We start from the raw sequence: 44,780 nt of genomic DNA on the forward strand, positions 1-44,780 counted from the left end.
CGCGAACACCCAGCGCCGCAGGCGCTGGAAAAAAACTCAGCTCAACGTGGTGTGCCAGACGATGGCGGCGGCCAGGGCTCCCGCACCGTTGACCGACCAGTGCAGGGCGATGGGGGCGAGCAGGCTTCCGCTGCGGTGGCGCAGCCAGGTGAACACCACGCCCGCCGCGGCCGTCGCGAGGACGGCGAGCAGGATTCCGATGACCTGTCCGGCGACGCCGCCGCCGATGACTCCGCTCAGGCCGCGGTTGCCCGAGGTCAGGCCGAAGGAGGAGGCGATATGCCAGAGACCGAACAAGAGGGAGCCCGCCGCGAAGACGCCGCGCGCACCGTAGGCGCGATGCAGTGTGCCGTGCAGCACGCCGCGGAAGGCCAGCTCCTCCGGTATGACGGTTTGCAGCGGGATGACGATCATCGAGGCGATCAGTGCGCCGGAGATGGTCGCGTAACGATCGGCCAGGAAGAACGGCCGGGTCAGCGGGAGCGCCGCCCCGATCGCCACGACCGCGAGAACCAGCCCCACCGCGGCGAGCGCGTAGAGCGAACCACGCCGCCAGTGCCGGGGCGAAAGGCCCAGTTCCGACCAACCGAGGCCACGCCTGCGCACCAGCGCGAGCAGTACGAGCGCCGCGACCGGCACCGTCACGATGCTCGCCCACGCGGTGGTGAAATGCGCGATCAGATTGGTACCCGCGAGGACGATCACGACAACGGCGACGTCGAGGTAGGCGTGCACTTCGCGGCGTGGGTGGGTCGGTGCTGCTAGGTCCGGCTCAGACATCCCGACCGAGTCTACAAATCGAGGCCGGTTTTGCTACGTGTCGGGGCGTTATTGCTGGATCGATCACTTTTTGCCGCCGAACCGGCCCGTCGGAGCCTCCGCCGTTTCCCTGCGCGGCGAGGCGAGTGCCCCGGGCGGGGGACGGCGCTCGGGGCACCCCGGGTCGGCGCTCCGATCACCTCTGTGGCACCAGCGGGGCTGACCCCGGTGTCGTCAACCGGCCCACCCGTGCGGATCGGTCCAGGCCTGCAAGGTACGCGTGGTCTCGAAGCGGCGCGGCTCGCGGGTGATCGGATCGGTGAACTCGAGCGCGGCGGCGAGCAACTGGAGCGGCCTGGTGAAGTCGTCGACGGGCTTGTCGGTGAGCGCCGGGTAGAAGTCGTCGCCGAGGATGGGGATACCGAGGCTGTTCATGTGCAGGCGTAGTTGGTGGGTCCGGCCGGTGTGCGGGCGCAGCCGGTAGCGGCCGAGGCCGTCGCGATGCGCGAGCAGTTCGATCTCGGTTTCCGCGTTGGGTTCGCCCGGCACTTCCTGGGCGGCGAGCACCTGCTTCTCCTTGATGATCCTGCTGCGCACCACGCGGGGCAGCTCGAGACCGGGATCGAAAGGAGCGATCGCCTCGTACTCCTTGCGCACGGTGCGCTTGTGGAACATGGTCTGGTACGCGCCGCGGCGGGCAGGGTTGATCACGAAAAGCAGCAGGCCCGCCGTGACGCGGTCGAGCCGATGCGCCGGGATCAGGTCGGGAAGGTCCAGTTCTCGGCGCAGCCGCACCAGCGCGGTCTGCAGGATGTGCTGACCGCGCGGAATCGTGGCCAGGAAGTGGGGCTTGTCCACTACCAGCAGGTCGTCGTCGCGATGCACGACGGAGATGTCGAACGGGACCACCGTCTCCTCGGGTAGGTCGCGGTGGAACCAGACCGCGCCGCCGGGCACGTACGGTGCGTCGAAGGAGATCGGGCCGTCCAGGTCGACGATGCCACCCGCGTGCAGCAGTTCGTCGATCCGTGTCGCGGGCACCCGGGGCAGGCGCTCCACCAGGTGGTCCCGGATGGTCGCCCAGTGACCCTGCTCCGGTAGTCGCAGCCGGGCCGGGTCCAAGCCGTGCCGCTTCGGCAACGGCGGTTGTTGCCGCCTTCTCATCGGTATCGACCCTAACCGCAGGCCGGGTTTGCGATAACCGAGGCCGTGACGCGCCGCGCGCTCAGTGGGCGCGGACCGCTATGCCCGGGTAATCCAGCACCAAGCCGGACTTGTCGTAGTCCAGGGTGCAGGTGAAGTCGAACTCCGGGGCGTCGTAGTGGAACCGTGGTCCGTGCGCGCCGTCGGCGATGCGGACGTAGCGCTGTTCCAACCGGGCCACCGCGGCGCCGGAGGCGTACACGTAGGCCGCGGGCGCTTCCGCGCCGTCACCGATCTCCCACGCCGAGCGGTGCACCGGGAGCGCGTTGGTCAGCGCCGAGGATTCCAAGTCCACATCCAGGCAGCCGTCGAGCAGCGGCGCGGGCATGCCGTCCAGCAGCCAGGAACCCGCGCTGTCGGACTCCAGCACCAGCGTGTTCCAGCCGCCGGGTCTGCGTACGGCCACCTGGGCCCGGCATGTCCGCCATTCGGTGTCCAGCGCGATCCGGTAATCCACCACCCATGCCGCGCCGTCCTCGACGGCGGTCGTGCAGCCGTCGATCAGCACACCCTGCTCGGTGACCCGGAAATAGGCCACCTCGAATCCCTCGCGGGCGGTGCGGTGCCGCCACGCGGCGGTGGGCGGCGGCGGCGCGAACATCATCGACTTCAGAATCCGCGCAGCCGGTCCGGAGTGACGCGCAGCACGACCGAGTACTCGGCATAGAACTGCTCGTCGGTCATGCCGATCGAGCGAAGGCCGTCGGTGTACTTCCTCGTGAACGCGTCGATTTCGTCGGCACCGGGCCGTTGGTCGACCACGCGCGCCGTGCCGGTGAGCACGACGACCTCGCCGCCATGCTCGGTGCTGTTGAGATTCAGCGAGACCCGGGGATTGCGCTGGATGTTGCGCACCTTCGGCTGGCCGGGCTTGCTGAAGATCAGGAACTCGCCGTCACGCCACTGGAACCAGACGGGGTTCGGCTGCGGTGTACCGGTGGGGCCGACGGTGGTCAGCCAGAGAACCGACTCGCGGTCGAGCCGTTCGGCGACTTTCGCGCCGAATTCGGTCTCGGTATCGACGACGGGGGTGGCGGATCGATCGGATGCCGTTGCGGTCATGGCAGGGTCAACGCTCCGGCTGCCGGGACGATTCCGCTCCACGCACACAAGCCACTCCGGCGCGTGCGAGTTCATCGCCGTCCGCACCGGCGAGTCGAGGCACGAGCGCGGCGCGCCCATCGCGGGCCCCACTATGGCGTGGCCCGCTCGTCGAGCACCATCAGACGGGCCTCGACGAGCGTCCCGCGTGCGCGCCGCCGGACCCGGCACAGTTCGACGCTGCAATCCAGGTGCACTTGCATGGCCGTATGCGCCTGGCCCGCGGTCAGTTCGCCGGGATCTTTCGCGCAATTGGACAGAACCGAAAACTTCGCCGTGCCATACATATTCGATACTCCTGCGCGTCGGATGGGTTCGCTTCCGGTTGAATTTAGCGATGCGCACGGGCTATCGGACCAGGATGCGCCGCCGTTCACGGAGGTTTCCCCGGCGCGTCGTGAATGCGAAAACTACAAGTCCGGAACGGTTTTCGCACATTGACGAATTAAGTCGGCAAGGACAACAGCCGGTATGCCGCCGAACGGCCTGGCGCGATACCGCTGCGAGGACGCGACTTGAGGACGCGGGGTTCGCCGCGCCGGACGGTGAACCCGAGCCATTCGGTGCGCGTGACCGGAAGGCGATGCATCGGGCGTGGAGCGATGGCGATGGCCCGGACGGGGCAAGGTAACTTAGGCTAACCTTTCTTACTGGGCGTCCCTGTGTGAGGATAGGGCGATTCCAGCGACGGATGCCGCAAGGGTGAGAGACGAGGGTCCAGATGACGGTAGAGGTCGCGCCGCTGCCGGCGGCGCAGACGGGGAACCGGCCGCCGAAGGCGGTGCTGAAAGAACGCAAGCAGCAAGAGGCGCGGGCCCGCAAGGAGATCCTCGCGCCCGTACGCGGCCCGTTGACCGTCGCGAGCGTCATCATGGCCGTCGCGTCGGCGTGCGCGGTCGTGCCCTTCGTGCTGATCGTGGCGGCCTGCCGCGAACTGCTCGCAGACCACGTGGACACCGATCGGGTATGGCGCCTGCTCACGATCGCGGTGCTCGTCCTGGTGGCCCGCGCGCTGCTCCAAGCCGCGGCGCTGACCTGGACGCATCTGGTCGACGCCGGGTATCAGCTCACCGTGCGCCGGGCGCTGGCGGCCAAGCTGACCCGGGTGCCGCTGGGCTGGTTCGGCGAGCGCACGTCCGGCGAGGTGAAGAAGTATCTGCAGGACGACGTGGAGGCATTGCACTACCTGGTGGCGCATGCCCGCCTGGAATTCGTCGGTGCGCTCACCATTCCGTTGATCACCCTCGGGTATCTGTTCACCGTCGAATGGCGGCTCGCCGTGGTGCTGTTGCTGCCGGTCCTGGCGTACGCCGTGCTCTACAGCCGGATGATGGACCGGGACGGCCGGGACCGCTTCGTGGTCTACACGCGCTCCGAACAGGCCACCAAGCAAGCGACCATCGAATTCGTCGACGGCATCCAGGTGGTGCGCGCCTTCGGCCAGGCGGGTAAGGCGCACAGCGCCTTCCAGGACGCTGTCGAACACCAAGCGCGCAGCGTGCACCGGCTGAAGATGCCGATCCTGAAGGTGCAGGCGGCCTCCGACATCGTCGTCACCCCGGTGTTCGTGATGCTGGTCGTGGTCTTCGGCGGACTGGCGGCAGTCGGCCTGGACTGGGTCGAGCCACTGGATGTGCTGCCGTTCCTGCTGGTCGGTCTGGGGCTGGGCAGCTCGTTGCTCAGCCTCGGCTACGGTGCGCAGGCCCTGCGGGCGGCCGCGGTGGCCGCGCAGCGCCTGCACGATCTGCAGCGGTCCCCCGAACTGAGCGCCGGGGCACCGAAATCCGCCGGACCGGAATCCGCGCCCGCCGGTCTGGTCCGATTCGAAGGGGTCGGCTTCGGCTATCGCTCCGGCCACGACGTGCTGCACGATATCGATCTCGAACTCGCCCCCGGCACCATCACCGCGCTGGTCGGCCCGAGCGGATCGGGCAAGTCGACGCTGGCCAAACTACTTCCGCGCTTCTACGACGTGGGATCGGGCCGGATCACCATCGGCGGCCGCGACGTCCGGGACTTCCCGAGCGACGAGCTCTACCGCACGGTCGGATTCGTCTTCCAGGACGTGCGGTTGATCCGCGGCAGCATCCGGGAGAACCTGCGCCTGGCTCGGCCCGACGCCGACGACGCGGCGCTGGAGCAGGCCGCCCGCGCCGCGCAGATCCACGAGCGCATCGTGGCGCTGCCGCGTGGCTACGACTCCGAGCTCGGCGTCGACGCGACCCTGTCCGGCGGCGAGGCCCAGCGGCTTTCCATCGCGCGGGCACTGCTCGCGGACACCCCCGTTCTCGTGCTCGACGAAGCGACCGCCTTCGCGGACCCGGAATCCGAGGCGGCGGTGCAGGATGCGCTGGCCGTGCTGGTCGCGGGCCGTACGGTGCTGGTCATCGCGCACCGGTTGCACACCATCACCGGGGTGGATCGAATCCTGGTGCTCGAACGGGGACGCCTGGTCGAGCAGGGTGATCACTCGAGTCTCGTCACGGCGGGTGGCGTCTACCAGCGGCTGTGGGAGATCAACGAAGCGGCGCTGGGCCAGATCGCCCTCGTCGACAGTGCGGAGGGTGTTCGATGATTCGCAAGGTGCTCGGCCTGGTTCCGGATGAATTCGCCCACCTGACACCGAAACTGTTCGCCGTCATCGTGGCGCAGGCACTCAGCCAGGCCGTGGCGTATCTGCTGCTGGTCCCGGTGCTGACGGCGCTCTTCGACGACGACCTCGGCCGCGCCTGGCTCTGGGCGCTCGGCATGCTCGCCGCCGTCGCGGGCGTGGTGGTGTTCGGCTACCTGCAGGCGGCGATCGGGTTGCGCGTCGGTATCGGCATGCAGCGCGGATTGCAGACTCGGCTCGGCGACCACTTGAACGCACTGCCCCTGGGCTGGTTCGAGACCCATGATGCCGGGCCGCTGGGGCGGCTGATGGTCGACAATGTGCGTGAGCTGCAAGGCCTTGTCGCCTATCTGCTGGCCAGGATTCTCACCGGTGTCATCGTGCCGCTCGCGGTCGCGGTCGGCATGCTGGCCGTCGATTGGCGCATCGCGCTGGCCATGCTGCTCGCCGCGCCGGTGCTCTACCTGGTGAACGGCGTGGCCAACCGCGCCTACACCCGCGCGGACCAGCGCATGCACGCGGCGGCGGCCGAAGCCGATTCGCGCGTCATCGAATTCGCCCAGGCCCAGCCGGTACTGCGCGCGTTCGGCGCGGTGGGCTCGGGAAACCGGGCACTCGACGCCGCTCTGGCGGGGCAGCGATCGGCCGGGTCGCGCATGGTGTTCGCCAGCGTGCCGGGGCTGATCCTGTTCGCCCTCTTCGTCCAGGCGGTATTCCTGGTACTGGTGTACGTCGCGGTGGCGCGGGTGACCGACGGAGCCATCTCCGCTGCCGTCGCGATCGCGCTGATCGCGGTGAGTTCGCGATTCATCGAACCGCTCAATCAAGCCGCGCAGCTGGGCACCGCGCTGCGTTCGGCGGGTACGGCCGCCGAACGGATCACCGAACTGCTCGACGAACCGGTGCTGCCGGAGGCGGACGCACCGGTCACGCCGGGAACGCCGTCGGTGGTCTTCGACGACGTGAGTTTCGGATACCGTCCCGGTGAGCCGGTGTTGTCGGGGGTGACCTTCAGCGTGCCCGCGGGCACCACCACGGCCATCGTCGGGCCGAGCGGCGCCGGCAAGACGACCTTGCTGCGGTTGGCCGCCCGGTTCTACGACGTGGATTCGGGCCGGGTGGTGGTGGGCGAGCACGACGTGCGTGATCAGCCGTCGGCGACGCTGCTCGATCAGCTGTCGCTGGTGTTCCAGAATGTGTACCTGTTCGATCGGTCGGTCGCCGAGAACATCCGGATCGGCAGGCCGGAGGCCGGTGATGCCGAAGTGCATCGCGCGGCGGCCGCGGCCAGGGTCGACGAGATCGTCGAGCGCCTACCCGACGGCTTCGACACCAGGGTCGGTGAGGGCGGCGCGGCGCTGTCCGGCGGTGAGCGCCAGCGCGTCTCGATCGCCAGGGCGCTGCTGAAGGACGCGCCCATCGTGCTGCTGGACGAGGTGACCAGTGCGCTGGATCCGCACAGCGAAGCGCTCGTGGTGCGCGGGATGCACGAGATCACCAAAGACAAGACGGTGATCGTCGTCGCGCACCGGCTGGCCACCATCGCCCACGCCGACCAGATCCTGTTCGTGGACGGCGGACGGATCGTGGAGCGTGGCACGCACGCGGAACTGCTCGCGCTGGACGGCCGCTACGCCGCGTTCTGGAACGAGCGGTCCCGCGCGGCGGGCTGGCATCTGGAACCTGTTGCGTCATAAGGGTTCGTGAGTCGAGCCGGTCGGCCGTGCACGCCGGGACATCCGGTGGCCGCGGTGGGTGCGTCCCCGGCCGGCTCGCCTCGTGATCGGAGCAAGAGCAGGAGCATCGGGTGGAGGTCCATTGCGGCTGTAAACGAATCGGCTGCCCTTCGCCGTGAGCACGTCGATATGCGAAAACGCCGCACCGCGCGGGGGAGCGGTGCGGCGTGGGAGAAAGACCCTACTTCCAGTAGGCCTGTGATTTGATCGCGGTCTTGGGCAGGTTGTGCGTCGTCTTGAAGCTCTTCGCGATCGAGCGGGTGGTGTGCCCGTCGCAGGCGACCCAGGCGAAGGCGTCGGCCGGACAGGTGAGTTCGTGCGCCGCTTCCCGCAGCAATCGGCCGTCATCGATGCGCTGCAGCCATGTCACCTGGTGGTGCGGTTTGTTGCGCAGCGGGATCGTGGTGTCGGATTCGTGCTGCCACTCCAGCCAGACTCGCGCCGGGATGTCGCCGATGGCATCGAGCAGCGAGTTGATCGCGGGCAGTGAGGCGGTGTCGCCGAAGATGAGATATTCGCCGGGGGTGGGCTCCGGCAGCTGGAAATTCGAGCCGAGCACCGACACGTCGAGTTCGTCACCCACCGAGGCGTTCTGCGCCCAGCGGGCGGCGAGCCCATCGTGCAGCGCGAACTCGATCGAGAGACGGTCACCGTCCGGGTCGGGGTCGACCAGGGTGTAGCCGCGCTGTTGCAGCTTGCCGCTCTCACCGTCCGGGAACCAGCACCGAACCCACTGCGTGGGGTGAACCGGGTGTTCGGCGAACAGCCCGCCGGCGGTGAAGCCGAGCCGCACGTATTTGTCGGTGACGTGTTCGGTCGACGTGACGGTGAGCCGGTAGTCGTTCCCACCCCACGCTTTGACTATCAGACCGTTGAAGCCTTTGCCCATGGCACTAAGGTTAGCCTAACAAAAGTTGAATGTCGCGTAGTGTGTCCGCCGCGGGACGACGGCAAACCCTGTACCCCCGGGAAATCGTCCCGGAGATACAGGGTTCGAGATCAGCAGGACAGCGCGAGCGCCGAGGCGAGGCTGCACTCCGCCTGGCGGGTCAGCTTCCAGTAGCCGTCGATCTGCTTCCACGACACGTCGTAGGTGAAGTCCGGGTAGCCCTCGGTGGCAACCAGCAGTCGCGCATCGATCCGGTCGCCGGAGGCGGACGGGTTGATCACGTTGTAGCGCAGGCTCGGCGGAGCGGCCGCGAGCAGGCCCGCGATCTTGTCCATCGTCGCGACGCCGGCATCGCCCGATTCCAGCTCCGCCGCTCGCGCGCTGCGCGCCGCGCCGGTGTTGATCGCCACGCGCAGTTTGGCGGTCAGCTCGCCGGCTCCGGGGGCCTGGGCGTGCAGGGGGGCGGTCAAGGGCGCCGCGACCGCGGGCGCCACGGTGCCCGCCGTGCCGGCAAGTGCGGCGGCGAGCACGAACGCCGTTGCGGCGAGCCGGGCAAGTGCCTTGTTCGAAGTCCTGGTCATTTGTTCATCCAATCGTTCGCGGGTGTGAGTGTCACCGCTCTGGTCGGGTACGAGTGTGCAATATAAGGTAAGCCTATGCAAACATAATCCGGACGGGTTCTGATTGCCGGTGCGGGAGCGGACCCGTGCACCCAGCGGGATGCCGCGGGACGTCGGAGAGAGTGGAGAACCGGTGGAAACGCTTCTGGTGATCGGAGCTGGCCCGAAAGCCCTTGCGGTGGCCGCGAAAGCGCACGTGATGCGCGAACTCGGCTTGCCCGCCCCGCGGGTCGTCGTCGTCGAGGCGCACGCGGTGGGCGGGAACTGGCTGCCGAGCGGTGGCTGGACCGACGGCAGGCACCGGCTGGGCACGAGCCCGGAGAAGGACGTGGGCTTCCCGTACCACTCGACCTGGGCTCGCGGGCGCAACCAGGAAATCAACGCGGCCATGACGGCTTACAGCTGGACGTCGTTCCTGGTCGAGCAGGGCACCTACGCGGAATGGATCGATCGAGGTCGTCCGAACCCGGCTCATCACGTCTGGGCCAAGTACCTGCAGTGGGTGGCGCGCCGGATCGATCTCGAACTCGTCTCCGGCACGGTGCGATCCATCGGCGCGACCGCCGAAGGCTGGCTCGTCACCGCGACCGATCCCGACGGCGGCACGATCCGGTTGGATGCGAGCGGGCTGATGATCACCGGTCCGGGCGCCAGCACCAAGGCCCTCGCCGACCATCCGCGAGTGTTGAGCATCGCGCAATTCTGGGACCTGGCCGGGCGGCGTAGCCTGCCCGTCGCCTCCCGGGTCGCGGTGATCGGTGGCGGCGAGACGGCGGGTTCGGCGCTGGATGAGCTGGTGCGCCACGGCATGCTCTCGATCTCGGTGATCTCGCCTATGGCCACGATCTACACCCGCGGCGAAAGCTATTTCGAGAACTCGCTGTTCAGCGATCCGGTCAAGTGGGCAGGATTGACTGTTCAGGAACGGCGCGACGTCATCCGCCGAACCGACCGCGGCGTCTTCTCGGTGCGGGTGCAGGAGAGCCTGCTCGGCGACAGCCGGGTGCATCACCTGCAGGGCCGTGCGGTTCGCGTCGCCGAGCAGGGTGACGGGGTGGCGCTGACGCTGCGCAACGAGCGGCGTCCGGATCAATCGCATACATTCGACCTGGTCATCGATGCCACCGGCGGACAGCCGCTGTGGTTTTTGAAGCTTTTCGATCAGGACGCGGCGGACCTGCTGGAGCTGGCGGTCGGCGGCAGGACCACCCAAGAGCGGATCGAGGTATCGATCGGCTACGACCTCGCGGTGTCGGGTATGGAGACCAAGCTCTACCTGCCCAACCTGGCCGCGGTCGCGCAGGGGCCGGGGTTCCCGAATCTGAGTTGCCTGGGCGAGCTTTCCGACCGTGTGCTGCAACCGGTCACGCGGCGGTCCGGTGCGTACCCGGCGGGCGCCGCCGCGCGGGCGCTCGGATGAGTGCCCACGCTGTCGACGCCGCGCACCGGGTCTCATTGCCGCACAGTCGGAATGTCCGCGGGTGTGCGCGGCAGATAGTAGAGCGTGATGCGGCGATCCGGCCGGATGTCGAAGTCGCCCAGATCGGGAACGCCGAACCGCTCGGTCATGCGGCGCACCGCGACGTTGCGGTGATCGGGTTCGATCAAGACGCGACGGCAGTTCGATTCCGCGAAGATTGCGGCCAGCAGGCCGCTGACGAAGGCGAACATGATGCCTCGCCCGATCGCCTCCGGGTCGGCGGTGGCCAGATGGAAGGCCACGTCATAAGGGTCGGCGTGATAGATCTTGGCGATCTCGTCCTTGGCCGGGCGATACAGCTCCAGGTAGGCGATGTCTCGACGGCCCAGTTCCGGCCGGCCCGCGGCGGCGAAGTCGTAGCCGACGATGTATGGGCGGGAATAGGTCCCGGCCAGCTGCGCGCGCAGATTCTGCCTGCGCAGTTCGAGGGGCCACGGCTGCTCCCACGACTCGAGCAGGTGCGGCCGGTTCATCCACTCGGTGAGCAGCTCCGCGTCGGCGCCCTCCGCGTCGACCGTCCGGATGTCGAACGGGGCGGGCAGGGCGGGCAGCGGCGGAGCGGGCACGGCCCGCAGTTCGTCGGAGATGTCGGTCAGCTCGCGCGCGATGACATAGGGCGTTTCAGTGGGGTTCATCGGTCGTCGAGCTCCGTTCGGTAGTGGCCCTGCTGGATGAATGTAAGGTTATCCTATGCTAACCTCACGTGGTCGGCGAGGCCCGGCCGTTCCTGGAGAACGGTGCAAAGGCCCTGCGCGCCGCGGCCGAATTCATTTGTCCGCGGCGTCTTTTCGCTGATACCGCGTTATGTGTAGGAGCTGTTGGATGTCGAGAAAACCTGGGTGGATTCGGAAGTTTCACAAGCCCGTCGCGGAAACGCTGCCACCCCTGGTGCTGTTTCCCCACGCAGGCAGTGGAGCCTCTACCTACCGCACCATGTCCAAAAGGCTCAGTGCGGATTTCGACGTCGTCCTGGTGCAATATCCGGGGCGCCAGGACCGGGCCGCCGAACCGATGGCCGCCAGTCTTTCCGAACTCGCGGCAGGCGCGCTCGCGGAATTCCTCGAATCCCCGTATCACCACGGTGTTCCGATCACGGTATTCGGGCACAGCGTCGGCGCGATGGTGGCCTTCGAGTTCGTCCGCCAGGCCGAGGCCGCCGGGGTGCCGGTGGCGCTGCTCGGCGCATCGAGCGCGGTGGCGCCCGCACTGGTGGCCGACAGCGAACCGCTGCCGACCGAGGACGAGGCGCTGCTCGACCGGCTCGCGTCGCTGAACGGCACCGGCGCGGACGTTCTGGCCGATCGCGACATCATGCGGATGACACTGCCCGCGCTCAAAGCCGACTACCGCGCCTTCGACGCCTACGTGTGCGAGCCGGATGTGCGGGTCGGCGCGCGGATCGAGGTCATCGGCGGCGCCGACGACGACTTCGTCACTGTCGGTGATCTGCGCCCATGGCTCGCGCACAGCTCTCGGGGCGGCTCGATCACGCTCTTCGACGGCGGGCACTTCTATTTGTACGACCACATCGACGGCATCGCGGAATTGCTCTCCGCCGCAGCCGCCGACGCCGGACAGTCCGCTCTTTCCAGTTAGGTTCACCATGTCAGGATCGGCTTCGGGGGACGAAGACCATATCGTCGTCGTCGGAATCGGGGTCGAGGCCCCCGGCGGAATAAACAGTCCACGAGAATTCTGGTCGGCGCTCACCGATTCGAAAGAGCTCATCGGCCCGCTGCCCCGCGACCGGGAATGGCCGATCGAACAGCTGCTCACCCTCGGCCGCAACGACGGCTGGAGCGATGTTCGCGACGCGGGTGGGTTTCTGTCCGAAGCAACGGAATTCGATCCGGCGTTCTTCGGGATCACGCCGCGGGAAGCCGTCGCGATGGATCCGCAGCAGCGCGTAGGATTGCGCGTCGCGTGGCGGGCGGTCGAGGATGCGGGCCTGAATCCCGGCGCCGTCGACGGTGCCGACGCGGGGTGCTGGATGGGCGTCACACCGCTGGAGTACGGCCCGCGCATGGCGAGCGTCAGCGAGCACAGCGGCTATCGGATGACCGGCACCACGCTCGGCGCGGTAGCCGGCCGGATCTCGCACAGCCTGGGCCTGATCGGGCCCTCGATCAGTGTGGACACCTCCTGCGCGGCGGGTTTGACCGCTCTGCATCAGGCGGCGGCGGCGATCCGGGCGGGCGAATGCGACTGGGCCCTGGCGGGTGGCGTGTGCGTGATGGGTTCACCCGGCATGTTCGTCGAGTTCGCGAAGAACAACGCGCTGTCGACCGACGGCCACTGCCGCGCGTACTCCGCGGGCACCACCGGGACGCTGTGGGGTGAAGGCGCGGGAGTGGTAGTGCTGGAGCCGGAATCGCGGGCACGGCGGCTCGGTCATCGGATCTACGCCCGGCTGCTCGGCTCCCGGGTCAATCACAACGGCAAGGGCGCCCCGCTGGCCGTGCCCAGCGCGGACGCGCAGGAGCGGCTGATCCGCGCCGCGCTCGCCGCGGCAGGCGTCTGCGCGGAACACATCGGACTCGTCGAGGGGCACGGCACCGGCACGTCGGTGGGCGACCCCATCGAACTGACCGCGCTGATCCGGATGTACGGCGCGCCCGAGCGTGCGCGGGGCGCGCTGCTGGGATCGGTCAAGTCGAACATCGGTCACACGCAGGCGGCGGCGGGCATGCTCGGCCTGATCAAGATGCTCCTGTGCGGCGCGAACGGTCACGTCGTCCCGAGTCTGTGGGCGGAGAACCCGACCGACGCGGTCGACTGGGCGGCCACGAGTCTGCGGCTGGCCACGAAATACGCACCGTGGGAGCCGATCGATGGCGTCCGCTACGGAGCGGTGTCGGCATTCGGTGTGGCGGGGACCAACGCGCACGCGATCGTCGGGATGCCCGTCCTGGAGGAGGACAGCGATGCCTGAATACCGGCTGCCGGACGGCACCACCCCGGTCCTGCTCTCCTCGGACAGCGCCGCCGGGCTGCGCGCCGAGGCCGCGGCGATCCTGGCCTACCTGGACACCCACTCCCGGGTGGACCCCGATCGACTGGCGAGCCATCTGTTCCGCACCAGGATCGCGCGCAGATATCGCGCGCTGGTCATGGTCGGCACGCGCGAGGAGCTGCTCGACGCGTTGCGGTCGGTCGCCGCGGACGCCGCGCATCCCGCGGTGGTGACCTCCGACGGCGCCGTCCCGGCAGGTCGCGTCGGATTCGTCTTCCCTGGCCAGGGCAGCCAGCGCCCCGGCATGGGCAAGCCCTACTACGACTTCTCGCCGGCGTACCGGGCCGCGGTGGACGAGTGCGCGGCGGTGCACGAGGAGCGATACGGCCATGCGCGGCCGGTGCACTATCTGCTCGCGGCCGATGAGGAATACGGCGAAACACTCTGGGAAGTGCAGCCCGCCAGAATGTTCCACCTGATCGGCTTGGCCGCCATGTGGCGGGCGGCGGGAGTGCGTCCCACCGCGACCATCGGGCACAGCCAGGGTGAACTCGCCGCCTGTGTGGTCTCCGGGGCGATGACATTGCGTGATGCGGTGCTGGTCGTCACGCACCGGGCCCAGCTCTTGGAGCGGGACCTGTCGGACGGGTACGCGGTGGCAGTACTCGGCGCGGAACGCGAGGAGTGCGAGGAGCTGCTGGCCCGGAATTCGGGGTGGGCGGAGGTCTCCATCATCAACTCACCTCGTTTGATCGGCGTTTCCGGCCACGAGGCGGCAATCGCGGAACTCGTCGCGACCGCCACCGCGAAGGGACTGTTCGCGCGCCGGATCCAGATGTCCTTCCCATCGCACACCTCCGCGATGACACGGTTGCGCGTCGAATTCCAGTCCGCGCTGGAGGAACTGAGCAGCAAGACCTTCACCCTCGGCGAGATCGACTGCTATGGAGGGACGCTCGGCGCGGCGATCACCGCCGAGGTTACGCATCACGACTACTGGTACTGGAACCTGCGCAACCGGGTCCGCTTCGATCGCGCGATCATGGCGGCGTCCGAGAACGTGGACACCTTCGTCGAGATCGCCGAGCACCCGACGTTGCAGCCGGCGCTGCGCGAGAATCTGTCCGGCGTCGCGTCCGAGCCGGCGCGGGCCGCCCGCGAGTTCCGCATCGTCGGGACGTCGCTGCGCACCGCGAACGGGCTGGGTGAGTTCACCCGCAATGTGGCCGAGGTCGCGGTGCACGATCCGCACTACGACTGGCAGGCCCTGCGCACCGGATCGGCGCAGCGGACGCGGGCGCTGCCGTTGCGTGACTTCCCCGCCACCGTGATGAATCAGAAAAGGCTGTGGGCGCCGTATCAGTCGGGGATGGAGGCGCCGGTCCCGGTCGCCGTGCCGCCCGTGCGGTTGCGCGAGGAGTGGGCGAAGTTGTCCCGAATCGCGCTGGCCGAGCCGCGGACCGTGCTGTTCGCCGAACACGACGGTCGCGCCGACGCACTCGCGACGGCGATGCGAGCGCGGGCTCCGCGCCACGGGGCCGCCATCTCCGACGCCGAGACCCCCGCCGACACCATGGTGCTGCTGCTCGCGCCGGTCGCGGCCGACGACGAGGAAGGTGCGGTAGCGGAACTCGCCGCGTTCGCTCGGACCGCCGAGCCGCTGACCGCGATAGTTCCCGGTGTCACCGAATGCTGGCTGGTGACAACCGGTGCGGAGGCGGTGACCGCGGAAGATGTTCCTTCCCTCGGGCACTCGGCGGCGAGTGCCGCGTATCGCAGCCTGGGCCTGGACCATCTCGGCATCGCCTTCCGGCACCTCGACTTGCCGCCGGATGCCGCGGCGCAGGACCCGGCCGCGCTGGCCGACAAGATCTTCGAAGCCATTCACGTGCTGGGCGAGCCCGAACTCGCCCTGCGGGACGGGAAGTTGCACGCGAAGCGTCTCGTCCGGGCCGAGCCGTCCGGTGATTCGACCTCTCCGGATCTGCGCGAGGTAGTGATCCTCGGCGGGACGGGCTGTGTCGGGCTGGAGTTCTGCGCGCAGTTCGTCCGCGACGGCGCGCGCCGGATCACCCTGGTGAACCGCACCGGGGAGACGAGCGCGCTCACCGAGCGGCTGCGGGTGATACGCAAGCTCGGCCGGACCGAAATCGACGTGGTGGCCTGCGATATCACCGACGGCGCGGCGGTCGCCGACCTCGCGCGGCGTTTCGCCGAGCGTCCGGTGAGTGTGGTGGTGCACGCCGCCGTCCAGTACGCGTGGGCCGGGTTCGAACCGGCGGCGGTCGTCGAGGCAGCCGCCGCGAAGGTGCTCGGCGTCGCCGAGGTGCTGCGTGCGGTGCCGCTGGCCGCCGACTGCACCGTGCTGTTGTGCTCCTCGTTCGTGGCCACGCTCGGCGGGCGCGAACAGGCGTTGTACGCGGCCACCAATCGCATGCTCGACAGCCTCGCCGTCCGGCTGCGGGCGCAGGGCAGGGATTGCGTGTCGGTGCAATGGGGACTGTGGGGGCTGCCCGGCGCGGAACACGCCGCCGTGGAGGCCAGGATCCTCGGTGCGGGTTTGCAGCCCATGCCCGCCATGCCCGCGATCGCGGCGGGCCTCGCCGATCGCACCGGGAACGCTGTGGTGCTGTCCGCGGACTGGGAGCGGCTGCGGGAGACGGTCGAGCTCGTCGGCCTGACAACGGTCTTCGCCTCCGCGTTCCCGGCTCCAGAGCCTTCGGCTCCCGTGGCCACCGCGTCCGCGCCGCCGCCATCGACCGCCGTCGAGCCGCAAGCGGATGCGACAGACGATTTCGCGGAGATCATCCGGCGCGAACTCGGACAAGTCATGCTCGTCGACGGTCCCGACCACATCGATGGCTCGGTCCCGCTGGTGGCGCTCGGCTTCGACTCGTTGCAGGCGGTCGACCTGCGCGCGCGGATCAAAACGACGTTGAACCGCGAACTGCCGGTCGCGGCCATTCTGGGCGGCGCGTCCCTGGACGACGTCGTGCTGCTCATGTCCGAGAACCGAGGCTGATGGTGCCCGAGAACACAGGCTCAGGAGGCCGCTTCATGTCGGAGAACACGCAGGCGCCCATGCCCGAGATCGAGGACGTGCTCGCGCTGAGCCCGTTGCAGGAGGGTCTGTTCTCGCTGGCCAGGCTGGCCGGGGAAGGCGATCTGTACGCACTGCAATTCGTCTACGAGATCGCGGGCCCCGTCGATGGGGCACTCCTGCGCCGCAGCGTCGAGGCGATCCTGCGGCGGCACGCGAACCTGCGCGCGTCGTTCTGGGATCGCGACCTTCCGCGGCCGGTGCAGATCGTGCCCGCCGCCGCCGAGCTGCCCTGGGCTGAACGCGCGATCGATCCGGCCGAACTCGACGCCGTCATCGCGGCAGAAACGCGCGCGCCGTTCGACCTGGCGCGCGGCCCGCTGCTGCGCGTGCTGCTGCTGCGGTTGCCCGACGACACCCGGCGTCTGGTCCTGACCGCCCACCACATCCTGCTGGACGGCTGGTCGCTCGGCGTGTTCTTCCGGGAACTGTTCGCCCTGTACCAGGCGGGCGCCGTGGCGGACGCGCTGCCCGCACCGCGGCCCTACCGGGACTACATCGGCTGGCTGTCCGCGCGCGACAACGAAGCCGCACTGCGCGCCTGGCGGGAATACCTCGGTGATCTCGATCCGCTGATCGTCGCCGACCGCGGCGATTCGACGGTCAACACGATCGTGCCCACGATCGACACGCTGACTTTGGACGCGGCCGACACCAGCCGGTTGACGGCATGGGCGCGGGCGAACGCGCTGACGATGAACACCGTCGTGCAATACGCCTGGTCGGTTGTGCTCGGCAGATTGACCGACCGGAGCGACGTGGTGTTCGGCACCACCGTCTCGGGGCGGCCGGACGAGCTGTCCGGTGTCGAGACCATGATCGGGTTGTTCATCAACACCGTCCCCGTCCGCGTGGCCGTGGGCGCAGGCAACGTGGTGCGCGACTGCGCGCGGCTGCAACGCGAGTCGGCGCCGATGCGTGACCTCGCCTATGTCAGCCTGTCGGCGATTCAGCGGTCGGTGGGTTCCGGCACGCTGTTCGACACCCTGTTCGTGTACGAGAACGCGCCCATGTCCGACGTGCTGCGCCCCATCGAGTTGGCCGACGGTGTCCGGTTCCGGCCGATCACGTCGGAGAGCTTGACGCACTACCCGCTCGCGGTGACCTCGTTCCTGTACGAGGGGCAGCTGGTGGTGACGGTCGAGGCGGTGCAGGCCGCGTTGCGCACCCTGTCCGGTCCCGACGTCGCGGCGCGGTTGATCTCGGTGCTGCGGCAGTTGCCCGAGATCGGTGAGCGCGGGCCGGACGCTCTGGACGTGCTGCTGCCCGGCGAGAGCGCGCGGCCCCCCGCCGTTGTCGCCGAAGATGTGCGCGGCGCGACCGTGTGGGAGTTGTTCGAGCGCCAGGTGGCCGCCACGCCGGACGCGCTCGCGCTCAGCACCGAGCGAGATCGGTACACCTACCGCGAGTTGGCCGATGCCGCCGGCCGATTGGCCGGTGTCATCGCTGCCTACGGCGCCGGTCCGGAAGACGTCGTCGCCTTGGCCTTGCCGCGGTCGGCTCAGTCGATCGTGGCGATCCTCGCCGTGCTCGCCACCGGCGCGGCCTATGTGCCCGTCGACATCACGCTGCCCGCCACCCGCATCGAATCGTTCGTCCGCCGATCCCGTCCGCGGCTGATCCTGGCCGACGCCTGGGGCCTGCCCGCGCTCCACGAGATCGGGGACAGCTCGCAGATACTGCTGATGGACCAGCTCTCCGAGCGTCTGCCCGCGTTCGCACCCGTGCCCGGCCGCCCGGACCAGTCCGCCTATCTGATCTTCACCTCCGGTTCCACCGGGGAACCCAAGGGCGTCGTGGGCACCCACTCCGCGCTGGCCGCGTATTTCGCCGACCACCGCGACCGGGTCTACCGGCCCGCCGTGGCGCGGCTCGGTAGACCGCTGCGGATCGCGCACGCGTGGTCGCTCAGCTTCGACGCATCCTGGCAACCGCTGATCGGACTGCTCGACGGACATGCCATCCACCTGTTCGACGCCGAGGAGATGCGCGACGCTCGTCGCCTGGTCGACGGCATCGTCCGGCACGGACTGGACATGATCGACACGACTCCGTCGATGTTCGCCCAGCTCGCCGCGGCCGGGCTGGTCGACGCGGGCACCACGCCGCTGTCGGTGCTCGCGCTCGGCGGCGAGGCCATCGGCGTCCCGCTGTGGAAGCAGTTGTGCGCGCTGCCCGATACCGCCGTGCACAACTGCTACGGCCCCACCGAGACGACGGTCGAGGCGGTGGTCGCCGCGGTAATCGACGGCGCTGCCGAGCCGGCCATCGGGGCGCCGGTCACCGGAATGACCGGTTATGTCCTGGATTCGCGGCTGCGGCAGGCGCCCGTGGGCGTCGTGGGCGAGCTGTATCTCGCCGGCGCCCAGCTCGCCCGCGGGTATGTCGGCATGCCGGGAATCACCGCGGACCGGTTCCTCGCCGATCCACACCGCGCGGGCGAACGGATGTATCGCACGGGCGATCTGGTGCGCCGCTTGCCTTCCGGTGATCTGGCCTACGTCGGTCGCGCGGACGACCAGGTGAAGATCCGCGGCTACCGGATCGAGATCGGCGACATCGAGACGGCCTTGCTCGCGCTGCCGGGCGTAGCGGCCGCCGCGGTGGTCGTGGTACGTCGAGCGGGCGGTCCCGGCCTTGCCGCGTTCGCCGTGGGTGACGGACTCGACACGGTGGAACTGCGCGCGGCACTGGCCGAGCGGCTGCCCGGGTACATGGTGCCGAACCGGATTCTGGTCGTCGAGCAGCTGCCGGTGACCAGCAACGGAAAGCTCGACGGGAAGCGGCTCGCGGCGCTCGCCGAGGATCAGGCCACCGGTGCGGGAGCGAGCACGACGCCCGCGCGTACCGGGACCGAACACCGCCTGTGCGCCGTGGTGGCCGAGTTGTCCGGCGGTCCCGTTCCGGGCATCGATGACGACCTGGTCGGCCTGGGCATGGACAGCATCGTGGCAATCTCCCTGGTCAATCGCCTACGGCGCGACGGGCTTTCGATCAGTCCGAAGGCGGTGCTGAGCGCCTCGACGATCCGGGAGCTGGCCGCGCGGATCGACGCGGGAGCAGGCCACGAACGCGCGTCGACGTCCGAGGGCTACGGGCCGGTCGGCCCGACGCCGATCGTGTCCTGGATGCACGAGTACGGGGGCTACCGCAGGCTCGCCCTGAGCAATCTGCTCGAGCTGCCCGACGGCATCGATTCCGACGGGCTGACCGCCGTGTTGCAGGCGTTGCTCGACGGCCACGACATGCTGCGGGCCCGTTTCGTCAGCACGACGGCGGGCTACGAACTCCATACGCGCGCTCCGGGCAGCGTACGCGCGCAGGACATCCTGTCCCGGGTCGACGAAGGGGAAGACTTCTACGCGACGGTGGCGGCTCGCGGCCATGCGGTCGCCGACGAGATCGATCCGTTCACCGGTGACCTGGTGCGCGCCGTGTGGTTCGCCAGATCCGGTGCCCCCGACGTGCTGCTGCTCACCATCCACCACTTGGCCGTCGACCCGGTCTCCTGGTACATCATCTCCGCCGACCTGGAAGCGTGCTGGGCGGAGGTCGTCGCGGGACGCACGCCGACCCCGGCGGTCGAGCACACCGGCTACCGGCAGTGGGCGCGGCTGTTGCGCGAACGGGTGGGCACCGAGGCGGTTTCGGCTCAGCGCGACTACTGGACGCGCCAAGTCGCCGCACCCGATCCGGTGCTCGGCGCCCGGCTACCCGACCCGGCATCCGACACCTGGGCTTCCTACCGGGTCCACCCCGTGCCGACCTCGGCCGAGACGAGCGCGGCGATCCTGGACAACCTCGGCGGCGGCGCGGCCGGGGTGCGCGAGTTCCTGCTCGCCGCATTGACGTTGACGCTGGCGAGCTGGCGCGCGGAACGCGGTCAGGACCCAGCGGCGGGCGCGTATGTCGCGCTGGAAGGCCACGGCCGGGAGGACGAGGTCCTCGGCGCCGACATCGACAGCGCGCACACGGTGGGCTGGTTCACCAGCATCGTGCCCGCCCGGCTCGGCGCAGGCGCCCAGAGCGTGGATGTGGCTACGGCGCTGGCGGATCCGGCGCGTGCCGCCGCACTGCTCGAGCACATCGCGACGCACCTGGCCGAACTGCCCAACGGCGGTGTGGACTTCGGCGTGCTGCGCTACCTCGACCAAGCGCCCGAGTTGGCCGGCGCCCCGCAACCGCAGGTGCTCTTCGACTACCTGGGCCGGTTCGACATGGCCGGTGCGGGCCGGCCTTGGGCGCCGATCCCGGATCTGGCGTTGCACGAGTGCCTACCGCTCGTCGCGGAGCCCGACTTCCCGCTTCGCTACGCGCTCGATGTCGTCTCGGCGGTGCGGACCACCACCGAGGGGCCGCAGTTGGTGACCATGCTGCGCTGGAGCGAGGCGGTGTTCAGCGCCGCCGAGGTCGGCCGGCTCGCCGAGCTGTGGCACGACGCCGTCGCGGCGCTCGAGCGCGCCGTCTCCATGGTGACCGTCGGCGCCGACTGACCGCGACACCCGAGCCACTCAGCCCATTCGAATTCCCAGCCTGAAGGACCAACCATGTCAGACGAGATCCTCGAGCGGCGCAAGCGGCTGCTCCAGCAGCGACTGCGCGAACAGCAACTCGCGCCCGCGCCGGCGGCACCCGAGCGCGGCAGGCGCCCCGGCGAACCGGCTCCGCTCTCGTCCGCGCAGCAGCGGATGTGGTTTCTGCAGACGGTCGCGCCGGAGGACACCACACTCAACGTCTGCGTCGGCTACCGTCTCGAGGGTCCGCTGGACAGCGCGCGGCTGCGCGCCGCCTTCGACACCGTCGTCGCGCGGCACGAGATCCTGCGCACCACCTACCATGCCGGCGCGGACGGCGACCCGTATCAGGTCGCGCACACCGATCTGGGCATCGCCTGGCAGCAGCACGATCTCGCCGACCTGTCCGAGGAAGGGCGAGGCAGGCGGCTCGAAGTCCTGGCGCGGCGGGAATTCACGCGCCCGTTCGACCTGACCTCGGAGTCTCCGCTGCGGGTGACGCTGGCGCGCACCGGCCCGGCCGAACACGTGCTGGTGCTGACGATCCACCACATCGGCTGGGACGACGATTCCTGGTCGGTCTTCTTCGCCGAGCTCAATGCCGCCTACCGCGGTGACGCGCTGGAGGAGATCCGGTCGCAGTACGTCGACGTGTCGCTCGCCGAGCGGTCCGCCGGAGACGACGCCGACCTGGCGTACTGGCGCGCCCGGCTCACTCCGCTGCCGGAACGGCTCGAGTTGCCCGGGGCGCTCGGCGCGACCGCGGCTACGCGCAACGCCGACAAATGCGTGCTGCCGTTGCCGTCCGAACTGCTCGACCGGGTCACCGAGGTCGCGCGCGACCGTGCGGCGACTCCGTTCATGGTGCTGCTGGCCGCCTTCCAGGCGCTGGTCAACCGATACACGGCGGCGACGGACTTCCTGGTCGCGGTGCCGGTGACCGATCGCCGCGGCCGCGACGCCGAGACACTGATCGGCTATTTCGGCAACACGCTGCTGTTGCGCGCCCGCATCGATCCGGCGAAGACCTTCGCCGGGCTGGTCGACGCGACGCGGGACGCCGCCCGCGACGCGTTCGCGCACCAAGGTGTCGGTGTCGAACGGGTGGTTCGCGAGGTGAGCTCGGATCGGATCGCGGGCAGCGACGGCCTGGCCCAGCTCGTGCAGCTGAGCTTCAGTGTGCGCGGCGGGGCGAACGGCTTCGATCTCGCCGGGGTCGGCTCCACCGAGCTGTCGTGGGGGAGCGCGGTCGCGCAGGAGCCCTTGGGCCTGATGGTCGTCCTCGACGACGCGGGCGCGCGCGTGGAAGCCACCTATCTCGTCGACGAGCTGGACCGGTCGGTGGTGGCGCAATTGCTGCGGCACTACTTGGCATTGCTCGCCGGCGCGGTGGGCGATCCAGCGCAGCCGGTCCGCGCGATCGACATGCTCGGCGCCGCCGACCGTGCCGAGATCATCGCCGCGTCGCACGGTCCGCTCGTCGGCGAGCCGGCAACCACCTTGGTCGAACTGGTGCGGCGGCAGGTCGCGGCGACCCCCGACCGCGTCGCGGTGGTGTCCGACGACGCCGAATTGACCTATGCCGAGTTGAAGCGGCGGGCGAATCAGCTGGCGCATTGGCTGATTCGTCGAGGCGCCGGTCCCGAGCAGCTCGTCGCGCTGCGCATGGCGAACTCCATCGAGTTCATCGTCGCGAGCCTCGCGGTGCTCGAGTCCGGCGCCGCGTACCTGCCGATCGATCCCGCGTATCCGCCGGATCGCATCGAATATCTGCTGTCCGATGCCCGCCCGACGCTGTCGTTCGACGCCGACGCGATCGCCGCGGCGATGACCGAGGCGGCGGCCTTGCCGGACACGGACCCGACCGACGCCGACCGCGGCTCGCCGCTGCGCCCGTCGAACATCGCCTACGTGATCTACACCTCGGGCTCCACCGGCCAACCCAAGGGCGTGCCGGTCCCGCACGACGCGATCGCCGATCATCTGGTGAGCTTCGCGGCCGACTGGGACGCGAGCATCCCGGAGCGGGTCCTGCAGGCGACCTCGGTGAGCTTCGACGCGTCGCTGGCCGACATCTTCCTGCCGCTGATCGCGGGCGCGAGCATCGTCGTCCCGAAACCGAACGCCTACCGCGACATTCCCTATGTCGCCGAGCTGATCGCGCGGCACGGGATCACCGTGCTGCACATGGTGCCCTCGCTGCTGGCTACCTTCCTCATGCTTCCGGAGGCGAACGACTGGCGGGCGTTGCGGCACGTGCCGGTCGGCGGCGAGGCGCTGCCCGGCGAGATCGCCGACCGCTTCGCCGCGCAATTCGACGCCGATCTGCGCAACCACTACGGGCCAACCGAAGCGGTCGTGTGCTCGACCTCCATGCCGGTCGACGGGCCACAGGGCACCGGGATCGTGCCGATCGGATTCCCGAACCGCAACGTCTACGTCTACTTGCTCGACGACTCGTTGCGGCTGGTGCCGCCGGGGGTGCTCGGCGAGATCTATCTCGGCGGGTGCCAGCTCGCCCGCGGCTACCTGGACCGGCCCGCCCTGACCGCGGAGCGGTTCGTCGCCGATCCCTTCCTCCCCGGTGGCAGGCTCTACCGGACCGGTGACCTCGCCCGGCGCACCGCCGACGGCGAGATCGAATTCGTCGGCCGCGCCGACGAACAGGTCAAGGTGCGCGGGTTCCGGATCGAGCTCGGTGAGGTGGAGGCGGCGGTAGCCGATCACCCCGGCGTCGCGCAGTGCGTCGCGATCGTCACCGACCACGAGCGGCTCGGTCCGATCCTGGCCGCGTACCTGGTACCCGCGCCGGGAGCCGAGATCGATCTCCAGCAGGTGCGCGCGACGGTCGCGGCGACATTGCCCGAGCATATGGTCCCGGCGGCGTTCGCCGTGATCGACGAGGTTCCGCTGAGCGCGCACGGCAAGCTCGATCGCCGCGCGCTGCCGGAGCCGGTGCTGGCGAAGACCCACAGCTATCGTGAGCCCGAGTCGCCCACCGAGATCCGGCTCGCCGCGCTCTACGGCGAGCTGTTCGATGCCGAGCGGGTAGGCGCGGACGACTCGTTCTTCGAACTCGGCGGCCACTCCCTGCTGGCGGCCCGGCTGGTCGCCCTGGTCCGTGACACCTTCGGGATCGACATCGACGTGCGCGCGCCGTTCGACACCCCGACCGTCGCGGGGCTCGCCGCGCATCTGGTCGCCCGGTATCGCGATCAGTTCGGCGAGAACCTCGACGAGGCAGCGCCCACCGGCCGCCCCGCAGGTGACGACGCCGCGACGCCGACGAAGCGGCAACGCCCCGAACGGGTTCCGCTGTCGTACTCGCAGCGTGCCTTGTGGCTGCGCCGCAAGCTGGAGGGACCGTTCGGCTGGGAGAACTTCCGGTTCGCCCTCCGCTTCGACGGCGAACTCGACGTCGACGCGCTGCGCGACGCGCTCGCCGACGTCATCGGCCGCCATGAGTCGCTGCGCACGAGCTTCCCGGAACACGAGGGGACGCCGTATCAGCGGGTGGCGCCGGCGGGCCCGGTCGAGCTGCCGCGCACCGTGCTCGCCGGTGATCCGCACGCGGTGGCGGCCCGGCTGGAGGAAGCCCTGGAAGCCGAGGCAGATCACGTCTTCGACCTGGCCGCGGAGTCGCTGGTCCGGTTGCGCCTGTTCGTCCTGGACGAGCGCACCCATGTGCTGTCGGTGCTGGCGCACCACATGGTCACCGACCGCGAATCGTGCCGGGTGTTCATCGAGGACCTCACCGTCGCCTACCGGGCGCGGGTGGGTGGCGCCGCTCCGGCCTGGCCGGAGCTGACGTTGCAATTCGCCGATTTCGCGGTGTGGCAACGCGATACCTTCGACCACGCACCCGGTCGTGACGATCTCAGCGAATACGGCCGCACCCAGCTCGACTACTGGCGTGGCGCCCTGGCGGAGCTGCCGGTGGAGATCGCGGTCGCGCACGACCGGCCGCGTCCCGCACGGCTCGGCCACGCCGGCGTGAGCGCGACCCGCGTCGTTCCCGCCGAGATCTGGCAGGCATTGCGATCCCTGGCCGAGACCTCCGGCGCGACGGAGTTCATGCTGTGCCAGGCGGCGGCCGCGGTGCTGGTGCACACGCTCGGCGGTGGCGACGACGTGCCGATCGGCGCGACGGTGGCCAACCGGCCCGGACGATCGGTGGACCGGCTGATCGGGTTGTTCGCCGACATGATGGTGCTGCGCAACGACCTCTCGGGCGCACCGACGCTGCGCACCGTGCTCGAGCGGGTGCGCGAGTCCGCGCTCAGCGCCCTCGGCCATCAGGACGTGCCCTTCGAGCGGATCGTCGAGACGCTCAACCCGCCCCGGGTGCTCGGCCGCAACCCGCTGTTTCAGGTGATCATGCAGTTCGGGCACACCGCGCCGACGGTCGAGTTCGCCGCGCGCGGCGAGACGACGCTGACTCCGCTCACGCCGCAGTACGACGCCGCGTTCATGGACTTCCACCTGGACTTCCTGGTGCAACCCAGCGGCGAGCTGCTGGTGCGGGTCGTGGTGAACTCCGAGCTCTACGACCCGGCCTCCGGCGAGGTCTTCGTCGACACGCTGGTGCGGATCTTGACCGCGTTCGCCACGAAACCAGATACGGCGGTGCGAGAATCGAACCTCGCGCCGGAAGGCTGGGACACCGCGCGCACCGTGGTGCGCTACTCGACCACGGAGATCGCGGTCGACGAGGCCGAACCAGGCCCGCCGCAAACCGAGACCGAGCGCACGCTGGCCGCGCTCTTGGAGGAATTGCTCGAGATCACCGACGTGGGCCGCACGGACGGATTCTTCGCACTCGGCGGCGACAGCGTCATCGCGATCCAGTGGGCGGCGCGAGCGGGCGAGGCGGGCCTGGCGTTGACCCCGCAGATGATCTTCGAGTACTTCACGCTCTACGAGCTGGCGGCGGCGGTTGACGCGGCCACCGATCAGGCCACGCAAGCGGCGCGGGCACCCGAGGAACATCGCTACGAGCCGATGTCGGCCTCGGGGCTGTCCGGTGACGCATTGGCCATGCTGCGCGAATCCTGGTCCGCGCAACGATGATCCGAGCGAACCGGTCGCGGTCGGCGGACCGCGACCGGCTCGTGATCGGCCCGCGGGGCCGCGGCGACTAGGGTTTACGGCGATGGACTCTGTGCCTGCGTGGTTCATGTTCCCGGTCATCCTGGCCGTCGCGGCTATCGCGGCCGGGCGATGGTTTCTCGTCGCGGATACCATCACCGACCGCATGATCAACCGGGCATGGGCGTGGGATGTCGGTGGCCTCGCGCTCTATGTCACCGCCAGCGCGGCGGGATTCCCCGTACTCGGGCAGCGGCTGTTTCTGTGCTGCGGATTGATGACCATCGCCGCCGTTCTGGTGGTCGCACAACTGGTCGCGGGCGCGCGGCCCGAGGTGACACAGCGACGGCAGCGGACCTACAGTGCCGTCGCCGCCGTGGCTTCGACGGTGACGCTGACGATTTCGCCTGCCGCCGGGGACGTGCTGCACGTCGAGCTCGACGAGATCGTGTGGACGCTGTCCGAGCTTCCCATGGCGGCCAGCGGGTATCTGGTGGCGCGGGCCAGTTTCGGGGAGCTGCGCACCGCCGCGCGTTCGGCGAAGGAGAAACTGACCTATTCGGTTCTGCTGTTCCTCGCGGTGTATTGGGCGGTGGCGGCACTCCTCACTGTCGTGCGCGCGATAGGTGGTGTGCCGCCGAGCCATCCGGGGAATGTCTTGGCGGTCTCGTCGTTCTTCTGCCTGCTTGTCATCGCGACACTCACGGCGATACCACTGTTCACCGCCGTGTTGGTGCGAGCGGGGTTGGATCGAGCAGGCCGGCGTTGCCGCCGTCTGCATCCCCTCTGGTGTGACCTGACCGCTGCCGTCCCGGAAGTCGTCTTGAGTCAGGAGGACAGCGGCGCGGCGTCACGGCTTTATCGGATGACGGTGGAGATCCAGGACGCCCTCCTGCATTTGAAGCCCTACATGCCGTCCCCGGCGCCGGGACGCGAGGCCGTTTCCGGGGCAGGCGCGGGCGATCTTGCCCGTCGGATCGCCCATGCCGTCCGGTCCAGAGCCGCCGGGCTCCGCCCGGTCGCGCAGAACGCCCCGCTCGCCGCTCTGCCATCCGGCAGCCGCGATCGTGCCCACGGCCTGCGGCAATTACTCGAATTGGCCCAGGAATGGCCGAAAGCGCGCGCCGATGTAGGTTAGGCAAACCTATTTAGGCTCGGCTAAGCTATGCCGCAGCAGTCTCGGTCCGCCGATTCGGCGGCAGACAAGGAGTGGCAGCGCGATGGAGTCGACACAGCGTCGGGCAGAAGGAATGCTGGACATCGGCCTGGAGGAGATCCGGGCCGCGGTGGCCGGTCAACTGGGACTCACCGCCGCGGATGTCGCCGATCACGACGACCTCATCCAACTCGGCCTCGACTCGATCCGCACGATGAAACTCGCCGGCGGCTGGCGTAAGCGCGGCGCCGACATCAACTTCGCTCAGCTGGCCGCCAGTCCCACGGTGGCTTCGTGGCACGGTCTGCTGGGCGCGAACGACGCTGCCGGACGATCGGCGGAGCCGGTGCCGGCCGAGACGGTGACACAGATCGCGGGCGCCGACGACGAGTCGGCTCCGTTCCCCCTGGCCACCATGCAGCATGCGTACTGGATCGGCCGCTCCGACGAGCAAGAACTCGGCGGAGTCGCGGCGCACCTATACGTCGAATTCGACGGCGGCCGTATCGATCCCGCGCGCCTCGAGCGCGCGGTGGCCGACCTGGTCGCCGCGCATCCGATGCTGCGCACCAGGTTTCTGCCGGATGGCACCCAGCAGACCATGACGGCTCCGGGCAAGCCGGTGTTCAGCGTCGTCGACCTGTGCGATCGGTCGCCCGAGGCGGCCGAGGCCGCCTTGACCGAACTGCGCGACCGCAAGACCCATCAGCGCCTGGCCATCGAAGACGGCCAGGCCATCGACGTCACGCTCACCCTCCGCGACGCGGACCGCAGCAGGCTGCACCTGGATGTCGACATGCTCGCGGGCGACGCCATGAGCTATCGCGTACTGATCTCCGATCTGGCCGAGCTGTACCACGGGTCGGCCGTGCCTGCCCCCGGCTACACCTACCGTCGCCACCGCACCGAGCACCGAGAGGACCGCACCGCTCGCGACCGTGACCGGCAGTGGTGGCAGGAGCGGCTGCCGGAATTGCCGGGCGCACCGGAGCTTCCCACCGTTCCGGTCAGCGAGCGCACCGACCCGAATCACACGGTGCGCTACGACCACTGGCTGGCGCCGGAAGCCAAGCAGCGGTTGCTCGCCGCCGCGCACGAGCGCGGGATCACTCCGGCGATGGCGCTGGCGGCGGTGTTCGCCGAGACCATCGGCGGTTGGTCGGCGCAGAGCCGCTTCCTGCTGAATGTGCCACTGTTCCACCGGGATCCGGTGCACCCCGACATCGATCGCGTGATCGGCGATTTCACCTCCTCGATCATGCTCGAGGTCGACGTCACCGAGAGCATGTCGGTCACCGACCGTGCCCGCGCGCTGCAACGCGGCATGCACGAAAGCGGCGCGCACACCGCGTATTCCGGGCTCGAGGTGCTGCGTGATCTGGGCAGGCAGCGCGGCGAGCCCGTGCTGGCTCCTGTCGTCTACACCAGCGCGCTGAACCTGGGCGAACTGTTCGCCGAGAAGGTCACCGAGACCTTCGGTGAGCCGGTGTGGATCATTTCGCAGGGACCGCAGGTACTGCTCGACGCGCAGGTCACCGAAGTTCGTGGCGGGCTGCTGCTGAACTGGGACGTGCGCGCCTCGGCCTTCCCCGAGGGCATGATCGACGCCATGTTCGCCTGGTACTGCGCGGCCATCGGCCGGCTCGGGGACGGCGCGGCGGGATGGAACGCGGAGGCCGCCGTGCGGCTGCCGCTCGCCCAGGCCGAGGTGCGCGCCGCGGTCAACGCCACCGACGGCCCGGTCAGCGGGCGTTGCCTGCACCAGGGCTTCTTCGAGAACGCGGCGGCGAATCCCGGCGCACCCGCGGTGCTGTGGGGTCTCGGCGACGAGCAAGGGGTGTGGCATTACGGGGAATTGGCCGCCCGCGCGCTGGCCGTGGCGGGCGCCTTGCGCGGCGAGGGCGTGCAGCCGGGCGACGCGGTCGCGGTGCAGCTGCCGAAGGGGCCGGACCAGGTCCTGGCCGTGCTCGGTGTGCTCGCCGCCGGGGCGACCTACGTGCCGATCGGATTCGATCAGCCGGTCGGACGGCGCGCGGAGATCCTGCGCACCGGCGGTATCGCCGCGGCGCTGACGGTCGAGGGCGCGGACCTGGGGGCGCCGATCGCGTGCCTGTCCATCGACGTTGCCCGCGACTACCCGCAGCCGCTTTCCGCGCCCGTCTACCCGGATACCGGCGACATCGCCTACGTGCTCTTCACCTCCGGATCGACCGGCGTGCCGAAGGGCGTCGAAATCCCGCACCGTGGCGCGATGAACACCATCGATGCCTTGAACGAGTGGTTCGAGGTCTCCAGCACAGGTCGCGCGCTCGGGCTGTCCGCCTTGGAATTCGACCTTTCGGTCTACGACATCTTCGGCCTTTTCGCGGCGGGCGGATCGGTCGTGACCGTCGATCCGGAGCAACGCGCCGATCCGGCCACGTGGGTGGAACTGGTGCGCACGCATCAGGTGTCGGTCCTCAACTGCGTGCCGAGCATGCTGGACATGATTCTGGAGATCGGTGGTGACGAGCTGGGCGATTCGCTGCGCGCGGTCATCCTCGGCGGCGACTGGGTCGGCGCGGATCTGGCCCGCAGGCTGTCGGTTCAGGTGCCGGGTTGCCGCTTCGCCGGTCTCGGCGGCGCGACCGAGACCTCCATTCACACCACCATCTGCGAGGTGAAGGGCGAGCCACCCGCGCATTGGGCGACCGTGCCGTTCGGCGTTCCGTTGCGCAATGTCAGGTGCCGCGTCGTCGGTTCTGCGGGCCGGGACTGCCCGGACTGGGTGCCCGGCGAACTCTGGGTCGGCGGTGTCTGCGTCGCCGCGGGGTACCGCAACGATCCGGAGCGGACCGCGGAGCGTTTCGTCGAGCACGACGGTATCCGCTGGTACAGGACGGGCGATCTGGCCAGGTACTGGCCCGACGGCACGATCGAATTCCTCGGCCGCGCAGACCATCAGGTGCAGATCCGCGGGTATCGGGTGGAGCTGGGCGAGGTGGAGAGCGCGCTGCGTACGGTGCCCGGCGTGCGGCACGCCGTCGCGGCGGTCGTCGGTGCGGGAGCGCCCAAGCTGGTCGCCGCTGTCGCGGGTGACGTAGCCGAGATCGGCGACATCACCGCAGCGGTCTCGGATCTGCTGCCCGGCTACATGGTCCCCGCGCGCGTCGAGTTCCTCGCGCAGATGCCGTTGACCGCCAATGGCAAATTGGACCGCCGCGCCGTGGTCCGCCTCCTCGAACCGGAGGCCGAGGAGGATCAGGCCACCGCCCCGCGCGACGACGTGGAGGCCGCCCTGGCCGATATCGTCGCAACCGTCCTGGGTATCGACGTGATCGGTGTGCACGACGACTTCTTCGGCCGCGGCGGCGATTCCGTGCTCGCCACCACTGTCGTCGCCCGGGTCCGCGAGTGGTTGCAGGCCGACCACGCGCTGGTCGCGGACCTTTTCGCCACCCGTACCGTCGCGCGGTTCGCCGAGCGGCTCCAGGAACGCGAAGGCTCGGACGGCAGCCTGCCCGCGGTCGCCCGGCTCTACCTCGAGGTGGCGTCGATGACGGACGAGGAGATCCTGGCTCAGACGTAACGCGGGGTCATGGCTGCGCCGCGGAGTCTGCCCCGGTCCGACGATCGGGACCGGGATGCTCCCCGGCTTACGGTGTGTTCGCCGAGCGTGCCTCGGCGAGGGAACCACAGAACGGGCAGGCGCCCACCACGTGTGGGAACTCGTCGTCCTCCGCGTACGCGTCCGCGATCAGGAATCCGCACCAGTGCAGGTCGTCGGCGAACTGTGTTTTGACGGCGATCGGCACGTCGGCGTCGGCCGCGCCGAGCCCGTCGAGCAACGCCAGCAGCCGCGGGTCGTGGATGCGCAGATCGCACCACGCGCGCGGGTGCTCGAGCACGAAACCTTCCGAGTCGCGATGCAGCACGGCGAATTTCGACAGTGTCGCCGACCAGGGGAGCGGGGTGCTCGGTCGCGGCGCGGGCCGCCCGAACGGGCGGATGGTGTAGAGATCGCGCCCGCCGTCGCGCACCGTGACCGACAGCCAGCCGCCGTCGGCGAGCCTGCCCATCAGTTCGGCGACATCGTCGCCGCCCGTAGCCAGCTCCGACAAGGTCGCCGGTCCCCGGGCCAGTGTCTCCAGCGCGTGGAGCTGACCGGGGGCCAGGCCGGTCAGCTCCTCCTCGCGCGCCGGATCGACCAGAACCGCGCTCGCCGTACCGGTCCGGCAGGTGACGCCGTCCGGGAACGCGAATCTGGTCTGCTGTGGATATGTGGCGGCGGGCAAGGACCGCATACCTCCGCTTGTCGACCGAGCCGACCGGTGCCTCGCCTATTTCGCCGCGGCGGCGAAGGCGGGCTCCAGCTTGTCCAGGATGTAGGGCACCGAGAGCGCCGTGGGGGTGTTCACGGCGCTGATCTCCTGGGTGGTGAGGAAGACGACCGAGCCCTTCTTGACCGCGGGCAGGTCGCTGTATCCCGGTAGCTGCCGGTACTTCTCGTCCAAGCCGGGGGCGTAGCCGGCCAGCAACAGATCGGCGGTCAGTTCATCGACCCGCTCCGGGGACAGGGCGAGTCTGCCCTGATTGGCGGGCAGGTCGGTCAGATTCTTCGGAATGCCGAGCCCCAGCTGGGTGAACACCTTCGACGACCCGTCGTCGGGGTCGGTCAACACCATGAGCTGCGCCGGGCCGGCCAGCCAGGTGCTGGCGAACGTCTTGCCCTTCAGGCCGGGGTTCGCGGCGGCGATGGCGGCGATCTTGTCGTCCACCTTCGCGATCACCTTGCCGGCCTCGTCCGGCTTGTGCAGCGCCTTGCCGAGGGCGGTGACCTGGTCTTGCCAGGGCGCTACCGACTCTTTGCTCAGAGCGGGCAGCGTCGGCGCGACGCGGGACAGTTCGTCGTAGGTCTTCTGGTCGGCGATGAACGGGTCGACCAGAATCAGGTCCGGCTCCAGGGTCGCGACCTGTTCGGCGATGTTGCCGGTGGTAGTGAGGGCCTTCGCCGACTCCAGGCTCTTCGGCTCCCACGGCGGTGTGCTCTTGGAGGCCACCGCGACGTTGTCGAGGTATCCGACGGGGACCACGCCGAGCGCGAGCGTGGCGTCCAGCCACTGGTTGCCGAGGGCGACGATCTTCTTCGGGGTGCCCTCGATGGTGGTCTCGCCGCGGGCGTGGGTGATGGTCACCGTCTCGCTACCGGCCGCCGAGTCGTCCTCCGAGGATCCGCACGCGGCGACGGTGAGGGCGAGAACTCCCGCCATGACCGTCAGCGCCGCTCGCGGCCAACGGCCGCGCATCCGAACCAACTTCATCGTCGCACCTTCCTGCAAAGTAAATCAGCCAAGGCTAACCTATCTCGCCCTGCGGTGGGTGTCGGTGCGTCCCGGTTGATGATTACCTCCGCTAACTATATAGTTTGCGGCGGTAACTATCTGGTGAGGGGCTGCCGTGACGAATCCATCCATCGAAGTCGATCCGGGGGATGTCCGGACCATCCGGCGCCGGTCGGCCTACGACCGGAACCATCCGAACTACAAGTGGATCGTGCTGACCAACACCACGCTCGGTGTCCTGCTCACGGCGATCAACTCGTCCATCGTGCTGATCTCGCTGCCCGCGATCTTCCGCGGTGTCGGGCTCAACCCGCTCGCGGCGGGCAATGTCGGTTACCTGCTGTGGATGCTGATGGGTTACCTGCTCGCGACTGCCGTGCTGGTGGTGATGTTCGGGCGGCTCGGCGACATCTTCGGGCGGGTGCGGGTCTACAACCTCGGCTTCACGATCTTCGCGCTGTCGGCGGTCGCGCTGTCCTTCGACCCGTGGCACGGGGGCGCCGGAGCGATGTGGATCATCGTCTGGCGCGTCGTGCAAGGTGTCGGCGGCGCGATGCTGACGGCCAACTCCTCGGCGATCCTCACCGACGCCTTCCCGGCCCGTCAGCGTGGCACCGCGCTTGGTATCAACATGGTCGCCGCGGTGGCCGGCTCGTTCTTCGGCCTGCTCATCGGAGGCGTGCTGTCGGAATGGGATTGGCGAGCGGTGTTCTGGGTCAGCGTCCCGATCGCCGCTGTCGGGGCGGTCTGGTCCTATCGCTCGTTGCACGAGGTCGGCATCCGGACGGCGGGCAAGCTGGACTGGGCGGGCACCATCACCTTCGGCCTCGGACTCACCGCCCTGCTGACCGGCATCACCTACGGCATCCAGCCCTACGGCGACCACGCCACCGGCTGGACCAGCCCGTGGGTGCTGTCCGCGGTGCTCGGCGGCCTCGTGCTGCTCGCAGTGTTCTGCGTGGTGGAGATTCGCGTCGCCGACCCGATGTTCCACCTGGGGCTTTTCCGTCACCGGGCCTTCGGGCTCGGCAATTTCGCCAATCTGATGGTCTCGATCGGACGCGGCGGCATGCAATTCATGCTGATCATCTGGTTGCAGGGCATCTGGCTTCCCCTGCACGGGTACGACTTCGAGTCCACCCCGTTGTGGGCCGGCATCTACCTGCTGCCGCTGACCATCGGATTCCTGGCCGCCGGACCGATTTCGGGCTGGCTGTCGGATCGCTACGGGCCCCGGCTGTTCACCACCGGAGGAGCGTTGCTCACCGGCGCGACGTTCCTGCTGCTGCTGATCATCCCGGTGGATTTCGACTACCGGTTGTTCGCGCTGATCACTCTGCTCAACGGTATCGGCAGCGGTTTGTTCTTCTCGCCGAACACCGCCGCCATCATGTCCAGCGTCCCCGCCGCCCAGCGCGGCGCGGCCTCCGGCATGCGCGGCACCCTCTTCAACGGCGGCAACGCGCTGTCGATGGGAATCTTCTTCTCCTTGATGGTCGTCGGGCTGGCGGCGAGCCTGCCATCGGCGCTGGACTCCGGTCTGCGCGCGCAAGGCGTCTCCGCGGGAGCCGCCGCCGAACTGGCCGGACTGCCGCCGGTGGCCAGCATGTTCGCCGCGTTCCTCGGTTACAACCCGATCCAGGAGTTGCTCGGTCCCTCGGGTGAGCTCGGCAAGCCGGGCGTCGACGCGCAGACCCTCACCGGTCAGGAGTTCTTCCCCAACCTGCTCACCGGCCCGTTCCATTCCGGATTGGTGGTGGTGTTCGTCGCGGCGGCCGTGATGATGTTCCTGGCTGCCGTGGCGTCCTGGTTCATCGGTGCGAAGTACGTCTACGACGAGGCGGCCGAACTCGCCGAGGCCGGGCAGACGGCGGAGGACGTGAGCGCCGCGGTACCCGTTCGCTGATCCGGCGGCGCGGGTTTCGCGCCCGGGCTGGCCCCGCGCCGCGCGAGGACATACCGTCGATCGCGATGAACGCTGTTCCGACTCCGGTACTGCTGTCGGTTGTCGTCTTCGTCGCGCTCATGACCACGGGGCGGTGGTTGCTGGTCGACGAGACGGCCACCGATCGGCTGATCAACCGTACTTTCAGCTGGAATCTGGTGGGTCTGCTGCTGTACGAGGTGGCCGTCGCGTTGCATCGTCCCGACCTCGGGCCGCGCGTCTACCTCTGCGGTGGTCTCATGGCACTCGCCAGTTTCTACGGGCTGGCCAGACTCCTCGACGGTGCCGAAACGGCGGCCGTGCACCGGCGGCAGCGGCGATACGATGCGACGGCGGTCGCTGTCGCCGTTTCGCTGATCGTCGCCACCCCGATCCTGCAATGGGCGTGGCGGATCGACTATGTCGAAGTCGTATGGACGCTGTCGGCGCTTCCCGGGGGTGTCTGCGCGCTGCTCTTCGGTCGTGCGTGCGTTCGCGAACTGCGCTCCGGAGGCGTTTCGGTCAGGGAGAAGCTCATTTTCGCGATGTTGCTCGCGTTCGCGATCTATTGGTTGATCTCGATGACGATCATGATCGTTCGCGCGCTCGCCGGTACGCCGCCGAGCGAGCCGGGAAAGATGTGGGCTGTCGCGGCGGTTCTGATGTTCTCCGCCATCACTCTGTTGACCATGATCCCCCTTGTCGCGGCGCTGCTGGCGCGGGCGGGCTGGGATCGCGCCGGGCGTGCCTGCCGTCGGCTGCGGCCGCTGTGGCGGGATCTCACCGCCGTGGTGCCGGAAGTCGTTCTGACCGAGGACCTTTCCGCGCCGCGAGAAGCGACGTCCCAGCTCTATCGGATGACCGTCGAGATCTGGGACGCCCTGTTGCACCTGAAGCCGTATGCGCCCGGCTCGCCCGCCGGGATCGACACCGACGCACGTCGCTACGCGCTCCAGGTCGCGCTGGCCGTGCGAGCCAAGCGCGGCGGTAGCACACCGGCTTCGGGCGTCGCCGCGGGTGCGGCCCAGGCCGAGGCTCGAAATCGTACGGCGGAATTCCGGTTTCTGCTCGAATTGGCTCGTGCATGGCCGGAAGCAGTTGCCGCCGTGGATTACCGGTCGGTCGACGTGCAGATGCCGACGACCGCTGCGGTATCCCAATAGAAGGGGCGCACCTCGGCGATACGGCCCTCGGTGAAGGTGATCGTCTGCAGGATGGGAAAGGTGAGTTCGCGGCCCGTCGCGCGAGCGCGAGCGCGCACCTCCGTGTGCACCACGGCGGTCTCGGCGCTGATCAGGAAACGCTGTTCGAGCAAATCGAATTCTTCCCACGTGTCGCTCATGGCGCGGAAGAACCGTTCCATGCCGTCGTGACCGCGCCAGATCCCGCCGTAGGGGAGGTTCTCGGCTTGATAGAGGACCACCGATGGGTGGAAGAACGGCGCGAGCAGTTCGAACGAGGCGTTGCCCGGCCCGCCTGCCGCCAGGTATGCCGCTTCGGCCGCGTACATTCCGGTCAGTACGGTCATCGGGTCGGTCGTCGATCGCGTCATGCGGCCAGTCTGACCGCCGGGGGCGGGCGGGACCGGCGGTATTCGGACGTCGCGATGCTCGCCGAGGCGGTTCCCGCGCACGCGCGGCGGGCACGGGAACCGATGAGGGCGGATCAGTGCGCGGCGACCGGCTCCTGGCGGGTGTCGTGGCGCAGGCCGATGGACATGATGTCGGAGGGTTCGTCGAGTTCGATGCGGTGCCATCGGTTCCGAGGGACCACGAAGGCGGTGCCCGGAGTGAGGCGGACCATCGTCTCGTCCTCGCCCGCGTGCTCCGGTCGCAGAAAGAGGCGTAGCGCGCCGGTCAGGCAGCACACCGCTTCGTCACTGCCGGGATGGACTTCCCAGTGGTCGGCGTGCACGTCGGTGTCGGATTCGACGTGGAAGGCCGCGAGTTGCCAGTCACCGTCGCCGGTGGCCATCCGGCGTTCACCGGCCGCTACCCGGCCCTCGCGGCCGAAATGGACGGCGCGGCTGAACAAATCGATCGAGTTCTGGTTCATGGTTTGCCCTTTCGATGTAAATGGGTGGGTACTTTCGGATCTTCGGTTTCGAACCACTCCGCACTGTGGTGGCGAGAGCCGCTCGACATCGCGTCCGCGGAGCCGGTGCCGGGCCGCTCGGTGAACTCCACTCGGCGATCGCTATTCCGTCGACGGACGGGCTTCGGGCGACACGGGGGCGTCGTCAGGTGCGCGCGGCGGAGAGTTCTGCGGCCTGCTCACCCTCCGGCGTCGCCATGGGCATCGTGCGGCGCGTCGTCGGCAGCACGGTCGCGGCGACGACGCTCGCCACCGCGAAGAGTCCCGCCGCGCAGCAGAGCGCCAGGGCGTAACCATCGTTCAGAGCCGCGGAACCGGTGCTGTCGCCGGTTCGCGCGGCGGCGATGGTGGCGAGCGCGGCCACGCCGACGCAGCCGCCGAGCTGGCGCGCGCTGTTGAAGACGCCGGAGGCCATTCCCGCTTCGTGCGGCGCGACGCCCATGGTCGCCGCGGCGGCCACCGGGGCCAGGCACAGTCCGAGGCCGAAGCCGCCCACCAGCGAGGGGCCGAGGACGTCGGCGAGGAAGCTGCCGTCGGGACTGATGAAGGCGAACCAGCCGATACCGACCGTGGTCAGCGCTCCGCCGAGGACGAGCGCCGCTTTCGGCGAGCGCCTGCCGCCGAGGCGAGTGGCCACCACCGTGCCGACGATGACACTGAGCGAGAACGGTACGAATGCCGCGCCCGCCGCGCCCGCGCTCATGCCCAGCACCTGTTGTTGATACAGCGACAGGAGGTAGAACGCGCTGAATTGTCCGGCCCCGGCGAGGAATACGAACACATTCGCGCCGGTCACCCAGCGGTTGCCGAACAAGCCGAGCCGGACCAACGGTGTCGATGTACGTGCCTCGACCACGAGAAAGGCCACGAGCAGCACCGCACCTGCTCCGAGTGTGATCGCCGTGGCGGCGGAGAGCCAGCCTTGATGGTCGGTTCGCACCACGCCCACCACCAGCAGGCCGATTCCGGCGGTACCGAGGACAGCGCCCGGAACGTCGATCCGTCCTCGCTCGCCTATCCGATCCGCGGCGACACCGGCCACCGCCGCGCCGAGCGCGATCACCACGATCGGGATGTTGATCAGCATGATCCAGCGCCAGTTCGCGTACTCGGTCAGCAATCCGCCGACCAGCACACCGATCGCACCGCCCGCCGCATTGACCGCGCTCCACACGCCGAGCGCTCGCACCCGCGCGTGGCCTTCCGGGAAGGTCGTGGTGAGGGTGGCCAGGGCGGCGGGCGCCACGGCCGCCGCCGCGAGTCCCTGCACCGCTCGGGCGGCGACGAGCTGCCACGGTTCCTGGGCGAGACCGCCGGCCAGCGAGGCGACGCCGAACGCGACGAGCCCGCCGGTGAACAACCTGCGCCGCCCGAACAGGTCGCACGCCTTCCCGCCCAGCAGCAGGAACCCGCCGAAGGTCAGCGCGTAGACGTGGACCACCCAGGCCAGATCCACCGGCGCGAAGCCCAGATCGGCCCGGATGGCGGGCAAGGCGACATTCACCACCGCGAGGTCCAACGCGACCATGAACTGCGCGACAGCCACCGCCGTCAATGCGACACCAGGCCGCCCTCCAGAGTTTGTATACATGTATAAAAACTAACCGCACGGGTTGCCCCGTGTCCATACCCGGTTCGGTGGATAGGCGAAGATGGACCCATGCCGAGCCCGTCGTCGCAGCCCCAGCGCACCGGGCGACCCGCGCGTATCTCCCGCGCGGACATCGTCGCGTCGGCCAACGCGGTGATCGAGGCCGATGGCGTGGAGAAGCTGACCATGCGCCGCCTGGCCACCGAACTCGGTTGCACGCCGATGGCGCTCTACCACCATGTGCGTGACAAGGAAGACCTGCTCCGGCTACTGCTGAACGACTACGCCGACAGTGTGGTGTGGCCGGATCTGCCGGAGGAGCCGCGCCGGCGCGTCCGCGTCGCGGCGCGGGCCATGCACGACGCGCTCGCCCCGCGCCCGTGGGTCGTCGAAATCCTCGCCGCCGACGACCTCTTGGGCGTCTCCGCGCTGTGGGTCACCGAATCCATCGTGGACGGGTTCGTCGCCGGCGGCCTATCGCTGGAGCGCGCCGTCCAGGCGTACCGCGCCGTCTGGCACTACACGGCGGGCAACCTCATCGTGGCCGCCCGATCCGCCCGCCGGGCCGGGCAGGACCGCCCCACTTTCCGCGCACAGGTCTTCGCCGAGCTCGACGCCGACGCCTACCCTCGCCTGGCCGCCCTCGGCTCCGATTACGTGTCCCTCGCCGCCCAGGACACCTACGAACTCGGACTGGACGCCCTCATCGAGGGTCTGCTCCGGATGCCGTGAGGCGAGTCTGCCGCCACAGGCAGGCTCGCCGCACGGCTGGAACGGCGACTTAGAATGTCACGCGTTGATCAGCGGGCAGGAACAGCTTGTCGCCTTCCTTGACCTCGAAGGTCTTGTAGAACTCGTCGAGATTACGAACGACCTGATTGCAGCGGAATTCGTTGGGGGAGTGCGTATCGATGCTGAGGTAGCGGACGGTGAGTTCCTTCGTCTGCTTCTCCCGCCAGCTGCGGGCCCAGGACAGGAACATCGCGCGGTAGTCGGGGTTGTCGATGCCCCTGCGCTTTTCGGCGACGCGGAAAGCGGCCAAGGTGATCTGCAATCCGCGCAGATCGGCGAGATTCTCACCGACGGTGAGTTCGCCGTTGACGTGCTGATTCGGTGCCAGCCCCTCCGGTACGAGCGCGTTGTACTGGTCGACCAGTTGCTTGGCCTTGGCGTCGAACGCGGCGCGGTCCTCGGGCGTCCACCAGTCGCGGCGATTGCCGTCCCCGTCGTATTTGGAGCCCTGGTCGTCGAAGCCGTGGCCGATCTCGTGCCCGATGGTCGAGCCGACCGCGCCGAAATTGACCGCGGGCAGCGCGTCCTTGTCGAAGAAGGGTGGTTGCAGGTAAGCCGCCGGGAAGACGATCTGATTGGATGTCGACGAGTAGTAGGCATTCACCGTTTGCGGCGACATCCCCCACTCGTCCTTGTCGACCGGCGTGCCCAGGCGCGCGAACGCACGCTTGACCTCGAAAACGTTGATGGCGAGCAACGACTCGATCAGCTTGCCCTTGGTGATCTGAAGCTTGGAATAGTCGACCCACTTGTCCGGGTAGCCGATCTTGGGATCGATCTTGTCCAGTTTCGCCAGCGATGCCGCCCTGGTCGCGGGCGACATCCAGGTCGAGTTGGTGAAATTCTCCCGATAGGCCGCGACGACGTCGGCGAGCATCTCCTTGGCCCGTTGCTTGGCCTCCGGCGGGAAATGCTTGGCCACATACAGCTTTCCGAGCTGTTCGCCGAGCTTGTCGTCGACGATCGAGACCCCGTACTTCCAGCGTTCGGGCCGTTCGTCCTGCCCGTTGAGCACTCTGCCCTTGAAATCGAAGTTCGCGTCGTTGACGGCTTTCGGCAGGTAGGGCGCGAACTCCCGCAACACATAGAGCTTGAGGTAGTCCCGCCAGGTGGCGACATCGACCTCGGTCCACAACTGGCCGGCCGCCGTGAGGTACGACGGCTGGTTGACCACCATCGTGGCGAACAGGTCGCGCGGGCGGCCGGTGTTCCCGGCCAGCCACGGATCCCAGTCGAAGCCCGGAGCGAGTGCGGTCATATCGGCCCAGCTGTACACGTTGTACGTCGCGTCGGTATCACGGTTGCGCACGTTGTCCCAGTGCGCGGGCGCGATCCGCTTCTCCAGGTCGAACACCCGCTGCGCGAGGCCGGCCGGATCAGCGAACCCCGCGCCCGCGGCGATGCGCTCCAGGAAGGTGCGGTACTGCGCGAGCACCTCGGCGTATTCCGGCTTCCGGTAGTACTGCTCGCCCAGGCCGAGTCCGGCCTGCCCGACCGAAGGGATATAGGCGTTCGAATTCTTCCGGTCGACGCCGATACCGAGCCCGATCAGCCCGTCGATCGGCAGTTCGGCCATCACCTTCGCCAGATCCGGCTTGGTGGCCGCTCCGTCGATCTTGGCGAACAGCGGCGCCAGGGGCGTCATGCCGAGCCGTTCGATCTCGTCCCAGTCCACCCTGGCGTCGTAGAGGTCCCTGATCTGCTGCTCTTCCGAGCCGGGTTTCGGATCCCGGATTCCGTCGATGATCTCCCGCAACTGCTGTTCGGTGCGATCGCCCGCTTCGCTGCCCGAGCCGTAGCTGACCTTGTCCGGCGGCAGCTGGTATTCCCGCAGCCACTTCCCGTTGACATGCCGGTACAGGTCGTCCTGCGGCCGGATCGTCTCGTCCGCTCCGCTGAGATCGACGCCGGTGAGCGTCCTGCTCGCGGGTTCGGTGTCGTCCGAGCACGCGACCAGCGCGGCGGCGGCCGGGACCGCCCCGAGCGCGATCAGGAAGGCACGACGATCCAGCTTCGCTGGCCGACCGGTAGATGTCACGAGAATCCTCTCCCCGACGCGGCGGTGCCGCAGATGTACGAAGGCAGCCTTGCAGGACACGAGGCTACCGGCGCGGCGCCGGACCGGCCGGGATTGGGGAAACGGGCATCGCCGTGTGGCCCCGATTTGGGAACTACCTGCGGATACCCATACACTGGACCGGTTGCCTGCGGGAGCTATGCCCGCAATCCGGCAGTGAACCCCCAGAGGTTGGTTCCGCGTTTCTTGCTCGAACCGAGGAAAACCGCTGGCAGGCGCGCGTCCGGAGGGCAACCGACCATGCCCGTCGGGTCGGTAATCCGGCGTGCACATACGTCCAGGTCAAGGAGGACGCTGAAGTGATTCAGCAGGAGTCGCGACTGCGCGTCGCCGACAACACGGGCGCGAAGGAAATCCTTTGCATCCGCGTTCTCGGCGGTTCGTCGCGTCGCTATGCCGGTATCGGCGACATCATCGTCGCTACCGTGAAGGACGCCATCCCCGGCGGCAACGTGAAGCGGGGTGACGTCGTCAAGGCCGTCGTCGTGCGCACCACCAAGGAGCGCCGTCGTCCCGATGGTTCCTACATCAAGTTCGACGAGAACGCGGCCGTGCTCATCAAGCCGGACAACGACCCGCGCGGCACCCGCATCTTCGGCCCGGTCGGCCGCGAGCTGCGCGACAAGAAGTTCATGAAGATCGTGTCGCTGGCTCCGGAGGTGCTCTGACATGAAGGTGCACAAGGGTGACACCGTGCTCGTCATCTCGGGCAAGGACAAGGGTGCCAAGGGCAAGGTCATCCAGGCCTACCCGAAGGAAAACCGGGTTCTCGTCGAGGGCGTGAACCGGATCAAGAAGCACGTCGCGGACTCCGCCAACCAGCGCGGCGCCTCCTCGGGCGGCATCGTGACCCAGGAAGCCCCCATCCACGTCTCGAACGTGATGGTCGTCGACTCCGACGGCAAGCCGGCTCGTATCGGCTACCGGACCGACGAGGAGAGCGGCAAGCGGGTCCGGATCTCCCGTAAGAACGGGAAGGACATCTGATATGACCACGACGGAAAAAGTGCAGCCCCGGCTGAAGCAGCGCTACCGCGAAGAGATCAAGGACGCGCTGAACAAGGAATTCGGCTACGCCAACGTGATGCAGATCCCGGGCGTGGTGAAGGTCGTCGTGAACATGGGTGTCGGCGACGCCGCCCGTGACGCGAAGCTGATCAACGGCGCCGTCGAGGACCTGGCCCTGATCACCGGTCAGAAGCCGCAGATCCGCAAGGCGACCAAGTCCATCGCGCAGTTCAAGCTGCGTGAGGGCATGCCGATCGGCGCCAAGGTCACCTTGCGCGGCGACCGGATGTGGGAGTTCCTGGACCGTCTGGTCTCCATCGCGCTGCCCCGTATCCGCGACTTCCGCGGTCTGTCGCCGAAGCAGTTCGACGGTAACGGCAACTACACCTTCGGCCTGAGCGAGCAGTCGATGTTCCACGAGATCGACGTGGACCGCATCGACCGCCCGCGTGGTATGGACATCACCGTGGTGACCACCGCGACCAACAACGAAGAAGGCCGTGCCCTGCTCAAGCACCTCGGCTTCCCGTTCAAGGAGAACTGAGCACATGGCAAAGAAAGCACTGGTCAACAAGGCCAACGCCAAGCCGAAGTTCGCTGTCCGCGCCTACACCCGCTGCCAGCGGTGCGGCCGCCCACACGCCGTCTACCGCAAGTTCGGCCTCTGCCGCGTGTGCCTGCGCGAGATGGCGCACCGGGGCGAACTGCCCGGCGTGCACAAGAGCTCCTGGTGAGCTCGCGCTCCTCGTGAGCGCACCCGGATAGCAAGACGCCGAGGGCACGGACTCACACCGAGTCCGTGCCCTCGCCATTCCATGGAGGCGCTTCCACCGCGGCGACACTGATCGGACGTGGTTTCCCGCCGCGAATGCCGCCGTGGAGTGTTCGATCGAAGCTGGAATCCTGCGCCGGCTCACCGTCGGCCGCCGCGACCGTGCCTTCGAGTCCTCCGAGGCGATCACGCCATGGAACGGCGTCTTGCCAGTCCTTTGTTCCTCTGACTGTCGAGGATCTGATGTGTGGCCGACCTCGGCTGTGATTTGTCCGGGATATCCAGTTCGATGACGCGTTTTGTGTCGACAGCGCTTAACGTCGCGGGGGCGCAACAGTTGGTTCGAAAGGTGGCGGCGAGCGTGACAGGTACCGAGGCGAAGCTCGATGAACTGGTCAAGATCCTGACAATCGCTGCGGAACCGGCGGGTGAGGCCGGTGCCGCCAAGCGGGAGAAGAAGGGCGTTCCGAGCGTTCGCCAGCGTGTGAACATGCTGCTCGACCGCGGGACGTTCATCGAGACCGGTGCGTTGGCTCGTCAGCCCGACCGACCGGACGCTCTCTACGGTGACGGGCTGGTCACCGGTCGCGGTCTGATCGGGGGCCGTCCGGTGGTGGTGATCGCCCACGATCAGACCGTGTACGGCGGGTCGGTCGGTGTCACGTCCGCCCGCAAGTTCATGCGGGCCCTGCAACTCGCGTTCGACAACGCATGCCCGGTGGTGACGATCAATGATTCCGGCGGCGCGCGCATCCAGGACGCGGTGGGTTCGATCGCTTCGTTCGGTGATATTTCCCGGGTGTTGGAGAAACTGTCCGGGTATGTGCCACAGGTGTCGATCATTCTCGGCAAGTGCGCGGCGGGTTCGGTGTACGGGCCGATCAACACCGACGTGCTCATCGGCACCAAGGATTCCTATATGTTCGTCACCGGGCCAGAGGTGATCAAAGCCGTCAACGGTGAGGACGTCACCGCCGAGGAGCTCGGTGGCGCCGAGGTACAGGCCAAACGCGGCACCCTGCATCACGTGGCCGACACCGAGCAGGAAGCCTACGAGTGGGCGCGCAATTACCTGAGCTACATGCCGACGAGCTGTCTCGAGCAACCGCCGATCGTGAACCCCGGCCTGGAGCCGGAGATCACTGCCACCGATCGCGAGCTCGACGCGATCATCCCGGATTCCGATCGCGCCGGTTACGACATGCACGAGATCCTGCTGCGGATCTTCGACGACGGTGAATTCCACGAAATCCGCGCCGCGTTCGCCCCGAATCTGATCACCGGGTTCGCCAGGGTCGACGGCTCTCCGGTCGGTGTGATCGCCAACCAGCCGTTGGTGCTGGGTGGTTCCATCGACGCCGCCTGCTCGGACAAGTCGACCTACTTCATCCGGCTCTGCGACGCGTTCAATATCCCGCTGGTGTTCGTCGCGGACACCCCGGGCGTGTTGCCGGGCCTCGAGCAGGAAGCCAACGGTGTGATCATCCGCGGCGGGCGGGTCCCGCGTGCGATCATCGAGGCGACGGTCCCGATCATCAACCTGGTCGTGCGCAAGTCTTACGGTGGCGCCTACGGCATGATGGCGGCCCGGCAGGTAGGTGCCGATATCAGTTTCGCCTGGCCGACGGCCCGGATCGCGGTGATCGGCGCCGACAGCGCGGTGGACCTCATCGGCAAACGGCAATTGGCGGCGGTGCCGGAGGAGCATCGGGCGGCGGCGCGCGAGTTCATGATCAACCAGTACAACGAGACCATCGCCACCCCGTGGATCGCCGCCGAACGCGGCTACATCGACGCGGTCATCGAACCGGCGCGCACCCGTCTGGAGATCCGGAACGCGCTGCGCCTGTTGCGGGACAAGCCGCCGGTCAAGCCGGAGTTCAACCCGCGCAAGCACCCGGTATACCCGATGTGATCTTCCCGTTGACTCCGCCGCTGGGCGTCTGGCACGCCGAGCGCTGTCAGGCGAAGAAAGGCGCTGCGGCGGATGG

The 44,780-nt window shown here is 68.6% G+C and carries 32 protein-coding genes; 18 read left to right on the forward strand and 14 right to left on the reverse strand.

All coding sequences use genetic code 11. The features are described from left to right. Positions 1 to 36 precede the first annotated feature (36 nt). The 5 genes from ACFU5M_RS21690 to ACFU5M_RS21710 all read right to left on the reverse strand — a co-directional run bounded on the left by ACFU5M_RS21690 (position 37) and on the right by ACFU5M_RS21710 (position 3,350). On the reverse strand, positions 37 to 780 hold the full coding sequence (locus ACFU5M_RS21690; RefSeq protein ID WP_379051976.1) for a CPBP family intramembrane glutamic endopeptidase: 744 nt from the start codon (positions 778 to 780) through the stop codon (positions 37 to 39). A gap of 213 nt (positions 781 to 993) precedes the next feature. After that, complete coding sequence (locus ACFU5M_RS21695) at positions 994 to 1,923, reverse strand: RluA family pseudouridine synthase (RefSeq protein WP_379051979.1); 930 nt, start codon at positions 1,921 to 1,923, stop codon at positions 994 to 996. A 61-nt stretch (positions 1,924 to 1,984) separates the two neighbouring features. Then, positions 1,985 to 2,566, reverse strand: a complete 582-nt coding sequence (locus tag ACFU5M_RS21700) for a putative glycolipid-binding domain-containing protein (protein WP_379051981.1) — start codon at positions 2,564 to 2,566, stop codon at positions 1,985 to 1,987. 5 nt (positions 2,567 to 2,571) lie between these two features. After that, positions 2,572 to 3,024 (reverse strand): TIGR03667 family PPOX class F420-dependent oxidoreductase, encoded by a 453-nt coding sequence (locus tag ACFU5M_RS21705; RefSeq protein ID WP_379051984.1) that lies wholly within the window; start codon positions 3,022 to 3,024, stop codon positions 2,572 to 2,574. A gap of 131 nt (positions 3,025 to 3,155) precedes the next feature. Continuing rightward, complete coding sequence (locus tag ACFU5M_RS21710) at positions 3,156 to 3,350, reverse strand: hypothetical protein (RefSeq protein WP_379051987.1); 195 nt, start codon at positions 3,348 to 3,350, stop codon at positions 3,156 to 3,158. A gap of 434 nt (positions 3,351 to 3,784) precedes the next feature. Here ACFU5M_RS21710 and ACFU5M_RS21715 point away from each other — a divergent pair, with 434 nt between their 5' ends. Beyond that, entirely contained in the window at positions 3,785 to 5,638 is a 1,854-nt protein-coding gene (locus tag ACFU5M_RS21715) for an ABC transporter ATP-binding protein (protein WP_379051990.1), read from the forward strand. Continuing rightward, complete coding sequence (locus tag ACFU5M_RS21720) at positions 5,635 to 7,371, forward strand: ABC transporter ATP-binding protein (RefSeq protein ID WP_379051993.1); 1,737 nt, start codon at positions 5,635 to 5,637, stop codon at positions 7,369 to 7,371. The genes ACFU5M_RS21715 and ACFU5M_RS21720 overlap by 4 nt, the downstream gene beginning before the upstream one ends. Before the next feature lie 220 nt (positions 7,372 to 7,591). Here the strand turns inward: ACFU5M_RS21720 and ACFU5M_RS21725 are convergent, their stop codons facing one another. After that, positions 7,592 to 8,299 carry a siderophore-interacting protein gene (locus tag ACFU5M_RS21725; protein ID WP_379051995.1) on the reverse strand — a complete coding sequence of 236 codons (708 nt, stop codon included), beginning with the start codon at positions 8,297 to 8,299 and terminating at the stop codon, positions 7,592 to 7,594. Between the two features lie 110 nt (positions 8,300 to 8,409). Continuing rightward, on the reverse strand, positions 8,410 to 8,880 hold the full coding sequence (locus ACFU5M_RS21730) for a hypothetical protein (protein WP_379051997.1): 471 nt from the start codon (positions 8,878 to 8,880) through the stop codon (positions 8,410 to 8,412). 172 nt (positions 8,881 to 9,052) lie between these two features. On the opposite strand from ACFU5M_RS21730, the gene ACFU5M_RS21735 reads away from it, so the two are divergent. Then, positions 9,053 to 10,339 carry a SidA/IucD/PvdA family monooxygenase gene (locus ACFU5M_RS21735; RefSeq protein ID WP_379051999.1) on the forward strand — a complete coding sequence of 429 codons (1,287 nt, stop codon included), beginning with the start codon at positions 9,053 to 9,055 and terminating at the stop codon, positions 10,337 to 10,339. Between the two features lie 32 nt (positions 10,340 to 10,371). On the opposite strand, the gene ACFU5M_RS21740 is transcribed toward ACFU5M_RS21735, so the two are convergent. Then, complete coding sequence (locus tag ACFU5M_RS21740; RefSeq protein WP_379052001.1) at positions 10,372 to 11,034, reverse strand: GNAT family N-acetyltransferase; 663 nt, start codon at positions 11,032 to 11,034, stop codon at positions 10,372 to 10,374. Positions 11,035 to 11,221: 187 nt separating this feature from the next. Between ACFU5M_RS21740 and ACFU5M_RS21745 the strand changes: the two genes are divergently transcribed. The 7 genes from ACFU5M_RS21745 to ACFU5M_RS21775 all read left to right on the forward strand — a co-directional run bounded on the left by ACFU5M_RS21745 (position 11,222) and on the right by ACFU5M_RS21775 (position 30,778). After that, the gene (locus ACFU5M_RS21745; protein WP_379052003.1) at positions 11,222 to 11,995 is read left to right on the forward strand and encodes a thioesterase II family protein; all 774 of its coding nucleotides are present in this window, start codon (positions 11,222 to 11,224) and stop codon (positions 11,993 to 11,995) included. 7 nt (positions 11,996 to 12,002) lie between these two features. After that, complete coding sequence (locus ACFU5M_RS21750; protein ID WP_379052005.1) at positions 12,003 to 13,331, forward strand: polyketide synthase; 1,329 nt, start codon at positions 12,003 to 12,005, stop codon at positions 13,329 to 13,331. Beyond that, positions 13,324 to 16,374 carry a nocobactin polyketide synthase NbtC gene (gene nbtC, locus ACFU5M_RS21755; protein WP_379052006.1) on the forward strand — a complete coding sequence of 1,017 codons (3,051 nt, stop codon included), beginning with the start codon at positions 13,324 to 13,326 and terminating at the stop codon, positions 16,372 to 16,374. Before ACFU5M_RS21750 ends, nbtC begins: the two co-directional genes overlap by 8 nt. A gap of 35 nt (positions 16,375 to 16,409) precedes the next feature. Continuing rightward, positions 16,410 to 20,945 carry an amino acid adenylation domain-containing protein gene (locus tag ACFU5M_RS21760; RefSeq protein WP_379052008.1) on the forward strand — a complete coding sequence of 1,512 codons (4,536 nt, stop codon included), beginning with the start codon at positions 16,410 to 16,412 and terminating at the stop codon, positions 20,943 to 20,945. Between the two features lie 54 nt (positions 20,946 to 20,999). Beyond that, positions 21,000 to 26,036, forward strand: coding sequence for an amino acid adenylation domain-containing protein (locus ACFU5M_RS21765; protein ID WP_379052010.1), 5,037 nt, complete (start codon positions 21,000 to 21,002; stop codon positions 26,034 to 26,036). Positions 26,037 to 26,118: 82 nt separating this feature from the next. Beyond that, entirely contained in the window at positions 26,119 to 27,192 is a 1,074-nt protein-coding gene (locus tag ACFU5M_RS21770; RefSeq protein WP_379052013.1) for an MAB_1171c family putative transporter, read from the forward strand. 82 nt (positions 27,193 to 27,274) lie between these two features. Further along, a complete protein-coding gene (locus ACFU5M_RS21775; protein ID WP_379052016.1) occupies positions 27,275 to 30,778 on the forward strand; it encodes an amino acid adenylation domain-containing protein in 3,504 nt (1,167 codons plus the stop codon). A 67-nt stretch (positions 30,779 to 30,845) separates the two neighbouring features. On the opposite strand, the gene ACFU5M_RS21780 is transcribed toward ACFU5M_RS21775, so the two are convergent. Continuing rightward, positions 30,846 to 31,484, reverse strand: coding sequence for a hypothetical protein (locus ACFU5M_RS21780; protein WP_379052019.1), 639 nt, complete (start codon positions 31,482 to 31,484; stop codon positions 30,846 to 30,848). Between the two features lie 45 nt (positions 31,485 to 31,529). Beyond that, entirely contained in the window at positions 31,530 to 32,510 is a 981-nt protein-coding gene (locus ACFU5M_RS21785; protein ID WP_379052021.1) for an ABC transporter substrate-binding protein, read from the reverse strand. Positions 32,511 to 32,646: 136 nt separating this feature from the next. Between ACFU5M_RS21785 and ACFU5M_RS21790 the strand changes: the two genes are divergently transcribed. Both ACFU5M_RS21790 and ACFU5M_RS21795 read left to right on the forward strand, forming a co-directional pair. Continuing rightward, positions 32,647 to 34,437: an MFS transporter gene (locus ACFU5M_RS21790; protein WP_379052023.1), complete on the forward strand. Its 1,791-nt coding sequence runs from the start codon at positions 32,647 to 32,649 to the stop codon at positions 34,435 to 34,437. Between the two features lie 65 nt (positions 34,438 to 34,502). Continuing rightward, complete coding sequence (locus ACFU5M_RS21795; protein ID WP_379052025.1) at positions 34,503 to 35,618, forward strand: MAB_1171c family putative transporter; 1,116 nt, start codon at positions 34,503 to 34,505, stop codon at positions 35,616 to 35,618. Here the strand turns inward: ACFU5M_RS21795 and ACFU5M_RS21800 are convergent. The 3 genes from ACFU5M_RS21800 to ACFU5M_RS21810 form a co-directional block, all read right to left on the reverse strand. Continuing rightward, a complete protein-coding gene (locus ACFU5M_RS21800; protein ID WP_379052027.1) occupies positions 35,567 to 36,007 on the reverse strand; it encodes a nuclear transport factor 2 family protein in 441 nt (146 codons plus the stop codon). The two genes, ACFU5M_RS21795 and ACFU5M_RS21800, sit on opposite strands and share 52 nt — an antisense overlap. A gap of 113 nt (positions 36,008 to 36,120) precedes the next feature. Next, positions 36,121 to 36,510: a cupin gene (locus ACFU5M_RS21805; protein ID WP_379052029.1), complete on the reverse strand. Its 390-nt coding sequence runs from the start codon at positions 36,508 to 36,510 to the stop codon at positions 36,121 to 36,123. Positions 36,511 to 36,694: 184 nt separating this feature from the next. Beyond that, a complete protein-coding gene (locus ACFU5M_RS21810) occupies positions 36,695 to 38,095 on the reverse strand; it encodes an MFS transporter (RefSeq protein WP_379052045.1) in 1,401 nt (466 codons plus the stop codon). Between the two features lie 114 nt (positions 38,096 to 38,209). Between ACFU5M_RS21810 and ACFU5M_RS21815 the strand changes: the two genes are divergently transcribed. Then, positions 38,210 to 38,872 carry a TetR/AcrR family transcriptional regulator gene (locus ACFU5M_RS21815; protein WP_379052033.1) on the forward strand — a complete coding sequence of 221 codons (663 nt, stop codon included), beginning with the start codon at positions 38,210 to 38,212 and terminating at the stop codon, positions 38,870 to 38,872. Positions 38,873 to 38,921: 49 nt separating this feature from the next. Here ACFU5M_RS21815 and ACFU5M_RS21820 read toward each other — a convergent pair whose 3' ends face one another. Continuing rightward, a complete protein-coding gene (locus ACFU5M_RS21820) occupies positions 38,922 to 40,970 on the reverse strand; it encodes a M13 family metallopeptidase (protein WP_379052035.1) in 2,049 nt (682 codons plus the stop codon). 338 nt (positions 40,971 to 41,308) lie between these two features. Between ACFU5M_RS21820 and rplN the strand changes: the two genes are divergently transcribed. From rplN to ACFU5M_RS21845, 5 genes are all read left to right on the forward strand, one after another. Continuing rightward, the gene (gene rplN, locus ACFU5M_RS21825) at positions 41,309 to 41,677 is read left to right on the forward strand and encodes a 50S ribosomal protein L14 (RefSeq protein ID WP_067507551.1); all 369 of its coding nucleotides are present in this window, start codon (positions 41,309 to 41,311) and stop codon (positions 41,675 to 41,677) included. A 1-nt stretch (position 41,678) separates the two neighbouring features. Further along, the gene (rplX, locus tag ACFU5M_RS21830) at positions 41,679 to 41,996 is read left to right on the forward strand and encodes a 50S ribosomal protein L24 (protein WP_181722776.1); all 318 of its coding nucleotides are present in this window, start codon (positions 41,679 to 41,681) and stop codon (positions 41,994 to 41,996) included. A gap of 1 nt (position 41,997) precedes the next feature. After that, positions 41,998 to 42,561, forward strand: a complete 564-nt coding sequence (gene rplE, locus ACFU5M_RS21835) for a 50S ribosomal protein L5 (RefSeq protein ID WP_040864866.1) — start codon at positions 41,998 to 42,000, stop codon at positions 42,559 to 42,561. 4 nt (positions 42,562 to 42,565) lie between these two features. Then, positions 42,566 to 42,751 carry a type Z 30S ribosomal protein S14 gene (locus ACFU5M_RS21840; RefSeq protein ID WP_014981705.1) on the forward strand — a complete coding sequence of 62 codons (186 nt, stop codon included), beginning with the start codon at positions 42,566 to 42,568 and terminating at the stop codon, positions 42,749 to 42,751. Positions 42,752 to 43,150: 399 nt separating this feature from the next. After that, positions 43,151 to 44,704: an acyl-CoA carboxylase subunit beta gene (locus tag ACFU5M_RS21845; protein WP_379052040.1), complete on the forward strand. Its 1,554-nt coding sequence runs from the start codon at positions 43,151 to 43,153 to the stop codon at positions 44,702 to 44,704. Positions 44,705 to 44,780: the final 76 nt, after the last annotated feature.

This window comes from Nocardia sp. NPDC057455 (genome assembly GCF_042802775.1).
GTDB lineage: Bacteria > Actinomycetota > Actinomycetes > Mycobacteriales > Mycobacteriaceae > Nocardia.

Excerpts from the sequence above, each read along its gene's own strand:
- ACFU5M_RS21770 (WP_379052013.1), top strand. The coding sequence starts at position 26,119 with ATGGACTCTGTGCCTGCGTGGTTCATGTTCCCGGTCATCCTGGCCGTC.
- ACFU5M_RS21730 (WP_379051997.1), bottom strand. The coding sequence starts at position 8,880 with ATGACCAGGACTTCGAACAAGGCACTTGCCCGGCTCGCCGCAACGGCG.
- ACFU5M_RS21795 (WP_379052025.1), top strand. The coding sequence starts at position 34,503 with ATGAACGCTGTTCCGACTCCGGTACTGCTGTCGGTTGTCGTCTTCGTC.
- ACFU5M_RS21745 (WP_379052003.1), top strand. The coding sequence starts at position 11,222 with ATGTCGAGAAAACCTGGGTGGATTCGGAAGTTTCACAAGCCCGTCGCG.
- ACFU5M_RS21705 (WP_379051984.1), bottom strand. The coding sequence starts at position 3,024 with ATGACCGCAACGGCATCCGATCGATCCGCCACCCCCGTCGTCGATACC.
- ACFU5M_RS21775 (WP_379052016.1), top strand. The coding sequence starts at position 27,275 with ATGGAGTCGACACAGCGTCGGGCAGAAGGAATGCTGGACATCGGCCTG.
- ACFU5M_RS21760 (WP_379052008.1), top strand. The coding sequence starts at position 16,410 with ATGTCGGAGAACACGCAGGCGCCCATGCCCGAGATCGAGGACGTGCTC.
- ACFU5M_RS21725 (WP_379051995.1), bottom strand. The coding sequence starts at position 8,299 with ATGGGCAAAGGCTTCAACGGTCTGATAGTCAAAGCGTGGGGTGGGAAC.
- ACFU5M_RS21690 (WP_379051976.1), bottom strand. The coding sequence starts at position 780 with ATGTCTGAGCCGGACCTAGCAGCACCGACCCACCCACGCCGCGAAGTG.
- ACFU5M_RS21785 (WP_379052021.1), bottom strand. The coding sequence starts at position 32,510 with ATGAAGTTGGTTCGGATGCGCGGCCGTTGGCCGCGAGCGGCGCTGACG.
- ACFU5M_RS21800 (WP_379052027.1), bottom strand. The coding sequence starts at position 36,007 with ATGACGCGATCGACGACCGACCCGATGACCGTACTGACCGGAATGTAC.
- nbtC (WP_379052006.1), top strand. The coding sequence starts at position 13,324 with ATGCCTGAATACCGGCTGCCGGACGGCACCACCCCGGTCCTGCTCTCC.
- ACFU5M_RS21805 (WP_379052029.1), bottom strand. The coding sequence starts at position 36,510 with ATGAACCAGAACTCGATCGATTTGTTCAGCCGCGCCGTCCATTTCGGC.
- ACFU5M_RS21710 (WP_379051987.1), bottom strand. The coding sequence starts at position 3,350 with ATGTATGGCACGGCGAAGTTTTCGGTTCTGTCCAATTGCGCGAAAGAT.
- ACFU5M_RS21740 (WP_379052001.1), bottom strand. The coding sequence starts at position 11,034 with ATGAACCCCACTGAAACGCCCTATGTCATCGCGCGCGAGCTGACCGAC.
- ACFU5M_RS21695 (WP_379051979.1), bottom strand. The coding sequence starts at position 1,923 with ATGAGAAGGCGGCAACAACCGCCGTTGCCGAAGCGGCACGGCTTGGAC.
- ACFU5M_RS21815 (WP_379052033.1), top strand. The coding sequence starts at position 38,210 with ATGCCGAGCCCGTCGTCGCAGCCCCAGCGCACCGGGCGACCCGCGCGT.
- ACFU5M_RS21720 (WP_379051993.1), top strand. The coding sequence starts at position 5,635 with ATGATTCGCAAGGTGCTCGGCCTGGTTCCGGATGAATTCGCCCACCTG.
- rplX (WP_181722776.1), top strand. The coding sequence starts at position 41,679 with ATGAAGGTGCACAAGGGTGACACCGTGCTCGTCATCTCGGGCAAGGAC.
- ACFU5M_RS21840 (WP_014981705.1), top strand. The coding sequence starts at position 42,566 with ATGGCAAAGAAAGCACTGGTCAACAAGGCCAACGCCAAGCCGAAGTTC.
- rplE (WP_040864866.1), top strand. The coding sequence starts at position 41,998 with ATGACCACGACGGAAAAAGTGCAGCCCCGGCTGAAGCAGCGCTACCGC.
- ACFU5M_RS21765 (WP_379052010.1), top strand. The coding sequence starts at position 21,000 with ATGTCAGACGAGATCCTCGAGCGGCGCAAGCGGCTGCTCCAGCAGCGA.
- ACFU5M_RS21715 (WP_379051990.1), top strand. The coding sequence starts at position 3,785 with ATGACGGTAGAGGTCGCGCCGCTGCCGGCGGCGCAGACGGGGAACCGG.
- ACFU5M_RS21750 (WP_379052005.1), top strand. The coding sequence starts at position 12,003 with ATGTCAGGATCGGCTTCGGGGGACGAAGACCATATCGTCGTCGTCGGA.
- ACFU5M_RS21700 (WP_379051981.1), bottom strand. The coding sequence starts at position 2,566 with ATGATGTTCGCGCCGCCGCCGCCCACCGCCGCGTGGCGGCACCGCACC.